Genomic DNA, 57,671 nt, shown 5'->3' on the forward strand with positions numbered 1-57,671 from the left:
CGGCTCGCTGCTCATCGGTGCCGGGCGCACTTCGGTCACCAGCCGTTCGAGGTTCACCCCCTGCTCGCTGAGCAAACGGGTAATGTCGCGCACGATGCCCGGACGGTCGTTGCCCACCAGCTCCATGGCGATCGGTTTCCAGGTACAGGACTGCTCGATGCCGCTCTCGGCAATCAGCACACGAATGCCCTGCGCCGACAGTGCTTGTAGGGAATCGACTAATTCGTCGTAAGCCTCCGCCGGCACGCCCACCCGCAGAATCCCGGCGAACTGCCCGGCCATCCGTGACATGCGGCTTTCCAGCCAGTTACCGCCATGCTCGGCGATGCATTGGGCGATGCGCTCGACCTGCCCGGGCTTGTCCGGGGCGAAGACAGTGAGTACGAGATGGTCCATGGCGCAGCCCTCTTGTCATGACTTTTGTTATAGAAAGGCAAGTATAGGCAAGGGTTTGATTCAGCCCAGGCAGCAGACCTGTGTCCTGGTTTTGGATGCAACCTGTGGCGAGGGGATTTATCCCCGATCGGTTGCGCAGCAGCCGTAAACCCTGTCAGCTCGGTCTACCTGTCAGCGCGCAGGGGGCGGCTTCGCCACCCATCGGGGATAAATCCCCTCACTACAGCAGTGTGCACCGCAGGGGGATGCCATAGCAGGCAGAAAGCATTTATGTGTACAACTTTTTATATTTAACTGGAACAATCTGTTGGTTTTTTGAGAACATCCCGTTCCGCGACGTGACCGCAATGCGTCATGAGGTCGCAGAACGACGTAATTAGTCTGATTTTCACAAGCGCAACTCATCATGTAGTATGCCGCAGCGCGCACTACATAACGCTGGATCGATGTCTGCCCAAGGCACGTTCGCAATCCTGAAAGCCCCGTCAGCAAGGCCCCCAAGCCGTTGATTGGTCCCAGCCCAGCCGCCAGCAATGGCATGTACTGGTCGGAAGGTTTGTGGTTTAAATGGCCAGAGGCTTCATTGTTAAATTGAAGAGCTGAAAAGCGAAATAGCTGAGCAGAGTGAGGCAAGCAATGACTGAACACGTTCAAGTCGGTGGCCTGCAGGTCGCCAAAGTCCTGTTCGACTTCGTGAACAACGAAGCCATTCCCGGTACCGGCCTCACCGCCGAAAAATTCTGGGAAGGTGCCGACAAGGTCATTCATGACCTGGCGCCGAAGAACAAAGCCCTACTCGCCAAACGCGATGACTTCCAGGCTCGTCTTGATGCCTGGCATCAGGAACACGCCGGCCAGGCGCACGACGCCGTGGCCTATAAAGCCTTCCTGCAAGAAATCGGTTATCTGCTGCCAGAAGCGGCTGATTTCCAGGCAACGACGCAAGACGTCGATGATGAAATCGCCCGCACCGCCGGCCCGCAACTCGTGGTGCCGGTGATGAACGCCCGCTTCGCCCTCAATGCCTCGAACGCCCGCTGGGGTTCGCTGTACGACGCCCTGTATGGCACCGACGCGATCAGCGAAGACGGTGGCGCGGAAAAAGGCAAAGGCTACAACAAGGTGCGTGGCGACAAAGTCATCGCCTTTGCCCGTGCGTTCCTCGACGAAGCGGCGCCACTGGCTGCCGGCTCTCATGTCGACTCCACCGGTTACAAGATCGCTGACGGCAAACTGCTGGTCTCCCTCAAGGGCGGCAGCAACACCGGCCTGCGCGACGATGCTCAGCTGATCGGTTTCCAGGGCGATGCCAATGCCCCGATCGCGATCCTGCTGAAAAACCACGGTCTGCATTTCGAAATCCAGATCGACGCCAGCACCCCGGTCGGCCAGACCGACGCCGCCGGCGTCAAAGACATTCTGATGGAAGCGGCACTGACCACCATCATGGACTGCGAGGACTCCGTGGCTGCCGTCGATGCCGACGACAAAGTGGTGATCTACCGCAACTGGCTCGGCCTGATGAAGGGCGACCTGTCCGAAGAAGTCGCCAAGGGCGGCCAGACCTTCACCCGCACCATGAGCCCTGATCGCACCTACACCAAGGTCGATAGCAGTGAACTGACCCTGCACGGGCGCTCGCTGTTGTTCGTGCGTAACGTCGGTCACCTGATGACCATCGATGCGATCCTCGACAAGCACGGCAACGAAGTGCCGGAAGGCATCCTCGACGGTCTGGTGACCTGTCTGGCGGCGATGCACAACCTCAACGGCAACACCTCGCGCAAGAACACCCGCACCGGCTCGGTCTACATCGTTAAACCGAAGATGCACGGCCCGGAAGAAGCGGCGTTCACCAACGAGCTGTTCGGCCGCATCGAAGACGTGCTGGGCCTGAAACGCAACACGCTGAAAGTCGGGATCATGGACGAGGAGCGCCGCACCACGGTCAACCTCAAGGCCTGCATCAAGGCTGCCAGCGAGCGCGTGGTGTTCATCAACACCGGCTTCCTCGACCGCACCGGTGACGAAATCCACACCTCCATGGAAGCCGGCCCGATGGTGCGCAAGGCCGACATGAAGGCCGAAAAGTGGATCGGCGCCTACGAGAACTGGAACGTCGATATCGGTCTGAGCACCGGCCTGCAAGGTCGTGCGCAAATCGGTAAAGGCATGTGGGCGATGCCCGACCTGATGGCAGCGATGCTCGAACAGAAAATCGCTCACCCGCTGGCCGGCGCCAACACCGCCTGGGTACCGTCGCCGACCGCTGCTGCGCTGCACGCGCTGCACTACCACAAGGTTGACGTGTTCGCCCGTCAGGCCGAACTGGCCAAGCGTGCCCGCGCTTCGGTGGACGACATCCTGACCATTCCGCTGGCGGTCAACCCGAGCTGGACGCCGGAGCAGATCAAGAACGAACTGGACAACAACGCCCAGGGCATTCTCGGTTACGTGGTGCGCTGGATCGACCAGGGCGTGGGTTGCTCGAAAGTGCCGGACATCAACGACGTGGGCCTGATGGAAGACCGTGCGACGCTGCGGATCTCCAGCCAGCACATCGCCAACTGGCTGCGCCACGGTATCGTCACCGAGGCGCAAGTGATGGAAAGCCTCAAGCGCATGGCGCCGGTGGTTGACCGGCAGAACGCCAACGACCCGCTGTACCGTCCGCTGGCACCGAACTTCGACAGCAATATCGCCTTCCAGGCGGCGGTCGAACTGGTGATCGAAGGCACCAAACAGCCGAACGGCTACACCGAGCCGGTTCTGCACCGTCGTCGTCGCGAGTTCAAGAAGGCCAACGGCCTGTAAATTTGCGCTGATGTGAAAAAGCCCTGGTCGAGAGATCAGGGCTTTTTCTTTGGAAAGCAAAATCAAAAGATCGCAGCCTTCGGCAGCTCCTACAAGTGATCTCATGTAGGAGCTGCCGAAGGCTGCGATCTCTTGATCTGCAAAAAGTCAGGGCTCAATGCCCAATTCGTGTTTGACCAGGCCCAGCAACTTGGCCGTATCAATCGGCTTGAGCAGAAAATCCACCACGCTCAGATGCATCGCGGCAATCGCGTCTTTTACATCGGCATCGCCGGAAACAATGATGATCGGCATCGCTGCCCGCACCGATTCGCGTACCTGGCGGATCAAGTCCAGACCATCGACGTTGCCCATGCGCAGATCCGTGATCACCAGACCAATCGAGGGTTTTTCCGCGAGCATCTTCAGTGCGGTTTCACCGCTGGCGGCGGTCATGCAGTGAATACCGTCCAACGCGAGAATCTCCGACAACAGCTCCCGGGCGTCCTTGTCGTCATCGACGATCAGCACACGCTGCGGCGGCAAGTCGGGTTCGAGCATGACAGCGCTGAGCGCTTCACGCTCGGCGTCGCTCAAAATATCGTGGTCGGACATGGCACTCTCTACGTTTTCAATTCAGTCACCTGGCACAGTCGTCAGACATCGCTAAGCACAGCTTCAATGTGCACTTCGTCGGATTTTTTTCCAAGAGGCTGACGCGAGAATTTCCGACTGTTTTTGTAGGGTTCTTCCCAAATGTGCCGAACGGCAACCCCAACCTAGACTTACGTCCAATGGGCACCCTGCACGCAGGGGCCGACCATGGCTGCAACGATCCGACAACAACAATTCAAAAAAGACTGCGGTAATGGTTATGAGTAAAGCGGACGCCTTCACCCAGGCAGGGAAGACCGCGGTGTTGCAGAACATTCAGGGCACCCTGCAATTCCTCCAGCGCTTCCCGCCTTTCAATCAGATGGAACACGCTCACCTGGCTTTTCTGGTGGAGCAATGTCAGCTGCGCTTCTATGGCCAGGGCGAAAGCATCATCAAACCTGCCGACGGGCCGGTCGAATATTTCTACATCGTCAAACAGGGCCGCGTGATCGGCGAGCGTCAGCACATCACCCGGCCCGGCACCGAAACCACCTTCGAGATCACCACCGGAGAATGCTTCCCGTTGGCCGCACTGATTGGCGAACGGGCCACCCGCACCGAACACCTGGCCGGCGAAGACACCTTCTGTCTGCAGTTGAACAAACCGGCGTTCATCAAGCTGTTTGCCCTGTCCGGCAGTTTCCGCGATTTCGCTCTGCGCGGGGTCAGCAGCCTGCTCGATCAGGTCAACCAGCAAGTCCAGCAGAAAGCCGTGGAAACCCTCGGAACCCAGTATTCGCTGAACACCCGCCTCGGCGAATTGGCGATGCGCCATCCGGTGACCTGCAGCCCCGACACGCCACTGCGCGAAGCAGTGAAGCTGATGCACGAGCAACAAGTCGGCAGCATCGTCGCAGTGGATGAACACAAGGCGCCGCTGGGGATCTTCACCCTGCGCGATCTGCGCGAAGTGGTCGCCAATGGCAGCGGTGATTTCAGCGAAGCCATCGAGCGCCACATGACCTGCTCGCCGTTCTTTCTGTCGCCGGATCACAGCGCCTTCGACGCGGCGATCGCCATGACCGAACGGCACATCGCCCACGTCTGTCTGGTCAAGGATCAGCGCTTGTGTGGCGTGGTCTCCGAGCGCGATCTGTTCTCCCTGCAACGGGTCGATCTGGTGCATCTGGCCCGGACCATCCGCAGTGCCCAGCGCATCGAGCAACTGGTGAGTCTGCGCGGCGAGATCGGCCAACTGGTCGAACGCATGTTGGCTCACGGTGCGTCTTCGACGCAGATCACTCACATCATCACCCTGCTCAACGACCACACCGTGTGCCGGGTGATCGAACTGACCCTCGCCGAAAAAGGTGACCCCGGCGTGCCGTTCAGTTGGTTGTGTTTCGGCAGTGAGGGCCGGCGCGAACAGACGCTGCACACCGATCAGGACAACGGCATTCTCTTCGAAGCGAGGGACGCGGCGCAGGCGGCGGAGATTCGCGGCAAGCTGCTGCCGATCGCCCAGCAGATCAACCAGAGTCTGGCGCAGTGCGGCTTCAGCCTGTGCAAGGGCAACATCATGGCCGGCAACCCCGAGCTGTGCCTGTCCCGGGCAGAATGGGCGCGACGCTTTGCAGCGTTCATTCGCGAGGCGACGCCGGAGAACCTGCTCGGTTCGAGCATCTATTTCGACCTGCGGGTGGTCTGGGGTGACGAGAAAGGCTGCGCGCAACTGCGCCGCGGGATTCTCGACCAGGTCGGCGACAACCGTTTGTTCCAGCGCATGATGGCCGAGAACGCGCTGCGCAATCGCCCGCCCGTGGGGCGTTTCCGCGAGTTTGTGCTGGCGCGCAAAAACGGCGAGAAAGCCACCCTCGACCTCAAGGTCCAGGGCCTGACGCCCTTCGTCGACGGTGCACGCCTGTTGGCGCTGGCGCATGGCATCGAAACCAACAACACCCTCGAACGCTTGCGTCAGCTGGTCGAAAAACAAGTCATCGAACGGCTCGACGGCGCGGCGTATGAAGAGGCCTACCACTTCATCCAACAGACGCGCATGCAGCAGCATCAGATCCAGACCCGTGAGAATCTGCCGTGGTCCAACCGCGTCGACCCGGACAGCCTCAACCATCTGGACCGGCGCATCCTGCGTGAGTCGCTGCGCCAGGCGCAGCGCCTGCAAAGCAGCCTGGCCTTGCGGTATCAGTTATGAGCCTGTTTTCGTGGCTGCGGCCGGCCAGCCCACTGCTGTCGGCAGACCTGCAACAGCGCCTGGCAAAACTGTCGACCATTGGCGAACTGAAAGAATGCAGCCTGCGCGAGCAGCGCTGGGTGGTGCTCGATCTGGAAACCACCGGGCTGAACCTGAACAAGGATCGCGTGCTGTCGATCGGTGCAGTGGTCATCGAGGACGGCGCAATCGACTTCAGCCAGCAGTTCGAACGCACCCTGCAATGCCGGGAGCTGAAGCTCAGCCCCAGTGTGTTGATTCATGGCCTGGGGCCGAACGCGATTGCCGCCGGCAGCGACCCGGCCGAAGCGCTGCTGGAACTCATGGAGTTTATCGGCGACAGTCCGGTGCTGGCGTTTCATGCGCCCTTCGATCAGCACATGCTCGGACGCGCACTGAAGGAACACCTGGGCTACAAGCTGCAGAACGTGTTTCTGGATGTCGCGGACATGGCGCCGCTGTTGTGCCCGCAGGCGAATATTCGCGAGGCCGGGCTGGATGAATGGATCGACTGGTTCAGGCTTGAGGTGTTCGAGCGGCACAACGCGAGCGCCGATGCGCTGGCCACGGCGGAGCTGGCGTTGATCCTGTTCAGCCGGGCGCGGCAGCAGCAGATTCATAGTCCGTTGAATTTGCAGCAGCGCTTGAGTCAATGGAAACGCCGTCAGCAGGCGCCCTCCTTCTAGATTTCCGGCCGAACCATATCCCCCTGCGGCAGCTCCACAGGGGCTATCCAAACGTTCCATCTGACCAGTGGCCAATTGCTAACCATTCCCACCTCTGCGAGAATCGCGAACAATTCTCGTTGGTTAACATTTCCCAATCGGTGCGTCTGGTGTCGTCAGTCCCAAGCCCTCACAGTGAAATCGTCGGTGCGTTGTATCGCGACCATCGCGGTTGGCTACTGAGCTGGCTGCGGCGCAATGTGGCGTGCCCGCAACGGGCCGAAGACCTGAGCCAGGACACCTTCGTGCGCCTGCTCGGTCGCGATCAACTGCTGACTCCGCGCGAACCCCGGGCGTTTCTGGTGGCGATCGCCAAGGGCCTGTTGTTCGACTACTTCCGCCGCGCCGCGCTGGAGCAAGCCTACCTCGCAGAGTTGATGCTGATCCCCGAAGGCGAACAACCTTCGGTGGAGGAACAGCAGTTGATCCTCGAGGACCTCAAGGCCATCGACCGACTGCTCGGCAAACTCTCGACCAAGGCCCGCGCCGCGTTTCTTTATAACCGCCTCGACGGCCTCGGCCATGCCGAGATCGCGGAGAAGCTTGGCGTCTCGGTGCCCCGCGTGCGGCAGTACCTCGCGCAAGGCATTCGCCAGTGCTACATCGCCCTGTACGGTGAGCCGACATGAACCCGGCCAGTTCCAAACCGGTCTCGGCTCAGGTGCTGGACGCGGCGATTGCCTGGCAGTTGTCGCTGGATTCCGGCAGTCCGCTGGAGCGCGAAGAGTTCGCCAAGTGGCACGCGGCCCATGAAGAACACGCCCGCGCCTGGCGCCAACTGGGCATGCTCGATCAGCGCTTCAGCGTCGCCAACGGCCCGGCCCGCGCGGCCTTGCTGCAATCGCGCGAAGGCATTCGGCGGCGTGTGCGCAAGCTCGGCAGCGGATTGGCCAGCGTGCTGGCACTCGTCGGTCTGGCGTTGTTTGCCGGTGATCGCTACTTGCCGCTGGATTACTGGCTCGCCGATCAACGCACCGCCACCGGCGAACAGCGCACGGTGCGGCTGGCCGATGGCACCGTGCTCAATCTCAACACCCACAGCGCGGTAGATGTGCGCTTCGATGCCAGGCAGCGGCTGATCGTATTGCAGGAAGGCGAGATCATGGTCGAGACCGGTCACGGTGATGCGCGGCCGTTCATCGTCGAAACCCGCGAAGGCAGCATGCGCGCATTGGGGACACGGTTTCTGGTCAAGCGTGAAGACCAGGGCACGCGTCTGAGCGTCCTGCAATCGGCGGTGGCGGCGCATCCGCAAAGCCATCCTGAAGAACAGATCCTGCGCGAAGGCCAGCAGGTGTTGATCCGCAATGACGGCCTCGACGCGGTCGCCGCGCTCACGCCCGGCGCCGATGCCTGGACCCGCGGCATGCTGGTGGTGGACAACGCGCGACTGGAAGACCTGGTGCATGAACTGGGTCGTTATCGCCGAGGGCATCTGGGCGTGGCGCCGGAAGTCGCTGACCTGCGCATCACCGGCAGTTTCCCGCTGCACGACACCGACAAGGCCCTAAGCGCCCTGCTGCCGAGCCTGCCGGTACAGATCGAGCAGCACACCCCGTATTGGGTCACGGTGGCCAAGGCTGATACCAAACCTTAAGAGCGACCGAACTCTGTGGCGAGGGAGCTTGCTCCCGCTCGGCTGCGCAGCAGTCGTCAAAGCAGTCAATGCGATTTATCTGAAAGACAGCAGGGACCGCTTCGCGCTCCAGCGGGAGCAAGCTCCCTCGCCACAGGTTCTCAGTCACTTTTCAGTTAATCGACATTATTTTCATCCAGCCCTATCACTTTTCAATTCTCGTCCGGCACACAGGCAATTGAGAAATATTTCCATTCAGGAGCCTTCGCATGTCCCGTTCGCTAGACACCTTGTTGCGCCCCAGTCTGCTGGCCGTTGCCATTGCCCTCAGCGCGCCGCTGATCAGCAACCCGTTGCTCGCCGCTGAACAGGCGTCCAGCGTGCGTGCCTACAACCTGCCGGCGGCGCCGCTGTCGACGACGCTGAACCAGATCGCCAGCCAGGGTGGCCTCGCGCTGTCGCTCAATCCGTCGCTGGCGGCGGGCAAGACCTCGGCGCCGGTCAACGGGCAATACGACGCCGCCGGCGCTCTGCGCGCAGCGCTGCAAGGCACCGGTCTGCAACTGGAACAAAGCAGCACGGGCACCTACAGCCTGGTTGCCGTGCCTGAAGGGACACTGGCGCTGCCGGAAACCGCCGTGATCGGCGTGGAAAACCTGGAAACGGCCTGGGGCCCGGTCGAAGGCTACACCGCCACCCGCACCGCCGCCGGCACCAAGACCGACACCGCGCTGGTCGAAGCACCGCGCTCGATCTCGGTCGCCACCCGTCAGCAAATGGACGACCGCAGCGTGCACAGCCTCGATGACGCCGTGCGTTATATGCCGGGCATTACCGCCAGCAGCTACGGCAGCGACACCCGCGCCGACTGGCTGCGCGTGCGTGGCTTCGAGCCGACCCAGTTCCTCGATGGCCTGCCACTGCCAAAAGGCGTGTACGCCAACCCGAAACAGGAAACCTGGAACCTCGATCGCCTTGCCCTGCTGCGCGGCCCGGCCTCTTCCGTCTACGGCCAGACCCCGCCGGGCGGCCTGCTGGACATGGTCAGCAGGCGCCCGAGCAGCGACGCCAGCAGCGAAATCCAGTTGCAGTACGGCAGCGACAACCATCGCCAGATCAACTTCGCCAGCACCGGCAAGATCGACGACGCCGGCCAGTTTCTCTACGGCATCAGCGGTGTGGTGCGCGACAGCGACACGCAGATCGATCACATCGAAAACAAGCGCTACAACATCGCGCCGAGCCTGACCTGGAACATCGACGACGACACCAGGTTCACCCTGCTGAGCCAGTTCACCCGCGACGATACCGGCATTACCAGCCAGTTCCTGCCGGTGCAGGGCACCAAGATCGACATGCCGTTCGGTAGCGTCTCGCACCACAAAAATCTCGGCGACCCGGATTGGGAATACTACGACCGCACCTACTACGCGCTCGGTTATGCGTTTGAACACCGGCTGAACGATGTCTGGCAGTTCAAGCAGAACCTGCGTTACACCAAGTCGGATCTGTCGTTCCAGGCCTTGACCGTCGGTTCTTACCCGTACACCCAGGTGGACGATCAAGGCAACGTCGGGCGCACCAGCACCAGCGTTGACGAAGACATCAGCCAGTTCGCGGTGGACAACAACTTCCAGGCCGACTTCGCCACCGGTGACATTCGCCACACCGTGCTGTTGGGGCTGGATCACCAGCGCAGCAACACCAACTACCTGTCGATCTACGGTGACGGTCTGAAAACCAACGTGCTGAAGCCGATCTACGGCCAGCCGATCGTTCGTCCGGATCGCTCGACCGCGTATTACGACTACGACCAGAAGACCTACCAGACCGGCCTCTACGTGCAGGACCAGATGGCCCTCGACCAATGGCGCCTGACACTGGGCGGTCGTGAAGACTGGGTCCACACCGGCACCAAATTCTTCAACAAGGCCGACGCGACCAACACCCAGCGCGACAAGAACTTCAGTGGTAACGCAGCGCTCAGCTACGTGTTCGACTCAGGCTTCGTCCCGTACATTTCCTACGCCGAATCCTTCCAGCCCACCACCGGCGCCGACGCCTCCTCCACCGGTTCGCTGAAGCCGACCGAAGGCAAGCAGTGGGAAATGGGCGTCAAGTACCAGCCACCGGGCAGCAAGACCCTGCTGACCGCCGCCGTGTATGACCTGACGCAGAAAAACGTCGCAGTCACCACCACCGTCGGCAACACCCCGATCACCAGCCAGACCGGCGAAGTGAAAGTCAAAGGCCTGGAATTGGAGGCGACCTCGGACGTCACCGATAACCTGAAAGTGATTGCCGCCTACACCCTGGCCAAGTCCGAAGTGCAGAAAGGCGACTACAAAGGCAACCGCCTGCAGCTGATGCCGAACCAGCAGGCCTCGCTGTGGACCGATTACACCTGGCACAACGGCGTACTCGACGGCTTCGGTATCGGCGGTGGCGTGCGTTACACCGGCAACACCTACGGCGATCAGGGCAACACTTGGCTGGGCAAGGCCGATGCTTACACCGTGTTCGATGCCTCCGTGCACTACGACCTCGGCCGCCTGGACAACAGCCTCAAAGGTGCATCGGTCGCGGTCAATGCCACCAACCTGTTCGACAAGGACTACATCTCCACCTGCGACGGCTTCTATTGCTACTACGGCGACCAGCGCAGCGTCGTCGCCAGCGCCACCTACAAGTGGTAATCGCTTGAGCTGAAACAGGTCCTGTCACCAGGCCGTCCCCCGTGGACGGCTTCGGTGTTTTTGAAGGTCATGAAATGAAAAGTAAAACAATTCGCCGCTGGTCGTTCATCCACACCTGGACCAGCCTGATCTGCACCGTGTTTTTGCTGCTGTTGGCACTGACCGGTCTGCCGCTGATTTTCCATCACGAGATCGAGCACCTGCTCGGCGATGCCCCGCAAGTGCGCGAAATGCCCGCCGACACCCCGCGCCTGAACCTGGCGCAACTGGTCGAGGCCGCAGAAAAGCATCGTCCCGGCGAAGTGGTGCAGTACTTCGGTTTCGAGGACGACGAGCCCAACGCCGTGCTGACCATCATGGCGAAAACCGCCGGTACCGAACCGAACTCGTCGCACACGTTCATGCTCGATGCGCGCACCGGTGAAGCGCTGGAAACCCCGTCAGCCAATGGCGGGCTGATGCTGTTCATCCTGCGCCTGCATGTGGACATGTTCGCCGGCCTGCCGGGCAAGTTGCTGCTGGCGTTCATGGGTTTGCTGTTCGTGGTCGCGATCATTTCGGGGACTGTGTTGTACCTGCCGTTCATGCGCCGCTTGCAGTTCGGCACCGTGCGCCAGGACAAGTCCTCCCGGCTGCGCTGGCTCGACCTGCACAACCTGATCGGCGTGGTTACGCTGACCTGGGCGCTGGTGGTCGGTGTCACCGGAGTGATCAGCGCCTGTGCCGATCTGATCATCGCCGCGTGGCGCAATGACTCGCTGACCGCCATGGTCGCGCCCTACCGCGATGCCCCGCCGCTGACCCGACTGGCCCCGGCCACCCGCCTGCTCGACATCGCCCGGGACGTGGCGCCGGGGATGAACCCGGACTTCATCGCCTTCCCCGGCACGCGGTTTTCCAGCGAGCATCATTACGCGGTGTTCATGAAGGGCGGCACGCACCTGACCTCGCACCTGCTGACGCCGGTGCTGATCGACGCCGGCACCCTGCAGGTCACCGCCGTGGCCGAGCGCCCGTGGTACATGGACGCCATGGGCCTGTCGCAGCCATTGCACTTCGGTGACTACGGCGGCATGCCGATGAAAATCCTCTGGGCGACCCTCGACGTGCTGACCATCATCGTCCTTGGCAGTGGCGTGTATCTGTGGATGGTGCGGCGTAAAGCGGCGAAACCGGTGACGGTGGAGGCTGCCGCATGAAGCCGCGTCAGAGTAATTTCTGGAAGGTCTTCAGCACGCCGCTGGTGATTGCGCTGCTGAGTGCGGCGGGGTTGTTTGCGGCGTTGTTGGGCGATGGAATCTGGGATGCGTTGAGCTGGATCGGGCTGGGCGTTCCGGCGTATCTGGCCATTAGAGGTTTGTTGCCGCGAAACTGAACACCTGAAGGAGCTGCGAATGCTGTGATCTTTTGCTCTTGATCCTTTTTTTAATATCAAGATCAAAAGATCGCAGCGTTCCGCAGCTCCTACGGCTAACCTGCTGTTCTTCGATGACCACCGAGGTTTGCCAATGTCCGCCCCCAGCATGACCCTGTTCCACAACACGCTCTCCCCGTTCGTGCGCAAAGTGATGGTGCTGCTGCATGAGACCGGCCAGCAGGATCGCGTCGCTCTGCAAGACTGCGTGCTCAGCCCGGTCAGCCCGGACGCTGCGCTCAACGCCGACAACCCGCTGGGCAAGATCCCGGCCCTGCGTCTGGCCGACGGCAGCGTGATCCATGACAGCCGCGTGATCCTCGAATACCTCGACCAGCAACACGTCGGCAATCCACTGATCCCTCGCGAAGGTTCGGCCCGCTGGCGGCGTCTGACCCTGGCCTCGCTGGCCGACGGGATCATGGACGCCTCGGTGATGGTGCGTTACGAACTGGTATTGCGCGCCCCGGAAAAACACTGGGACGAATGGCTCGAGGCCCAGCGCGAGAAGATCCGCCGCGCCCTGGCCTATCTGGAAAGTGACGCCATCGCCGAGCTGACCAGCCATTTCGACGTGGCCGCCATCAGCGTCGCTTGTGCGCTGGGTTACCTTGATCTGCGTCATCCGGATCTGGACTGGCGCAGCGCCAATCCACAACTGGCCAACTGGTTCTTTAATGTGAGTCAGCGACCGTCCATGGTCGCCACCCTGCCCAAGCCTTAAATCGGCGGAGCCTGTTCTGGCCTCATCGCTGGCAAGCCAGCTCCCACAATGGCTTTGGGTATGACAGAACCCTCTGTTTCAGCACAAATCCTGTGGGAGCTGGCTTGCCAGCGATGGCACCACCTGGGTTGCGGCGGCAGTGCTGCAACAATCAGCGTCACCAAAACCTCCACCTCTCGCTGATCTTCACGCAATCCCAACCCGCTCATTGCATCGCCTCCACATCAAACGCCAGCGGCCTGGCCGGTTTCTGCCCGATCCCGTACCAATCGAGTTTGCGCGTCAGCACCATGAACACCCCGAGCAGGCCGAACAGCAACAGCGACCCCATCAGCAGCGCATAGTCCTCGGCGCTCAGCAGGCCATACAGCAGGCCATACAACGCCGCCAATCCCGCGGAAAAACTCAGGCCGTGGCGCACGCTGTGCAGCACGTGACAGACATAAAATCCGATCAACAACACACAACCACTGGCCGACAACAGGTAGGCCAAAGCAAAGCCGATGTGCTCCGACAGCGACAGCAACAACAGGTAGAAGAACGCCAGCGCCACCCCGACCAACGCGTATTGCACCGGGTGCACCGCCAGACTCTTGAGCACCTCGAACAGGAAGAAACCGGCGAAGGTCAGGACAATAAACAACAACGCATATTTGATCGCACGGTCACTCTTCAGGTACTGATCCACCGGGTCGATGAAACTCACGCCAAAACTGCGCCCGTTGAACGCCTCGCAATCATTGCCCATCACACAGCGATTCATCGCTTCTTGCAGGTTGGTGGAGAAAAACGAGGTCTGCCAATCGGCGCTGAAACCCTGATCACTGATCTCGCGTTTGCCCGGCAGGAAGTTGCCGATGAAGCTGGGGTGCGGCCAGTTCGCCGCCAGGCTGACGCGGCTGGTTTTGCCCACCGGCAGCACTTGCAACGAACCGGTGCCTTGCAGACGCAGGTCGAAACCGAAGGTCAGCTCCGTGGCGTTACGGGTGTCCAGTGTCGGCAACATGACCCGCACGCCTTCGCCGAGCCAGCCCACCTGGGTGCCAGGCACAAAGTCCAGACGCTGGCCGTCGAGTTCCAGTTTCAGCGCGTTTTCAATGCCGCGAATATCACTGATGCCCACCGCCAGAAACGGCGCGTCGAACTGGTAATCGGCAAAGTCTTCTTTGATGCCTAACTGCGCCGGCAAGGAGAAATGCCCGTTGATGCGATTGTCAGCATGGAACAATCGCGCTTGGTAAATGCCCCGGGCGCGCATCTCGGTCTGCACCTGGCCGTCGAGCTCGAAGCGCTCCGGCAGAAAGTACAAACGACCGCGTTCCTCGCCGAGCTCTTCATAGCGCTGATTGGTTTTCTCGTTGGTCTTCCAGGTGCGTACCACCTTGCGATACGGCACCACCATCACCGGCCCGCTCAGTTGCTGGCTGTAGCTGGAACTGCGGGCGATGTCTTCGAGCACGCCGTCGCGCAGTTGCTGGCGGTCGTCGATGATGCCGTCAATCATCAGCAGCGGGATCAGCAACAGCAGGATCAACAGGGCAATGGCCCCGAGCTTTATGGTCAGATTCTTGTTCATGGGACTCTCCCTGTTTGGATGGGGCAGAGTCTGGTTGGGCTGTGTGGGAGGAATATGGGGCGATTGTGGAGTTTGTGTGGAAAGATCAAAAGATCGCAGCCTTCGGCAGCTCCTACAGGGGAACGCAATCCCATGTAGGAGCTGCCGAAGGCTGCGATCTTTTTTACGCTTTCAAGGCAGGCGCAAAATCACTTCCACACCGCTCTCGACATTGCGAATCTGCATCGACCCACCATGCAACTTCACCACCTCTTCAACAAAGTTCAGCCCCAACCCGGTGCTCTTGCGCCCACTGTCCGGACGCGGCAACGAATAAAACCGCTCACTCAAGCGCGGCAAGGCGTAATCGGGAATCGGGGCGGCTTCGTTGAACACGCGCAACTCGACCTGCTCCCCGACACGTTCGGCACTGAAACGCAGCAACCCGGCGATCGGGGTGAAATCCACTGCATTGTCCAGCAGATTGCCCAGCGCCTGACGCAGCAGAAACGGCTCGCCGATCAGCGTCAGATCCGGCGCAATGGTCTGCTCGACCGTGAGCCGCCGGCCTTCGACCCGCGCTGCCTGCGCGCGCAATAGTTCATCGACCAGCGCTGCCAGCGGCACCGCCACGCGCTCCTCGAGACCCTGGCGCTGTTCCACCTGAGCCAGATTCAACAGGCGCTCGATCAACTGCTGCATCCGCGCGCTTTCACTGTCGATGTTGCCGACAAAGCGCAGGCGCTGAATCGCTGGCATTTCATCCTGCAGTAACTCCGCGGCACCGCGAATGGCCGCCAGCGGACTCTTCAATTCATGGGTCAGCGTGTGCACGTAGCGTTCGACGTAAGCCTTGCCTTCCAGTTGGGTGCGCATCTGCTCCACCGCCGTGGCCAGTTGCTCCAGTTCGCCGCCACGGTAATGCGGCACCTCCACCCGGCGCCCCTCACTGACCGCTTTGGCGTAACCGGTCAAACGGTGCAACGCGCGGCTCAGCCACCACGACAGCAAGGCACCGAACAGCAGGCCAAGGCCGATCAGCCCGGCCCCGTAAAACAGCAAACGCCGCTCGGTGCGATCGACGTAAGGCTGCAAAGAGCTATTGGGCTTGGCCACGGTGACCACGCCGATGATTTTGCCGTTGTCGCGGATCGGCGCGCCGACGTGCATCACCGACGACGCCGGGTCGTTCGGATCGCTGCGGGTTGAGCGCGCACCGTATGCGCCGCGCAGGGTCAGGTAGACGTCGTTCCAGCGCGAGTAATCCTGCCCGACCGCCACGCCACTGGAATCCAGGACCACGATGCCTTTGGCGTCGGTGACGTAGATGCGATGGTTGACCTGATTTTTCGGCAACCCCCAGATGGTCGCCTGCGGCTGGCGTTCGCCGTAGGCACGCAACAACTCGGGCCAGCGGTTCTCGCTGAGCGTGCCGGCCTTGAAATCATCACGCAGGATTTCCGCCATCAGGTTGGCGGTGTCAACCAGGGTTTCTTCGGTGGACTGACGCACACCGGGGCGGATTTCTTCCATCACCGTGTTGAGCACGAAGTAACCGGTCAGGCCGACAAACAGCACATACACCAGAAAAATCCGCAGCCCCAGCGACATCAACTGTGCCCCGGGCTGTAGCTGTAACCGAGGCCACGATGAGTCTGGATCGGCTCGGCGTCGGCCCGCACCAGACGCAATTTGGCGCGCACGCTTTTGATGTGGCTGTCGATGCTGCGCTCGTAGCCGGCGTCGGCGGCAACGCCTAGCGCGTCGAGCAGTTGCTCGCGGCTGAACACCCGCTGCGGTTGTTCGAGCAGGCATTGCAACAGGCGAAATTCATGGCGGGTCAGGCTCAACGGCTGTCCCCGATAGACGATCTGCACACGCTCGGCATCGATGCGAAACAGCGTCGAGGACGCTTCAACCGCAGGACGCGGCGCCATGCGCTTGAGAATCGCCCGTACCCGCGCCGCCACCTCACGCGGGCTGAACGGCTTGACCACGTAATCGTCGGCGCCGATCTCCAGCCCCACCACCCGGTCGATCTCGGCGTCCCGGGCACTGAGGAACAGCACCGGCACTTCACTGAAGCGCCGCAGCTGCTTGCAGGTTTCGAAACCGCTGATGTCCGGCAGGCCGATATCGAGAATGATCAAGTCGGCCGGGGTCTGCCGTTGATGTTCCAGCGCCGCGGCGCCAAGGCTCAGCCACGTGGTCGTGAACCCCTCGCCCTGCAGGGCAAAAATCAGCGTATCGGCAATCGCCGCTTCGTCTTCGACAATCAGGATATGAGGCATGGCGTCCGAGCCCATGGGTTAAGTGCGCGAACGGTGCCCCAAGCCTGACGTTACGTCAATGAGACCACTCAGCAGTCTGGCTTGTCGGCGGTGAAACGCCGCGCCGGGTTCACTGCGGCGCCAAACTCGCGCAAGGCCTTGGCACCGATCAGCAGCGGGTAGTTGAAGTTGCTGCGGTCGGTCAGGTTGACCTCAACGGTACGCTTGACGTTGCCCAGGCACAGTTCCAGATCGACCACCGGGCGTTTGGCGACTTCGGTGCTGTCACCCTCGTCCTCTTCATCCGAGCGGCTCTTGATCTTGCTGATCCGCGCGATCTTGTGCTCGTACACTTTGTTGCTGGCGTCCTTGGTGCCGAGGCGGAAGCGCACCCAGTTTTCACCGTCGCGGGTGAAGGTCTCAATGTCCTTGGCCGACAGCGAGGCGGTCAGCGCGCCGGTGTCCATCTTGGCCTTGAGCACCTCACCACCGATTTCCGGCAGCGCGATGTATTCATAACGCCCGTACAGGGTCGGTTCGGCGGCCATGACCGGCAGGGCGACGAGGGCAAACAGTGCAAGGAGGGATTTCACGTAGAGGGCTTCCTTGGGGAGTTGGGCAACGGGATTTTAGACCGTGGCCTTTGAATTCGTTCGGCTCAATCAGGATCAAAAGATCGCAGCCTTCGGCAGCTCCTACAGCGATCGGGTAGGAGCTGCCGAAGGCTGCGATCTTTTGATCTTAAGGGTTAAAAGGTGAAACATTCGTCACTGCCGATTTGGCCTGTCGCCCGAAGCCACTTATCATGGCGCGCCCATCCGCCTTCATAGAGTTGCTTATGCGCCGCCTGCTCACCGGCTGTTTCGTCACCCTGCTGCTATTGCTCAACACCCTGATCCTGATCGGGCCGTTGATGGTCTTTGCCCTGCTCAAACTGATTGCGCCAGGGCGCTGGCGCGATTACGCCTCGTGGGCGGTGATGTGGATTGCCGAGACATGGGCGGAAATCGACAAACTGATCTTTCGTCTGTGCATCCCCACTCAGTGGGACATTCGCGGCGGCGCAGATCTGCGCGGTGACACCTCGTATCTGGTGGTCAGCAACCACCAGTCGTGGGTCGACATTCCGGCGCTGATCCAGACCCTCAATCGGCGCACGCCGTTCTTCAAGTTCTTCCTCAAGAAAGAGCTGATCTGGGTGCCGTTCCTTGGTCTGGCGTGGTGGGCGCTGGATTACCCGTTCATGAAGCGCTACAGCAAGGCGTTTCTGGCGAAGCATCCGGAGCTGGCGGGCAAGGATCTGGAAATCACCAAACAGGCCTGCGAGCTGTTCAAGCGCCAGCCGGTAACGGTCGTGAATTATCTGGAAGGTACTCGCTACACCGCGGCGAAAAGTGCGCAGCAGCAGTCACCGTTCAGACACCTGCTCAAACCCAAGGCCGGTGGCGTGGCGTTTGTGCTGGCGGCGATGGGGGAGCAGCTGGATGCATTGCTCGACGTGACCGTGGTTTATCCACAGGAGAACATTCCCGGGTTCTGGGATCTGATCAGCGGCAGCGTGCCGCGGGTGATCGTCGACATCCAGACCCGCGAACTCGACCCGGCGCTGTCGCAGGGCGATTACGAGAACGATCCGCAGTTTCGCCAGCAGGTCCAGAACTGGGTCAACCAGCTCTGGACCGAGAAGGATCAGCGCATCAGCGAACTGCGCGGTGAACGCGGCTGAATCAGCTGCCGCTGCCGGCGCCCCAGATGTTGCCCAGACTGCTCAACAGCGAACCGCCAACACCCTGTTGACCCAGGTATTGCAGGATCACCGGGGCAAACTGGCCCACCATGCCGCTGTCCATGCCCAGCGCACTGAAAGCGTTGTTCAGGTCGCTGGTGGTCTTGACGTTGCCCAGCGCATTTTCCAACCCGGCTGACTTGCCCGACGAGCCCAGCAACCCGCTCAATGCCGCCAGATTGCCGCTACCGCCCGACAGTTTGTCGATGCCCGGCACTTCTTTGGCCAACTGCGAATAATCGGTGCTGCTCAATTGGTTCTTGGCCAGACCCAACATCGCACTGGTTCCCCCTACAGCTTGCTGGGGCGTGACGTTCAGCGCACTCAAGGCACTCAGCAATCCAGCGGTTTCCGAAGTCGGTGCAGCGGCGGCAGCCTTGTCCCCCCCTTGCATACCCGAGACTGCACCGGCGACATCGTTCAAGCTGAAACCGGCAAACACCGGGCTCGCTGCAAGGGTCATCAGTGAAGCCAAGGCCATACCGCGTGAAATCTTCATTCAGACATCCTCTTGCACTGTGGTAACCGCCCGTCTAGGGGCGGCAAAACTCCCGATTTGACCGGGTTTGCGCTGGCATGTTCCTCGCCGACGCATCCATTTTCAGGATAGCCACGTATATAAAACGTGAAACCGTGGATAACCCGAGATGAATGGCACAAGCGCTGTCGCTGAACTAGCCTGTGAACAGCCCGAGCAGCGCCCTCGTCGTCCGCCCATTGCCTGGAGAACCGTCATTTCCACCGCCGACCCCGATCAGTTGCGCCAGTTGTTGGCCCAGTGCTCACTGGGCGATCGGCGTGCATTCGAAACCCTCTATCGCAGCGTCGGCCCGCGCTTGCACGGTGTCGCCTTGCGTTTCATGGGCCGGGCAGATCTGGCCGAGGACGTGCTGCAGGAAAGCTTCGTGCGCATCTGGAACAACGCCTCGCGCTACGAAGCCCATTTGTCGGCGCCGCTGACCTGGATGATCAACATCACTCGCCACCAAGCCATCGACCAGTTACGCAAACAGCGTGACCGGCCGCTGACCGACTTCGAACAGGCCACCCTGCCGGACGAAGGCCCTTCGGCCCACGACCTGTTGAACAGCAGCCGCGAAGCCAGCGCGTTGCACCGTTGCCTCGACACCCTCGACGGCATGCAACGCCAGTCGATCAGCGTCGCCTACTTTCAGGGCCTGTCCTGCTCGGAACTCGCCGAACACCTGGCCGCGCCGCTGGGTTCGGTGAAATCGTGGATTCGCCGTGGCATGGAACGTCTGCGCAGGTGCCTTGAATCATGAACTACCAGACCCCTGCCCTGCGCCGCGCCCTCGCTGCCGATTACGCCATCGGCCTGATGTCGTCGGCGGCGCGTCGGCGCTTTGAACAATTGCTGCTGGACGATGCAGCACTGCGCACAGAACTCGCTCACTGGCAGGAAAGCCTTGCCAGCCTGACCGACGCGGTTCCAGAGCAACCGGTGCCGGATCGGGTGTGGCAAGGCATCACTGCGCGCATCGAACCGCAAGTACTGCACGTCCCGGAAAAACGTCCGTTCTGGAACTGGCTGCGGGTCACTGCCGCGCTGTGTTCGATCGTGGTGCTGGTGTTCCTCGGTTCCCTGTACAACCGCGACGACGCCCGCTATCGCGCAACCCTGCTGAGTGCCGACGCGCAACCGGCGCTGAAGGTCGAGGCGCATGCGGACTATCTGCAGGTCGAACCGCTGACATTGGCGGCAGTCGGGCCAGATCGCAGCCTGGAACTGTGGGCGATACCCGCCGATGGCAAGCCGATTTCGCTGGGGGTGATTCCTGCAGGCGGCAAAGGCAAGGTTGAACTGAGCGCGGCGCAGAAAGCCTTGATCGGCCAGCCGATTGCGCTGGCGGTGAGTCTGGAGCCGAAAGGTGGTTCGCCGACCGGACAGCCGACCGGTCCGGTGCTTTACCAAGGCGCTTTGGCAGCCCTCTGATTGCAAAAATCAAAAGATCGCAGCCTTCGGCAGCTCCTGCATCGCTCCCTGTAGGAGCTGCCGAAGGCTGCGATCTTTTAGGCCCATTGGTTGCGCGTCAGGCTGATCGATATTTCAAAACGATCCATGAACCTGTCAGATCTGACAGTAGGCGTTACTAATCATGCACGCGATCATTGCGGCTCCCATTTATGTAACGGAGTACAAATGATGAAGCTGACAATTGCCACGGGCATCGTAATCAGCCTGGCCATGATGAGCACCGCTTACGCAGCCACTTGCCCGACGGTGTCGATCACTCACTCTCAAGACGCTGAAGATCTCACCTTTACCTCAGCACGCCTTAAAGACAAAGACACAGCCGATTCGGTTGTCATCTGCCGATATGAAGGCAAGAACGATATGGGTGCGTCTTCGGGCCTGCGGCTCGGCGTTCCGGTAAAAGCCACCGGAAGCAATTGGAAAGGTGAAGATTGTGCAACCGCTGACGGCGATGCCAGCAAGTGCGCATTTAAATAGTTTGGTTACTCAAAAAAGGCAACCCATCGGGTTGCCTATTCCTATGCGTAAAACTTACGCCGCACTGAACAACCGATGCGGATCGATCACAAACTTCTTCGGCACACCGGCATCGAACTCGCCGTAACCTTCCGGCGCCTGGTCGAGGCTGATGACTTGCACACCCACCACTTCGGCGATGTTGATGCGGTCCCACATGATCGCCTGCATCAGCTGGCGGTTGTATTTCATCACCGGGGTCTGGCCGGTGTGGAAGCTGTGGGATTTGGCCCAGCCCAGGCCGAAGCGGATGCTCAGGCTGCCCATTTTTGCGGCGGCGTCCACGGCCCCCGGATCTTCGGTCACGTACAGGCCCGGAATACCGATCTTGCCGGCGACGCGCACCACGCCCATCAGCGAGTTGAGTACGGTGGCCGGGGCTTCGGCTTTCACCCCGTCATGCCCGTGGCCGCGGGCTTCGAAGCCCACGCAGTCCACCGCGCAATCGACTTCCGGTTCGCCCAGCAGTGCAGCGATCTGCTCGTGCAGCGGCGTGTCCTTGGACAGGTCGACCACTTCAAAACCCTGAGCCTTGGCGTGCGCCAGGCGGATGGTGTTGACGTCGCCGATGATCACCACCGCCGCGCCCAGCAAGCGCGCCGAGGCCGCAGCGGCCAGACCGACCGGGCCGGCGCCCGCGATGTACACGGTGCTGCCCGGGCCAACGCCCGCCGTCACCGCACCGTGATAGCCGGTTGGCAGAATGTCGGAGAGGCAGGTCAGGTCGCGGATTTTCTCCATGGCCTTGTCGCGATCCGGCAGTTTCAGCAGGTTGAAGTCGGCGTACGGCACCAGCACGTATTCAGCCTGGCCGCCGGTCCAGTCGCCCATGTCGACATAACCGTAAGCACCGCCGGCACGGGCCGGGTTGACGGTCAGGCAGACGCCGGTGTGTTGCTCCTTGCAGGAACGGCAGCGCCCGCAAGCCACGTTGAACGGTACGGAGACCAGGTCGCCGATTTTCAGGTTCTCGACGTCGGAACCCTTCTCGATCACTTCGCCAGTGATTTCATGGCCCAGCACCAGACCGGTCTGCGCCGTGGTCCGGCCGCGCACCATGTGCTGGTCGGAGCCACAAATGTTGGTGGACACCACACGCAGGATCACCCCGTGCTCGATCTTCCTGCCACGCGGGTCCTGCATTTTCGGATAGTCGATTTTCTGTACTTCGACCTTGCCAGCGCCGAGATACACCACACCACGATTGCCAGACATGCTTTCACCTCGCTGTTGTTTTTATGGAACCGCGTTGCCCAGGCAGGCAGCGCGTTAAGTGCTCGGGTACAGATGCTGATTGTTGTGTTGCCTGTTATGGCCTCATCGCTGGCAAGCCAGCTCCCACGGGTTTCGGGTGGAACTCAAAAATTGTGTACGACACAAATCCCTGTGGGAGCTGGCTTGCCAGCGATGGCGATCTAAAGAACAACGGTTCTGTTGGCGTTCAAAAACACCCTTCTTTCGATGTGATAACCCACGGCCCGGGCCAAAGTCAGGCCCTCGATATCACGCCCCTTGGCGATCAAATCTTCCGGGTAATGACTGTGATCCACCGCCTCGACACCCTGGGCGATGATCGGCCCTTCATCGAGGTCGTTGTTGATGTAGTGCGCCGTGGCGCCGACCAGTTTCACGCCCTTGTTGTAGGCCTGGTGATAGGGTTTGGCACCCTTGAACCCCGGCAGCAACGAGTGATGGATGTTGATCGCCTTGCCATCGAGCTTGCGGCACAACTCCGGTGACAGCACCTGCATGTAGCGGGCGAGGATCACCAGTTCGGCGCCGGACTCTTCGATCACCTGCCACACCTGACGCTCCTGCGACGGCTTGTCGTTGGGGTCGAGGGGGAAATGGTAGTAGGGAATCTGGTGCCAGTCGGCCAGCGGCTTGAGATCCGGGTGGTTGGACACCACCGCCGCCACGTCCATCGACAACTGGCCGATGCGCTGGCGGTAGAGCAAATCGTTGAGGCAGTGATCGGCCTTGGAGACCATGATCACCACTTTCGGCCGGTAGTTCGGCGCAGTCAGCTCGAAGACCATGCCAAACGCCTGACCACGCTCGGCGAGGCCGGCGCGGAAGGACTGTTCGTCAAAGCCGTCGGGCTGGCGGAACTCCACACGAATGAAGAAGCGGCCCGAGAGCCGGTCATCGAAGGAATGGTGCTCGGTGACGTAGCAACCCTGCTCGAACAGAAAACGCGTCACCGCGTCCACCGTGCCGAGCACGCTGGGGCAGTCGGCGGTCAGAATCCATGTGTCTGGTGCGCGGCTCATGGTGCGGTGACTCCTGTTTCAACATCTGTGAGCAGAGTGAACTCTGTACTGGGCTGACCTACACTGAGCTGCTTTTGTGGTGGGGGGATGAATCCCATCACCACAAAAGCAGTCACAACAGGTCAGGCCTGAACGCTGAGGCCGTACTCGGCCGAAGCATCCTGCAACCACAACCACCAGTAATCCGAGAAGCTGCGGCGGATCAGCAATTCCCAGGTGTCTTCGGCGGTGTGGCGAATCATCAGCTGCGACTTGGCGAACACCGTGCCCACTGCTTTGCCGACCGGGAAGTTGTTCGGGTGCACGTCGTAGCTGGTGGATTTCATCAGCACCTGACGCACGTTCGGCCCGCTCAGTTCGAGCACTTGCTGGCCGCCGCTGACGTTGACGATTGCGATGTGCAGGTCGCCCAGCGCTTCGCGCAGTTTCTGTTCGGCGGCGAATTCTTCACCGCTTGGCACGATCAGCAGCCACTCGTCCGGGCCCATCCATTGCAGGCTGGTTTCGCCTTTGACGATCACGCTCAGGGCGCCGGGCAACTCAACGCCGAGGGCCTTGTGCACGCCGGCGGCGAAGGCTGCATCGTGGCCATCGCCACGAATGGTCAGGTGACCGAGGAGTTTCTTTTCACGCACGATGACGCCGGCGTTCTTGCGACCCTTGCCGACCAGGCTGGCGAGGTCGGCATGGTGCAGCGACGACTCGGCACGGGCACCGGTGGTCGGGCGTTGTTGGTACACGTTGGCTGTGGTCATAAAGCACCTTCCTGAATTCTGTTGGTTCCTGCGGTGGCTGAACTGCCGCTTTCGCGAGCAGGCTCGCTCCCACAGGGGAACGCGGTCGAATGTGGGAGCGAGCCTGCTCGCGAATAGCCGCCCGCCCACAGTTCTTGAGGCCGTCAGATGTTCTGCCGATCCCCCTTCGGATCGAAGAACACCGAAGAAACGATCTCTGCCTCGATCACGCTGCCATCGGCCAGCGGTGCAAACACCCGCTCGCCCATGCGCTTCAGACCGCCCTTGACCACACCCATGGCAAACGAATAGCCGAGGGAGTTGTGCGCGTAGCTGGAGGTCACGTGGCCGACCATGGTCATCGGGATCGCCTGCTTGGTGTTGAACACCAGTTGCGCGCCTTCCGGCAGCCAGACGTTCGGGTCGATCGGCTTCAGACCCACCAGTTGTTTGCGCTGATCACGCACGCAGTCTTCGCGATTCATGCCGCGCTGGCCGATCCACGAGAACGGTTTGGTGCGACCGACGCACCAGCCCATGTTCAGGTCGTCCGGGGTCATCGAGCCGTCGGTGTCCTGACCGACGATGATGAAACCCTTCTCGGCCCGCAGGACGTGCATGGTCTCGGTGCCGTACGGAGTCAGGTTGTACTGTTTGCCGGCCTCGACGATTTTCTCCAGCACGCCCATCGCGTAGTCGGCCTGGACGTTGACTTCGTACGACAGTTCACCGGTAAACGAGATACGGAACACCCGCGCCGGCACACCGCCGACCAGACCCTCTTTCCAGGTCATGAACGGGAACGCTTCGTTGGCCAGGTCGATGTCGGTCACGGCACTGAGCAGCTTGCGGCTGTTCGGGCCGGACAGGGTCATCGTCGCCCAGTGGTCGGTGACCGAGGTGAAGTACACCTTCATCTCCGGCCATTCGGTCTGGTGGTACAGCTCCAGCCATTGCAGCACGCGCGCGGCGCCGCCAGTGGTGGTGGTCATGACGAAATGGTTGTCGGCCAGGCAGGCCGTGACGCCGTCGTCGAAGACCATGCCGTCTTCTTTGCACATCAGGCCGTAACGCGCCTTGCCCACGTCGAGCTTGGTCCAGGCGTTGGTGTACACGCGGTTGAGGAACTCACGGGCATCCGGGCCTTGAATGTCGATCTTGCCCAGGGTCGAAGCGTCGAGCAGGCCGACGCTGTCGCGCACGGCTTTGCATTCGCGCTTCACTGCGGCGTGCATGTCTTCACCGTTTTTCGGGAAGTACCACGGACGTTTCCACTGGCCGACGTCTTCAAACTCGGCGCCGTTTTTCAGGTGCCATTGATGCAGTGCGGTGTAGCGCACCGGCTCGAAGATATGCCCACAGTGACGACCGGCTACCGCGCCGAACGTTACCGGCGTGTAGTTCGGGCGGAACATCGTGGTGCCCATCTGCGGGATGGTCACGTTCAGCGAACGCGCGGCGATGGCCAGGCCGTTGACGTTGCCGAGCTTGCCCTGATCGGTGCCGAAGCCCAGCGCGGTGTAGCGTTTGACGTGTTCGACCGACTCGAAACCTTCGCGGGTCGCCAGTTCGATGGCGGCGGCGGTGACGTCGTTCTGCAGGTCGACGAATTGCTTCGGCGCACGCGAAGTGCCCTTCTCGTGCGGCACCTGGAACAGCGCCAGGGTCGCTTCTTCGAGACGGCTCAGCGCTTTTGGCAGCGTGCCTTCGACCACCGCAAAACCGGCTTCACTGGCAGCGCGTGCGCCACCTTCGAAACCATCGGCCAGCGAATCTCCGAGGCCGTAAACGCCGTTGATGCCGCCGACGCACACACGCTTCTGCGGTGCTTCGCCCGGTACGAAACCGAGGATGTCTTCACGCCAGATCGGCTTGCCACCGAGGTGCGAAGCCAGGTGCACCACCGGGCTGTAACCGCCGGAACTGGCGATCACGTCGCAGTCGAGCCATTCGCCCGGGCTGGTCACGGTGTGCGCTTTGACGTCAATTGCGGCAACGCGGGCTGCGGTGACGCGCTTGCTGCCACGGGCCTCGATCACGGCGCTGCCGGTGAGGATGCGAATGCCTTTGGCGCGGGCTTCTTCAACCAGTGCACCACGCGGATTGCTCCGTGCATCGGCAATGGCCACCACTTGCAGGCTGGCGTCGAGCCAGTCCAGCGCCACGCGGTAGGCGTGATCGTTGTTGGTGGTCAGCACCAGCTTCTTGCCCGGTGCCACGCCGTAACGGCGCACGTATGTCGAGACCGCACCGGCGAGCATGTTGCCCGGCACGTCGTTGTTGCCGTAGACCAGCGGACGCTCGTGGGCACCGGTCGCCAGCACCACACGCTTGGCGCGGACACGGTGAATGCGCTGACGCACCTGACCGATTGGCGCGCGGTCGCCGAGGTGATCGGTGAGGCGTTCATGAATGGTCAGGAAGTTGTGGTCGTGGTAACCGTTAACGGTGGCGCGCGGCAACAGCAGCACGTCCGGAGTGTTCTTCAATTCAGCGATGACGCTGGCCACCCACTCCATCGCTGGTTTGCCGTCGAGGCTTTCGCGCGAATCGAGCAGGCTGCCGCCGAACTCTTCCTGCTCATCGGCGAGGATCACCCGCGCACCACTGCGCGCAGCCGCCAGAGCAGCCGCCAGACCGGCAGGGCCGGCGCCGACGATCAGCACGTCGCAGTGCTGGTTCATGTAGTCGTAGGTGTCCGGATCGACTTCGGTCGGCGAACGGCCCAGACCGGCAGCCTTGCGAATGTACTTCTCGTACGTCATCCAGAACGATTGCGGGTACATGAAGGTTTTGTAGTAGAAACCCGGCGGCATCAGCTTGCCGCCGACCTTGCCGAGAATCCCCATCATGTCGTTGTTGACGCTCGGCCAGCCGTTGGTACTGGTGGCGACCAGGCCTTGGTACAGCGCCTGTTGCGTGGCGCGCACGTTGGGGATCTGCGTGGCTTCGGTGGCACCGATCTGCAGCACGGCGTTCGGCTCTTCGGCACCGGCGGCGAAGATCCCGCGAGGACGCGAATACTTGAAGCTGCGGCCGATGATGTCGACGCCGTTGGCGATCAGTGCCGAGGCCAGGGAGTCGCCCTCGAAGCCTTTGTAGCTCTGACCGTTGAAGGTGAAGCTCAGCACTTTATTGCGGTCGATCCGTCCACCGTTGGACAGGCGATTGGTCTGGCTCATACCTTCTCTCCCAGCGCCGTCGTGGCTGTTTTTGCCGTATCAGCCTTGTCGGTGAATTGCGGCTTGGTGCCGATCTTGTAGGTTTCGAGAATCTCGTAGGTCACGGTGTCGCGGGTGACGTTGAAGTACTGGCGGCAGCCGGCGACGTGATCCCACAGCTCGTGGTGCAGACCACGCGGGTTGTCGCGGAAGAACATGTAGTCGCCCCACTCTTCATCGGTGCAGGCGTTCGGATCCAGCGGACGCGGGATGTGCGCCTGACCGGATGCGTGGAATTCCTCTTCGGAGCGCAGTTCGCCGCAGTGAGGACAGAAGATATGCAACATGGGGATTTCTCCTGTTAGTGGGCGACGGCAGCAGCGCCGTGTTCGTCGATGAGTGCGCCGTTGTGGAAACGGTCGATGGAGAACGGTGCCGCCAATGGGTGCATTTCACCCTTGGCCAGACTCGCGGCAAACACGTTGCCCGAGCCAGGTGTGGCTTTGAAGCCGCCGGTGCCCCAACCGCAGTTGAAGAACATGTTCGGTACCGGGGTTTTCGAAATGATCGGGCAAGCGTCCGGGGTGGTGTCGACGATGCCGCCCCACTGGCGGTTCATGCGCACCCGCGACAGCACCGGGAACATCTCGACGATGGCCTGGATGGTGTGCTCGATCACCGGGTACGAACCGCGCTGGCCATAGCCGTTGTAGCCGTCGATACCGGCGCCGATCACCAGGTCGCCCTTGTCGGACTGGCTGATGTAGCCGTGCACGGCGTTGGACATGATCACGCTGTCGATAATCGGCTTGATCGGCTCGGACACCAGTGCCTGCAGCGGGTGGGATTCGATCGGCAGACGGAAACCGGCCAGCTTGGCCATGTGTCCGGAGTTACCGGCGGTGACCACGCCGACGCGTTTGGCGCCGATGAAACCCTTATTGGTTTCAACGCCGATGCACACGCCGTTTTCCTTGCGGAAACCGATGACTTCGGTCTGCTGGATCAAGTCCACCCCCAAGGCGTCGGCGGCACGGGCAAAGCCCCAAGCCACGGCATCGTGACGGGCAACGCCGCCACGACGTTGAACGGTCGCGCCCATCACTGGGTAGCGGGTGTTTTTCGAGCAGTCGAGGTACGGGATCTCGTCGGCCACTTGCTTGGCGTTGAGCAGTTCGCCGTCGACGCCGTTGAGGCGGTTGGCGCTGACCCGACGCTCGGAATCACGGATGTCCTGCAGGGTGTGGCACAGGTTGTAGACGCCGCGCTGGGAGAACATCACGTTGTAGTTCAGATCCTGCGACAGACCTTCCCACAGTTTCATCGCGTGTTCGTACAGGTGCGCCGACTCGTCCCACAGGTAGTTGGAACGCACGATGGTGGTGTTGCGCGCGGTGTTGCCGCCGCCCAGCCAGCCTTTCTCGACCACGGCCACGTTGGTGATGCCGTGCTCTTTCGCCAGATAGTAGGCGGTCGCCAGACCGTGCCCGCCGCCGCCAACGATGACCACGTCGTAGACCTTCTTCGGCGTCGGCGTGCGCCACATGCGCTGCCAGTTCTCGTGGTGGCTGAGGGAGTGTTTGAAGAGGCCGAAGCCCGAATAGCGTTGCATAGTCATTTACTCCAAACCGCTCAGCGATAAACCGGGTAGTCGGCGCACAGTGCCGCGACGTTCTTGGCCACATTCGCTTCAACGTCGGCGTCACCGAGGTTGTCGAGGATGTCGCAGATCCAGCCGGCCAGCGCTTCGCACTGGGCGACCTTGAAGCCACGCGTGGTGACGGCCGGGGTGCCGATGCGCAGGCCCGAGGTCACGAACGGCGACTGCGGGTCGTTCGGCACGGCGTTCTTGTTGACGGTGATGTGCGCGCGGCCAAGGGCGGCGTCAGCATCTTTGCCGGTCAGGCCCTGACGGATCAGGCTGACCAGAAACAGGTGGTTGTCGGTACCGCCGGACACTACATCGTAGCCACGTTTGATAAACACGCTGGCCATGGCCTTGGCGTTATCGATCACTTGTTGCTGATAGGCCTTGAAACCGGGCTCCAGCGCTTCCTTGAAGCACACCGCCTTACCGGCGATGACGTGCATCAGCGGGCCGCCCTGGGCGCCGGGGAATACCGCGGCGTTGAGCTTTTTCTCGATCTCTTCGTTGGACTTGGCCAGGATCAGACCGCCACGTGGACCGCGCAGGGTCTTGTGGGTGGTGGTGGTGACCACGTCGGCGTACGGCAGCGGATTCGGGTACAGGCCAGCAGCGACCAGACCGGCAACGTGGGCCATGTCGACGAACAGCAGCGCACCCACCTTGTCGGCGATCTGGCGGAAGCGCGGGAAGTCCAGCGTCTTCGAATAAGCAGAGAAACCGGCAACGATCATCTTCGGCTTGCACTCGACGGCCAGACGCTCGACTTCGTCGTAATCGATCAGCCCGGTGTCGGTGTTGATCCCGTACTGCACCGCGTTGTACAGCTTGCCCGAGGACGACACTTTGGCGCCGTGGGTCAGGTGACCGCCATGAGCGAGGCTCATACCGAGAATGGTGTCGCCCGGCTGGATCAGTGCCAGATACACGGCGCTGTTGGCCGAGGAACCGGAGTGCGGCTGGACGTTGGCGTAATCGGCACCGAACAGTTGCTTGGCGCGTTCGATGGCCAGCGCTTCGACTTTATCCACATGCTCGCAGCCACCGTAGTAGCGCTTGCCCGGATAACCTTCGGCGTATTTGTTGGTCAGGCCGCTGCCTTGCGCTTGCATCACGCGTTTGCTGGTGTAGTTTTCCGACGCGATCAGCTCGATGTGATCTTCCTGACGTTGCTCCTCGGCATTCATCGCCGCCAGCAGTGCATCGTCGTAACCCTGGATCTGGTCTTGCTTGCTGAACATCGCGTCTCTCCCAGCGGCGTCGGTGCGCCATTTCGTCTTGGTCAGGCACGCGGCTTGCGGAGGTGCCCTTTGATGCGATGGTATGACCGGCGCAGACAGCTCAAATGCCTACGGACGCCACGCAAAGGTGCGTTTACGACATGGCTCGAAATGGTCTTGCCAGACTCGATCTCGAAAACACTGAAGAACCCTGTGGGAGCTGGCTTGCCAGCGATGGCGATAGCACATCTGGTATTGATGATGGCTGACCCACCGCTATCGCTGGCAAGCCAGCTCCCACAGGGTTATGCGGCGACTTGGCGGATAAGTAGCAGCAGGAGGAAATGTGCAGGATAGAGGGCGTAGCCCCAGCGCCGCATCGGTGGCGGCTGGAGATGTCGCGCGTGTCGCAACAGGAACAGCCCGAGCAATGGCGCAAACAGACACGCCGCGATACCAAACACCGCCACGTAGTTGCCGAACTCCGCCGCCTCATACAGCACCCGCCACTGATTGCCCGCCAGACACACCAGCCCCGGCAGCAGGCCGAAATACCACGGGCGACGGATCACCCACAGCAGCGCCAGCGGCAACAGCACGCCAAATATGCCGAACATCAGCCACTGCGCAAACAACGCCGCCAGCAGCAAGGCGCCCACGCCCAAAAGCCGCGACAACGACGTACGATCCTGCCAGCCCCGCGCCACCAGCAACCCCAGCGCCAGGGTGGGCATCACGTTCAAGGTGTCGGGATCAGGAATGTACAAACGATAAGGAATTTCACTGACCACACTGAACAGCAGCAACCAGCCCAGATAGCGCCACTCGGTCTTCTGCGCACCGGCCCGGGCCAGGTTCGCCGCCATCGCCAGACAGAACCACGGGAATGCCAGGCGTCCCGGCACATACAGCCAATCGGCGCTGATCCCGACATATCGCAGGTGATCGAGCAGCATGCTCAGCAGCGCCAGCCACTTGAGCAGATCCAGCGCGCCGTCGCGTTTAGTCACGTGCATAATCGGGTAACAAACTGGTAATTTCCTGACAGTGACATCCCGTGTGCTCCCCGGAAGATCTTCGGTAAAGTGCGCACCCTCATTGACCACGAGCCTTCACAAGAGTCTCGACCACGGAAGCCGGCCATGACCGACAAGAGCCAACAATTCGCCAGCGACAACTACTCCGGTATCTGCCCCGAAGCCTGGGCCGCCATGGAACAGGCCAACCACGGCCACCAGCGCGCTTATGGCGACGATGAATGGACCGCACGCGCGGCCGACCATTTCCGCAAGCTGTTCGAAACCGACTGCGAAGTGTTCTTCGCCTTCAACGGCACTGCCGCCAACTCGCTCGCACTGTCGTCGCTGTGCCAGAGTTACCACAGCGTGATCTGCTCGGAAACCGCCCACGTCGAAACCGACGAATGCGGCGCCCCGGAATTCTTCTCCAACGGCTCGAAACTGCTGATCGCCGGCACCGAAAACGGCAAGATCACCCCGCAGTCGATCCGCGAAGTCGCGCTCAAGCGCCAGGACATCCACTACCCGAAACCACGGGTCGTGACCCTGACCCAGGCCACCGAAGTCGGCAGCGTCTATACCCCGGAAGAAGTCCGTGCCATCAGCGCCACCTGCAAGGAGCTGGGCCTGCACCTGCACATGGACGGCGCGCGTTTCTCCAACGCCTGCGCGTTCCTCGGCTGCTCGCCAGCCGACCTGACCTGGAAAGCCGGCGTCGATGTGTTGTGCTTCGGCGGCACCAAAAACGGCATGGCGGTGGGTGAGGCAATCCTGTTCTTCAACCACAAACTGGCCGAAGACTTCGATTACCGCTGCAAACAGGCCGGGCAACTGGCGTCGAAAATGCGCTTCCTCTCGGCACCGTGGGTCGGCATCCTCGAAAACGACGCCTGGCTCAAATACGCCCGCCACGCCAACCACTGCGCGCAACTGCTGGCCGAGCTGGTCAGCGACATCCCGGGTGTGGAACTGATGTTCCCGGTGCAGGCCAACGGCGTGTTCCTGCAACTCTCGGAACCGGCCATCGCCGCGCTGACCGCCAAGAACTGGCGCTTCTACACCTTCATCGGCAAGGGCGGCGCGCGTTTCATGTGCTCGTGGGACACCGAAGAAGAACGTGTGCGCGAACTGGCCCGCGATATCCGCGAAGTGATGTCCGCCTGATTCTTCCTCTGTAGGAGCTGCCGCAGGCTGCGATCTTTTGATCTTGATCTTAAAAACAAAATCAAAAGATCGCAGCCTGCGGAAGCTCCTACAGGGATTGCGATGTTCCTTGGTCTACATTGTCTGTCGAGCCCTCCGCTCACATAACAACAAGCAGGAGCATCGGCATGTCGCTACAAGGCAAAACCCTGTTCATCACCGGCGCCAGCCGTGGCATCGGGCGTGAGATTGCGCTGCGGGCCGCGAAGGACGGGGCCAATATCGTGATTGCGGCCAAGAGCGCCGAAGCCCATCCGAAATTGCCGGGCACCATCCACAGCGTCGCCGCAGAAGTCGAAGCGGCCGGCGGCAACGCCTTGGCGCTGCAACTGGATGTACGTGATGAAGACGCGGTGCGCCGTGCGCTGGCCCAGGCCAACGCGCATTTCGGTGGCATCGATGCGCTGGTGAACAATGCCGGGGCGATCAAGTTGACCGGTGTGCAACACATCGAACTCAAGCGGTTCGACCTGATGCACCAGATCAACACCCGCGCCGTGTTGCTGTGCAGCCAGGCCGCCCTGCCCTATCTGAAGAAATCCGCCGGGCACATCCTCAACCTGTCGCCGCCACTGAATCTGGCGAGCAAATGGTTCGCCCAGTACAGCCCTTACACAGTGACCAAGTACGGCATGAGCATGCTGACGGTGGGCATGAGCGAGGAATTCGCCAGTTACGGCATCAGCGTCAATTCGCTGTGGCCGCAGACGATGATTGCCACGGCGGCGATCGAGTTTCAGCTGGGGAACCGCGAGTCGTTCAAGCATGCGCGCCTGCCTTCGATCATGGCGGATGCGGCGCATGTGATTTTGAGCAGCCACCAACGGCAGATCACTGGCCAGCTGTTGATTGATGAGGAGATTTTGCGCGAGAACGGCGTGACCGAATTCGATCACTACCGATTTGATCCGGACAGCACGGCCCACCTAATGCCCGACTTGTTCGTCGACTGAAAATACCTACTCCTGTAGGAGCTGCCGAAGGCTGCGATCTTTTGATCTTGCTTTTAAGATCAAGATCAAAAGATCGCAGCCTTCGGCAGCTCCTACAGGGATCCGGCTCAGAATTCGATTCTGACGTCGCCTTTCGGCACGCTGCAGCACGACAGAATGTATCCCTCGGCCTCGTCGTCCTCGGTAATCCCGCCGTTGTGCTCCATCTCTACTTCGCCGCCCAGTTTCATCACCTTGCACGTGCCGCAAATGCCCATGCCGCAAGCTTTCGGAATCATCAGGCCCAGCTTGGCCGCCGCTGCATGCACGGTTTCGCCCGGGGCCACGCGAATGCTCTTGCCGGAGGCGGTGAACTCGACCTGATGCAGATCCGCCGCATCGATTTCCGGTGCCTCGGCGGCCTGTTCGGCTTGCTCCACCGCGTCGGCGCGGGCTTCAGGAGGAGTCGCACCGAAGGATTCCTCGTGATAACGCGACATGTCGTAGCCGGCGGCTTCGAGCAGGCGCTTGACGGCGGTCATGTACGGCGTCGGGCCGCAGCAGAACACTTCGCGCTCAAGGAAGTCGGGAACCATCAGCTCCAGCATCTTGTGATTGAGGTAGCCGCGATAGCCGGCCCACGGCTCGCCCAGCCCGTGTTTCTCGCAGATCAGGTGCAGGCTGAAGTTGTCGATCCGCGACGCCATGTGCTCCAGCTCGCGGTGATAAATGATGTCTTTCGGCGAGCGGGCGCTGTGGATAAAGGTCATGTCGACATTGGCGTTGGTGTCGTAGAACCAGCGCGCCATCGACATGCACGGGGTGATCCCCACACCACCGCTGAGATACAGCACTTTCGGGCTCGGGAAGTCGATGGCATTGAACAGCCCGACCGGCCCGTGCACCGCCAGCTCCTGGCCTTCATGCAGGGTGTCGTGCAACCAGTTGGAAACCTTGCCGCCCGGCACGCGCTTGATGGTCACCGAGAAGCTGTACGGCACCGACGGCGAACTGGAGATGGTGTACGAACGCATGATCGGCTGACCGTCGATTTCCAGCTCCAGGGTTACAAACTGCCCAGGCTTGAAGAAGAACAGGATCGGCTGGTCGGCCATGAAGCAGAAGGTGCGTACGTCCCAGGTTTCCTGGATGACTTTGACGCAACGGACGATGTGTCGGCCATTGGCCCAGGTCTGGGTGGTGACCGGATTCAGGAAGCTGTTGGACATGCTGTTCTCCACGGCCGACTGTCGGCCTTCATGTGGCGATTCTGCGTATAGCGTGAACCGCCCGTTTACCTATCCGCGACATCGGCATACTTATCGCGACCAGCCCCCAACCACCGGGGGTTGCGCGTCGGGAACAGATTGCACCATGTCGCCCATGGATAAGGTTCCGGGCAGCGCCGGCCCCACACTCGCCACACACCAAGACGAATTCTTTACACCTTGCGTAGCAACCCTGATCAGCCACTTTCGCCGGCCACGCAGATGGCCTTGAGGATCACATTGATGGACACCGCAAAAATCAGCCTGGGCGACCCGCTGGAACCCGCACGCAAGGCCACCGCACAGATGCTGCAGGAGCGCGAACGTACTTTTTCGCTGCCGCAGCCGTTCTATAACGATGAACGCCTGTTCGATATCGATATGCAGGAGATCTTCCAGAAAGAATGGTTGATCGCCGGCATGACCTGCGAGATCCCGGCCAAGGGCAACTACATCACCCTGCAGATCGGCAAGAACCCGATCATCGTCATTCGTGGCGCCGAGGGTGTGGTGCATGCGTTCCACAACGTCTGTCGCCACCGAGGCTCGCGCCTGTGCACCAACGACAAGGGCAAGGTTGCCAAACTGGTCTGCCACTACCACCAGTGGACCTACGAGCTGGACGGTCGTCTGCTGTTCGCCGGCACCGAGATGGGCGCCGACTTCGACATGAAGCAGTACGGCCTCAAACCGGTGAATGTGAAGACGGCCGGCGGCTACATCTTCATCAGCCTGGCGGAAAATCCGCCGGCCATCGATGACTTCCTGTCGACGCTGAACCACTACATGGAACCGTACGACATGGAGAACACCAAGGTGGCGGTGCAAACCACCTTGATGGAAAAGGCCAACTGGAAACTGGTGCTGGAAAACAACCGCGAGTGCTACCACTGCGGCGGCTCGCACCCTGAATTGCTGAAAACCCTGCTGGAATGGGACGACGTGACCGACCCGCGCGCCGATCAGGCGTTCAAGGATCACGTTGCCGCGTCTGCTGCTGCCTGGGAAGCCGAGAAAATCCCTTACGCCCACGCCAGTTTCGGCCTGCGCAACCGCATCGTGCGCATGCCGCTGCTCAAGGGCACCGTGTCGATGACCCTGGACGGCAAACAGGGCTGCGCCAAGCTGATGGGCCGGATCAAGAATCCGGACCTCGGTTCCATGCGCATCCTGCACCTGCCACACTCGTGGAACCACTGCATGGGCGACCACATCATTGTGTTTACCGTGTGGCCGATCAGCGCCCAGGAAACCATGGTCACCACCAAATGGCTGGTGCACAAGGACGCCGTCGAAGGCGTGGATTACGACGTCGAACGCATGCGCCAGGTGTGGGATGCGACCAACGACCAGGACCGGCGTCTGGCCGAAGAAAACCAGCGCGGGATCAACTCCACGGCTTATCAGCCGGGGCCGTACTCGAAGACCTATGAGTTTGGCGTGGTCAACTTCGTGGATTGGTACAGCGAGCGGATGCTGAACAACCTCGGGGCGGAGCCGGCGCCGTACCTCAAAGGCGTGCCTGTCCAGGGCTAAAAGCATCGCTGGCAAGCCAGCTCCCACAGTGGTCGATGGTGTTTACAGATACCGTGTACACCGCAAAACCTGTGGGAGCTGGCTTGCCAGCGATAGCGTCATCACTGTCATCGCATCACTTCGATGACCACCTCAAACTGCCATCCTCCCCAATAAACTCCTCAAAAATCTCCTCCCCCACCAGCCGGATTTTCGCGTACCCATTCAGCACCCGCAGCGGATAGTCCGGATCGTTCGCGTCCTGCGTCTCCGAAAACAGCACCCGCGAATGGCCGTTCAGCTCGCTGGTGGTGCCATAGGGAATGGCTCCGTGGCCGGCACAACGCGCATGCAGTCCGCCCTGGGCGGCGTAAACGATGCCGTTGTGCAGATGCCCCCAATACCAGTAATCCGGCTCGCGCCCCAGCGCATCACACACCGGTTGATACAGCGCGGTCTTGTGGTGCCCAGTGATGTCGAAGCCCTGATGGTGGCTGAGCACCATGAGTTTCTTGCGTTTCGGCAAGCCCTTCATCCACTCGATCTGCGGTTTGTTCAGGGTGCCGTCCATGTACAGGTTCATGACATCCGAAGCGTACGCGGTGTCCAGCCCGACAATCAGCCAGTCGTCGTTGATCAGGGCAAAGTAGCTGGTGCCTTGCTGCCCCGGAAAACGCGCGGCCAGTTCCTTGAAGTAACCGTGGGCGCCGCTGTACATCTCGTGGTTGGAATTGAGGGTGAACGAGCCGTGGGTGCCCATCGGCCAGCCCGCCATGTCGGTGTCTTCCTGGGAGTGGCTGCCGGCGTAATAAACGTCCCCCAAATGAATGGTGAAATCAGCGTTCGCCAGTTGCATCTGGTTGGCCACCGACACCGCCGGCGCGTGGCTGTTGAACGGCCCGGTGCCCCAGTCACCGGCAATCGCCAGCGTCACTTCGCGATCCATGGTCACCATCGCCGGGTCAGTGCCGAAGGTCGCGTGATGGCGCAGGTTTTCGATCCACTTGAGCAGCGCCTCGCTCCACAGCAGATCCAGCAGTTCCCATTTGCGACATCCCAGCAGCGTGCCGTCCTTGAGCACCTTGGTCTGCAATTGATCGGGCGATTGCGGCAACGGCGTGGCATTGCCGATGCGCAGGATCGACAGACCGTGGGACAACTCCCACGGCACCGCCGGTTCGTCGTCCGGCAGCTCGCCATTTTTCAGCACGTATTGCGCCTGATCGTGGCCGCGCTGGAGCAACTTGATGATGGCCTGGAACTCCTCGGGTTCCAGTTCGCTGATGAGCTTCATCCAGGCCATTTCCACTCGCGTGAACAGGCCGTGCAGACGCACCTTTACCTTGTCGTACTCATGCTTCAGATGACCGACCGCTGACATGGCGTAATCCTCTATCCGTAAGGGCTCACAGGGTTTTCATGAATTCGATCAACGCACGTTTGTCGTCGTCCGACAGCGTGGTGCCATACAGGTGACCGCTGTTGTGGTTGCCCTCAAGTCGGGTGTCGTATTTGAAATCCGCCGAGGCTTTGGCCTGGGCACCCGTGGTGACGAAACCGACGTTGACCGGGTCGTAGACGTCGGAGCCGGTGATAAACACCACCGGGCGTTTTTCCGGCGGTTGCAGCAGGTCCCACAGGGTTGGCACCGAACCGTTGTGCAGGTACGGCGCGCGCAGCCAGATGCCATCGGTCGGCGTGTTGCTGTAGCTCTGGGTCTTGCGATAAGCGCCGAAGTCGAACGGCGGTTTCTTGAAGGTGTGGAACGCCGTCACCAGACCGGTGGTGAATGAGTCCAGCCGATGTGGATCGGTGCCGAGCTGATCGATGTTGGTGGTCACTTGCCCGGTGTCGGCGCGCCCGAAGTCGTGGCACGCGGCGCAATTGGCGTCCCAGATGGGTTTGCCCCGGGCGACCTTGGCCTGATCCAGTGTCCACGGCCACGCCGGCGCCTTGTGCCCGAGCAGCCAGTTGGTCACCCGGTTGAAGCTCGGCGGCAGCACCGATTCCGGGGTCGCGCCCACGGCCATTGCCGCGGCGTAGTTGCGTTCGTGGATCTTGTTGTTATTGCCGTCCCAATGCAGGTACATCGACTCCCGCGGTTTCTGGTTCCACACTTGCGGCAGGTCGACGGTGCCGATGGTCGAGTCATCCGGGAAGCCGAACACCACCATTTTCGTCGGGTTGAAGGTGTCGGTGCGACCCGGGCCCTGTTGCGGCCGCAGCTTCTGCCAGGCGTAGGCCTGCTTTTGCTTGAGCAAAGCGCTTTTCGCCATCGGGATGATCAGGTAGCGGTTGTAGAGCTTCTCGAAAAAGCCCAGCTGGAATTTGCTGTTGATCGCCGCCATCACCGCATCGGTGGTGAATGTCGGATCGCTGGCGCAATCGTAGGCGAACCACTGGAAGGCCTGCAGTTGCAGGGTGTTGGCCGGCGCACTGGGCACGTTGACCGCGACGTCGCTGGCATTGGCCCGGTAGGAACCGGTGTGGCACAGCGCGCAGTTCGGTTCAACGGTCGGGTAGCCGATCTGCCGCTTGGCCATGCCGATCGGCAGGTCCTTGCCGTTCTCATAGAGAAAGCCGAAGACCTCCCAGCCGCCGGGCTTGGGCAGTTTTTCCGGGCACATCTGCGGCAGTACGGCGAACAGGTAATACGGGATCCGCGCTTCGATACCCAGGCCAATCGCGGCGTATTTGTAGTGATCTTCGTCGGAGGCGTATTCCTGCTCCGGCACAACCCGCAGCATCTGGTACCAGGTCTCGTAACCGATAAACCCCAACACCGCGACAACCACCAGCGTGCCGACCTTGAAGGCGTGGCTCTGCCATTGCCGCGCCCAGGCCGCGCGCCACTCGCGACAGCCATCGCACAGCAGCGCCCATGGCCGGTTCGCGGGCGTGGTGCCGAGGTACAGCAGAATGCCGAGGATCAGGAAAAAGCTCAGATCGCCCAGCAGCATCGGCACGAACACCGAGCCTTGGCTGCTGGTGTTGATCAGGTAAATCCAGAACACCACGGCGATCAGCCGCGTCAGTACGCACAGCCAGGAATGCACCACATAGCGCGGCGCGTTGAAGCCCGACGGCATGTAAAACACGCTGATGCCCACCAGCAGCATCCCGGCGTTTTCCAGCCACGGGTCGGAGAGTTGCGGCGGCAGACCGACCACCGATGTCAGCAACCCCGGCGCGAACAGCGCGGGGATCGCGAACACCATGTTCATGGCAATGCCGAGCCAGATGAAGCGTTGAAACCAGCGGATGTAGCTGTCCATGTCATCCATTTCCTTCTGACCACCAACCTGCAATGTCCCTTGTAGTGAGGGGATTTATCCCCGACGGGTCGCGAAGCGACCCCAAACCCTGCCAGCGCGGCATGTCAGGATCACCGCGCGCTCAGGTTTTACGACTGCTGCGCAGCCGATCGGGGATGAATCCCCTCGCCACAGAGAATCTCCTCAACACAGAAATCAGTAATCGATCTCAACCGAGGGCCGTTTTCTCCAGGTGTTCAAGGATGAGCGGATACACATCCACCACCGCGTTCTTGCCGAACATGCAGTCGATGTGACCGTAACCCGGCACTACGTGCCGGCTGTAGCGCTCCGGCCCGTGGACTTCGCAGACGCGCTGGTAGGTCTTGAGGGTGCTTTCCGGCAGGTAACACTGGTTCTCCGCGCCGCTGATAAAGCAGATCGGCATCGTCAGCCGCTCGAAGTGAGGCATGTACACATCGTTGCCCTTGAAATCCACCAAATGCCCTTTGCGCACGATCAGCGCCAAATGCTCGAAGGTCTCGATGTTCGACTCGCCGAACAGTTCATGCAGGTTGTCGTGCAGGGTTTCGTTAAGGGTGTCGTGGCGGTACAGCGAGGCGTACATGAAGGTGATGCGGTGGCACACCGGGTTGGTGCAATAGCCTTGCGCCTCGATCCGCGCGTAGCCGTTGAGGGCTTTGTCGTAGAGGCGGTTGAACCAGTTTTCCTTGCTGTCGGCGTAAGCGGTCATCGATTTGATGCCGATCGCATCGAGCATCCCCGGCAAGTGCAGACCGGCCTTCAACCCGGTGGCCGTGGCGACCACGGTGTCAGCGGCAATCTGCGAGCAGACCACCGAACGCACGCCTTGCAACCCCGCCAACAGCGACATGAAGAACGTCGTCGCGCCGTAGCAATGCACCACGCACTGCACGTCTTTGGCCTGGGTCTGTTGCTGAATCTGCGCGATGGCAGCCTTGAAGTCGTACTGGGCGATCTGGTCGCCGTTCCATTCCTTCTTGCTCGCCGGCAACAGAATGCTTACCCGGAAATCCAGCAGCCACACGTCATAGTCGTGCTTGCACAAGTACTCCAGCAGGTTGGTCTGGATGGTGTCGGTGGAAAAGATATTCGAACCGACACCCAAGCCATGCACCAGCATCACCGGGCCTTTGCTGCCGGCCTGATAACGGGTCAGGCGCAGTTCGACGCCGTCCTCGGTGGGGAAGAAATGCACCGCCGGGGTTGGCGCATCCAGCGGCCGTTTCAGGCGTGGCGGCGCGTCGGGGTTGAAGTATTTGTCACCGGCAAACACCCCGCCGTAACTCTCCCAGAGAATCCCGGCGAAGAACTTGCCGAAGCGCGCCAGGCCTTCGATGCGCTCACGCTCGTTGCGCGCGTTGAGCACTTTCATGGTAGTCATCTGCTTGGCGAAATCGGTCGGATGAATGTGCATCACCCCGGAGCCGATCACCTCGCCCGACTTGTCCGACCCGCGATACAGCGTCACGTACAGGGTGCTGGTGTCGTGCCAGATATTCAGCACGCCGTTGTCTTCCGGCACGGTTTTGAAGGCGCTGAAGTAATAGTCGGTGCCGTCCTCGGCGGTCAGTTTCATGTCGTATTTCATGTGCCGCGTGTCGACCTGCTGCTCGAATTGCTCGAACAGGTTGAACACGCCATTGCTGGCGGTCAGCGGTTGCGGCGACAGCGCCGGGGCGTTGACCGTGCCGACGATGGTCGCGGCATGTTGCGGCTCCTTGATCATCCGGTTGAGGTCGTTGGCGGTGATGGTCAGGGTGAAGTCGATGGGCGAGTTGTCCGCCTCGCCGCGTTTGGCCGCCGCTTCGTAGACTTTCAGATCGGTGCTTTGTGCGGCGGTGAAAGCGCGGGAGAAATAGCCCTTCATGGTTTCGGTGAACTGCACGCCGAGGGTCGGCGGGGCCACCTGTTTGCGCGGTGCCGAGGGCAGTGTGTAGTCGATGTGCCAACCCCGGTCAGCGGCGAGCAGGCCCATGTTGCGCTCGCTCACGGCGGAGATGGTCAGCAGCGGATTGACCGCCAGCGAGGTCGGGATCACCGCGCCGTCCGTCACGTAAAGACTGGCGTAGACATCGGTGCCGGCCGCGCCGCTGAACACCTGGCCCTTGTGATTGACCACGCCTTGCGCCGCGTCTTCACCCATCACGCAACCGCCCAGCGGATGCACCGAGACGATGCTGTGCTTGAGCAGCTGGGTCCAGATCGGGTTTTCGACCCAGACCCCGCCCAGTGCCTTGGTGCTCTGGTACAGCCGTTCGTTGCCGAGCTTGAAGTTTTCCTGCTCGCCGACGCCCGGCCAGTCGATGCGCAACTGGTCCTTGTTGTCGAGCAGCATCCGGCCCTGGCCACTGTCGTGGCTCATGATCAGGTAGGTCTGCATGTTGTGCAGCGCGCCGTAATACGGGCCGCGCAGGAAGCTTTCGGCCTCGCGCTCCTTGTAGCCGAGCTTGCCGCTGAAACTGTCGTCGGTGGCCTTGCCGATCATCTCGGCAAACCCGGCCATCGCCGGCACCATTGGCCGGCCGAGCGCGCCGGGGATTGAACCTTCCTCGATGACCATGCGGCTGCGCCAGTCACCTTCGGTGCGCATGTCGATGACCGAGGTGATGCACGGGCCGACCGGTTGCAGCTCTTTGGCCGAATGCGCGCCGAAGCCGATGCCGTTGATGGTCTGCTCGCAGTTGTGGCCGAAGCCGAGAATGTCACCGTTACCGCTCATGTTCTGACCGAGCTGGCTGGACATCACCAGACCCTTGTCCCGCGAACGCAGCAGAATTTCGGTAGAGCCGAGGGTGCCGGCGGAGACCACCACGATGTCGGCCTTCACGAACAGCGTCGGTGCGTCGAATTTCTCGCGACCGCTGTCGAGGTACTGGAAGTGCACGACCCAGCCATCGCCGTCGCGCTCCAGATGACGCACTTCGGCCTGGCAGAAAATCTCCGCGCCGTGGTTCCAGGCATCCGGCAGATAGTTCATCAGCGTGGTGTTCTTGGCCTTGTTGTTACAGCCCGAGACACAGTCGCCGCACTGGTTGCACGGCAGTTGTTCGACGCCGACGTGGTTGAGATTGTTCGGCAGTTTGTCGAAGGTCACGTTGATCGGTGGCTTGTAGAAATGCGCGCCTTGCTTGAGGTAGTCCGCGGACTTTTTGTTGGCGTCGAGCTTGGGCAGGTTCGGTGCGCTGTTCGGGTACGGATTGGGCTTGAGCATTTCCCGGGCGCGGGCGTAACCGTCCTTGAGCAAGGTATCGCGGTGTTCGCGTACCGCTTGCGGCCAGCGCGGGTCGTCAAACACCCCGGGCTCTGGCTCCAGTGCCACGTTGGCGTTGATCAACGACGTACCGCCGAGGCCACAACCGACCACCACATTCTGCTGGGCATTCACGTGCAGATCGAACAGGCCGGTGCGCGAGCCAATGTGGCCGTCCGGGTCATGCACCTGCAACTCTTCAGTCGCGGCAATCATGGTGTTGGGGTATTCACCGGGCTGAATTTCCCGCCCGCGTTCAAGCAGGCACACCTGCTTGCCGGCCCGGGACAGGCGCGACGCAGCAATGCCGCCGCCATAACCGGAGCCGATGACAATGACGTCGTAGTGTTCCTTGATCTCGCTGATGGGCGTTGCGATGCGTGTCATGAGGGTGTTCCTCTCTCAGGCAGATAGGGCAACTCTGCGGTTGCCTGCAATCAATGGGCGAACGGGCACCTGGCCTCCGGGGCGAGCCCGGCGACAGCACAACGGTCAGAGCAGAAGGTCGCTACAGGCGAGCGTGTTGATTGGCCGCACGACGTAACGTGCGCTTGCGGGGCGTGGGGGGATGGCGGTGTGGGCGGCTATCCATCATGCGTTCTCCCAGAACCTGATGTGGATAAGTGACGGCTGTCCTTGTGCCATTGCAGTGAAGACAGCGCAGGAATCGAAGTCAAGGCAACGATTTAGAACTGTATGAAATCTGATCAATTGCGGTTTGGACTAAGCCGGCCGGGGCCTGTGCAGTTCAGCGAACAAGTTATCCACATAGCCATGCACAGCAAATGGGGGTAACTGTGGATGAATGGAAAAATAACTGCCTGATTTGTGAAGAAAAATCGTGACTTATCCAGAAGGATAGTTTGCAGGAGTGATTGACTGTTTTTTGATCAAATATCTACACGTCACGTTTCACATGGGCTGCAGAGGATGGCGAACACGTTATCCACAGAAGCGCCAACAGAGTTCGGGGGTAACTTTGTGGCTGCTGTGGAAAAGTGCTGAGGGCTGTGGGAAATCGGGCGTTGCGCAGGGATTATCAGCCTGAAACGCTTAATCGATCATTTATTGATCAAATCCCTGAAAGCCACGGTTTATATACCTTGCAGCGGACAGCGAACATCTTGTCCACAGAAGCGCCAACAGAGATTGGGGGCAACTCTTGAAGTTATTCAGGAGAAAAAGCCCGGTAAAACCGTGACTTAGGCTGGTTGTTTTTTGAGCTGGGGCCTGGAGGGCTTGATTGGCGTGGGGTACAGGGATGGGCGAACACGTTATCCACAGATCCGCCAACAGGGATTGTGGGTAAACAGCACCAAATCGTCGAACCACATCCTGTAGGAGCTGCGGCACGCTGCGATCTTTTGATCTTGATCTTGAAGATCTAAAGATCGCAGCCTCGTTTCACTCGACAGCTCCTACAGGGGTCAGCGCACGACGCCTTCTTCAATCAGCAGTTTGAGGATCGCCTCGGCGCCAGCCTGCGGGGTCAAGCCTTTGAGCACTTGCCCCCCACCGCCACTGGCCTTGGCCGTCGCCGCTTTCATCCGGTCCGCCCCGCTCTTGGCCTTGATCACCTTCAGACGTTTCGGCCGTGGCTTGGCCGGTTGCAGCGTGGCAACCGCCAGCAGTTCATCGTCCAGCACTGCCACATCTTCGGCATTGAGCACACCACGCCGCGCCGGGCCGTAGGCGCTCTGCCGTGGGTTGGGTGCGGCGTTATCCACAGTCGCCAGAAACGGCAGCTTCACTTTGAGACGCCGCCGCTGCCCACGGGGCAAGGCTTGCAGCACCAGCGCCGAGCCGTCGCTGATCGATTCGACCTGCGCCAGTCCTACCACCAGCGGCCAGCCCAGTCCTTCGGCGAGCAGGAACGGCAACATGCCCGAGCCTTCGCCGGTTTCCGCCTGCGTACCGGTCAGCACCACCTGGGCGCCGGCATCGCGCAGATACGCAGTCAGCGCCGGCAAGGCGTCGGCGCCAGCGGGTTGCTCCAGCACGTGCATCTGCGCGAGTCCCATGCCCAGATAGGCGCGCAGCGCCGGTTCGGCAACGTCCCCGGCGTGCAGCACTTGCAGGTTATCCCCAGCCAGCTGCAGGCCCAGTTCCACGGCGCGCGCGTCCTGTTCGGCACGGCGTGGCCGGCCCGAGGTCGGGTGGGCGCCGATGGAGACCAGGCTGATGACATTGGTGTTCATAACTGTGTCCTTCCCTTAAGCCGCATCGCGCTTGGCGTCGTTGCGGTAAGCCGCTACCGCCGCGATCAAGGCTTGAAGAATCTCCGCGCTCTCGCCGATCACCGACAGGTCGGCGCGTTTGATCATGTCGCATCCCGGGTCGAGGTTGATCGCCACCACCTTGTCGCAGGCACCGATGCCTTGCAGGTGCTGGATCGCCCCGGAGATACCCACAGCCACGTAAACCCGTGCGGTGACCCAGGTACCGGACGCGCCGACCTGCCGATCACGCGCCATGAAGCCATCGTCCACCGCGACCCGCGAGGCGCCTTCGGTGGCGCCGAGCGCCGCCGCCGTCTCGTGAAACAGGGCCCAGTCCTTGACCCCGTTGCCGCCGGAGAAAATGAACTCGGCTTCGGCCATCGGAATGGCCGCCGGGTCCACCGCCACCGCGCCCAGATCTTCGATCCGCGACAGGCTGCGCGCCACAGGTGTGGATAACTCCACCGGCAGCGCTTCGTGACGGGTTTCGCTGACCGGTTCGGCGCATTCGGCCGAGGCCAGAATCAGCCGAGCGACCGGACGGGCAAGATCCTGCAAGCCGGCACCGGCGCGGCCGATGCACTCCTGTTCCTTGACTTGCCAAACCCGTGTGGCTGGGCGTTCGCCCAGCGCAGCAGCAAAGCGCCGACCGAGTTCGCCGCCACCGCTGCGGCTGTCCGGCAGCAGCCAGTGGCGCGGGTTGAACTGGTTATCCACAGCCCGCAGGCCCTGGATTCGTTGCTCCGGTGCATAACCGCTGAACTCTTCGCCTTCCAGCACCAGCAAGCGGTCAACGCCCGCCGTGGCGAAAGCGTTTTCCTTGTGCTCTGCGAATACCACCGCCAGCACCGCGCCGTCGCTGCCGGCCAGTTGATGCGCCAGGCCAAGCAGGTCGCGGTCGTGACTGCTCAAGCGGCCGCCGACCATGTCCGGCACCACGCTGATGTAGAACGCCGGGGCCGGTACCTGATGCAGCGGCAATTGCACTTCAACCGTGGCCGAGCGTTTGACCGCCCCGCCCTGTTGCGCGCCGCTGCGGTCGATACGCTTGATGCCGTTGGGGCCGATGAAACCGATGCCGTGCAGGTTCTTGCGGACAATCCCGTTGGGGCCCATCCAGCTGTGTTGCGCCGGCTGCATGGCCGCGTGCAGCGGGTGCAGACGGTTACGCGCAATCCATTCGGCGCGTGGGTCGCGGCGGATAATATCGCTCATCAGTGGGCCTCCGCAGGTTCACGTTTGGCCGGTGCAGTCGGCTTGTTCGGCGCGGCATCTTCGAGCAGCGCATCGGCCACCAGTTCGGCGATGTCCTTGATCAGCGGACGCGGTTCGACCACGCCTTCGAGCATCGCCGTACACTGTGGACAACCCACGGCCACCAGCTCGGCGCCGGTCTCGCGGATGTCTTCCATGCGCATGTCAGGAATCCGCTGCTTGCCCGGAATGTCAGTGATCGGCGCACCGCCACCACCGCCGCAGCAGCGCGAGCGGAAGCCGGAACGTTGCATCTCTTTGACCTCGATGCCGAGGGCGCGCAACACTTCACGCGGCGCCTCGTATTCGCCGTTGTAGCGACCGAGGTAGCACGGGTCGTGGTAGGTCACGCTGTTGCCTTTGTGCTGACCGAGGTTCAGCGCACCGGCCTGAATGATTTCTGCCATGTAGGTGCTGTGGTGCTGCACCAGGTAGTTGCCGTCGAACGCGCCGTACTCGTTTTTCAGCACATGGAAACTGTGCGGATCGCAGGTGACGATGCGGTTGAAGCGGTATTTGGCCAGGGTCTGGATATTGCGTTTGGCGAGCAACTGGAACGTCGCTTCGTCACCGAGACGTCGGGCCACGTCGCCGCTGTCGCGCTCTTCGAGGCCGAGCACTGCGAAGTCGATTTTCGCGGCTTTCAGCACTTTGACAAACGCGCGCAAGGTGCGCTGGTTGCGCATGTCGAAGGCACCGTCGCCGACCCAGAACAGCACGTCGGTGGATTTCTTTTCGCTAAGCAGAGTGAGGTTCAGATCCGCCGCCCAGTTCATCCGCCCGCCCGGGGCGAAACCGCCGGGGTTGTCGGTGGCGATCAGGTTTTCCAGGACTTCGGCGCCCTTGTTCGGGGTCGCGCCTTTTTCCAGCGTCAGGTGGCGGCGCATGTCGACGATGGCGTCGACGTGCTCGATCATCATCGGGCACTCCTCGACGCAGGCACGGCAGGTGGTGCACGACCACAGGGTTTCTGCATCGACCAGACCGTTGACGATCGGTTGATGCGGGTTGCCGCTGTGTTCACCAATGGGCTTGCCGGGATACGGGCTGCCGGCGAAGTTCGCATCGGTGCCGCCGGCGAGGCCGACGACCATGTCCTGAATCAGCTTTTTCGGGTTCAGCGGCTGGCCCGCAGCAAAGGCCGGGCACGCGGCTTCGCACTTGCCGCACTGCACGCAGGCGTCAAAACCGAGCAACTGGTTCCAGGTGAAATCCTTGGGTTTTTCCACGCCCAGTGGCGCCGATGGATCGTTGAGATCCAGCGGTTTCAAACCGGTGGAACGACCGCCGCCAAAGCGCTCGGCGCGACGGTGCCAGGCCAGGTGCAGGGCGCCGGCGAAGGCGTGCTTCATCGGCCCGCCCCAGGTCATGCCGAAGAACAATTCCGACACGCCCCACAAAACGCCGATCCCGAGAATCGCCGCCAGCAGCCAGCCGCCGAAGTTCTCCGGGAGGATCCCGGCCACCGGCAAGGTCACCAGAAAGAACGACGCCGAGAACGCCAGCAGACTTTTCGGCAGACGCATCCACGGGCCTTTCGACAGCCGCGACGGCGGGTTGAGTCGACGCCGATAAACGAAGATTGCCCCGACGAACATCACCGCCGTCATCAGCAGCAACGCATAGCCGAGGATGCGGTTATGCAGGCCGAAACCGTGCACCAGAATCGCCAGCACGATTGACGCCACCGCACCACCGGCCGTGGCCACGTGGGTGTTGGCGATGTATTTGTCCCGCGCCACCACGTGGTGCAGGTCGACCATGTAACGCTTGGGCATGGCGAACAGGCCGCCGATCAGATCGACCTTCGAGGCCCGGCCCCGACGCCACATGGCCACCCGCCGCAACGCGCCCAGCACCGCAAGGGCCAGGGCTGCGAACAACAGGATTGGAAGAAGGGTGTTCAACATGGTGAAGCTCCCACCAGTACAGCCTGGAGAAACACGGTCTTTGCGTAGGAGCTGCCGCAGGCTGCGATCTTTTGATCTTGCTTTGAACAACAAAAGTCAAAAGATCGCAGCCTTCGGCAGCTCCTACAGGGTTGTGTGCAAGCCGTCAGAAGTCTTTGCAGAGCCGCAGGGCGTCATAGATCGCAGCATGGGTATTACGCTGCGCCACGCAGTCGCCGATGCGGAACAGCAAGTAGCCGTCACCGGTGCTGCTCAGCGAAGGTTGTGGCTGGATCGCGAACAACGCTTCGACGTCGATCTGGCCCTTGTTGCGCGAACCCTCTTTGAGCGCGTAGTAGATTTCCTCGTCCGGACGCACGCCGTTTTCCACCACCACCTGATCGACCACCCGCTCCTCTTTGGCGCCGGTGTATTCGTTCTCCAGCACCGCCACCAACTTGTCGCCTTCGCGGTAGACCTTTTCCAGCATCATGTCGCCGGTCATGATCACTTCTTTCGGGTACATGCTGCGGTAGTAGGTCGGGAACGACGTACCGCCGATGGCCACGCCCGGTTTGATGTCGTCGGTGACGATCTCGACCTGGCTGCCCTTGTCGGCGAGGAAGTCGGCGACCGACATCCCGGTGAACTCGCAAATGGTGTCGTAGACCAGCACGTTCTTGCCCGGCGCGACCTTGCCGTCGAGCACGTCCCAGCTGCTGACGACCAGCCCTTCAGCGGCGCCCCAGTGTTCGTTCTGTTCCAGGTACGGGTGACCGCCGACCGCCAGCACCACGATGTCCGGACGCAGGTCCATGATGGTGTCGGCATCCGCCGCCGTGCCCAGACGCAGGTCGACTTTCAATCGCGCCAGTTCCAGTTGGAACCAGCGGGTGATCCCGGCGATCTGGTCACGCTGCGGCGCTTTCGACGCCGTGGTGATCTGCCCGCCGATGAATTCTTTCTTCTCGAACAGGGTCACGTCGTGGCCACGTTCGGCCGCCACACGCGCAGCTTCCATCCCGGCTGGGCCGGCACCGACGATCACCACCTTGCGTTTCGGCCCGGTGGACTTCTCGATGATGTGCGGCACGCCCATGTATTCACGGGACGTCGCGGCGTTCTGGATGCACAGCACGTCCAGACCCTGGTACTGACGGTCGATGCAGTAGTTGGCGCCGACACACTGTTTGATCTGGTCGACCTGGCCCATCTTGATCTTGGCGATCAGGTGCGGGTCGGCGATGTGCGCGCGGGTCATGCCGACCATGTCGACGTAACCGCCTTCAAGGATGCGCGTGGCCTGGTTCGGGTCCTTGATGTTCTGCGCATGCAGCACTGGAACCTTGACCACTTCCTTGATTCCGGCCGCCAGGTGCAGGAACGGCTCCGGCGGATAGCTCATGTTCGGAATCACGTTGGCCAGGGTGTTGTGGGTGTCGCAACCCGAGCCGACGACGCCGATGAAATCGAGCATGCCGGTATCGTCGTAATACTTGGCGATCTGCTTCATGTCTTCGTGGGACAGACCGTCCGGGTGGAACTCGTCACCGCAGATGCGCATGCCGACGCAGAAATCGTCACCGACTTCGGCGCGCACGGCTTTCAACACTTCCAGACCGAACTTCATCCGGCCTTCGAAGCTGCCACCCCATTCATCGGTACGCTTGTTGACGCGCGGGCTCCAGAACTGGTCGATCATGTGCTGGTGCACGGCCGACAGCTCGACGCCGTCCAGGCCACCGGCCTTGGCGCGGCGCGCGGCTTGCGCGTAGTTGCCGATCACCCGCCAGATTTCTTCCGGCTCAATGGTCTTGCAGGTCGCACGGTGCACCGGTTCACGGATGCCCGACGGCGACATCAGGGTCGGCCAGTGAAAACCGTCCCAACGTGAGCGTCGGCCCATGTGGGTAATCTGGATCATGATCTTGGCGCCGTGCTTGTGCATGGCGTCGGCCAGATTCTGGAAGTGCGGAATGATCCGGTCGGTGGACAGGTTCACCGAACTCCACCATTGCTGCGGGCTGTCGATGGCGACCACCGACGAACCGCCGCAGATCGCCAGGCCAATGCCGCCCTTGGCTTTCTCTTCGTAGTATTTGACGTAGCGCTCGGTGGTCATGCCACCGTCAGTCGCGTAGACCTCGGCGTGCGCGGTGCTGAGCACGCGGTTGCGGATGGTCAGTTTGCCAATTTGAATTGGCTGGAACATTGCTTCGAAAGCCATGGCGGGTTCCTCGACTTACAACGGCTTGACGGTGAACAGGCCGTCGTCGTGGCCTTCTTCGGAGCCACCGTAGACTTGCTCGGCAACCGTACGAATCTTGCTGCCGCGTGCGGCGAGGATCTGATCCATGGCGCCGGCAAACCAGCCGGTGAACATGTAGTCGACCTTGCGCCCGACCTTGCCGTACACGTAGACGAACGCCGAGTGTTCGAGCTTGACGCTGGCGGTGCCTTTGTCGAGGTCGATGTCCTGAATCTTGAACAGGCCCCAGCCGCGTTGCGACAGACGCTTCATGTAGTGCTCGAACACCGCGACGCCTTCCAGGCCGTGGCATTCAGCTTCTTTTTCGCACCAGTGCCAGGCGGACTTGTAGCCGGCCTTGTAGAGGATCTCGGCATAGGCGTCGGCGCCCAGCACTTCCTCGATGCCCATGTGGTTATTGACGAAAAAGTGGCGTGGCACGTAGAGCATCGGCAGGGCGTCGGAGGTCCAGACACCGGTTTCACTGTCGACTTCGATTGGCAATTGCGGGGCGATCTTGGCCATGGAAACTTAACTCCAGAAAATTCGGTTTGTTGCCCCCGGCACGGACGGCCGGGGGAAAGGATTCAGAAGTGCGGCGGCTTATTCGCCCCAGACGTCCTTCAAGACGTTCACCCAGTTTTCGCCCATGATCTTGCGTACCACACGCTCGGAGTGGCCGCGCTTGAGCAGGGTTTCGGTCAGGTTCGGGAACTCGCCGACAGTGCGGATGCCCAGCGGGTTGATGATCTTGCCGAAGCTGGTCAGACGACGGGCGTAGCCCTTGTCGTGGGTCAGGTATTCGAAGAAGTCCTGGCCGTGACCCTGGGTGAAGTCGGTGCCGATGCCGATGGCGTCTTCGCCGACGATGTTCATGGTGTATTCGATGGCCTCGGCGTAATCGTCGATGGTCGAATCGATGCCCTTGGCGAGGAACGGCGCAAACATGGTCACGCCGACAAAACCGCCGTGGTCAGCGATGAACTTCAGTTCAGCATCGGACTTGTTGCGCGGGTGCTCTTTCAGACCCGACGGCAGGCAGTGGGAATAGCAGACCGGTTTTTTCGATTCGAGGATGACTTCCTCGGACGTCTTGGAACCGACGTGGGACAGGTCGCACATGACACCAACGCGGTTCATTTCGGCGACGATTTCGCGGCCGAAGCCCGACAGGCCGCCGTCACGCTCGTAGCAACCGGTGCCGACCAGGTTCTGGGTGTTGTAGCACATCTGCACAATGCCGACGCCGAGCTGCTTGAACACCTCGACATAGCCGATCTGGTCTTCGAACGCGTGGGCATTCTGGAAGCCGAAGAGGATGCCGGTCTTGCCCTGCTCCTTGGCGCGACGGATGTCGGCGGTGGTGCGCACCGGCATTACCAGATCGCTGTTTTCGCGGATCAGCTTCTGGCTGGCGGCGATATTGTTCACAGTCGCCTGAAAGCCTTCCCACACCGACACGGTGCAGTTGGCCGCCGTCAGACCGCCCTTGCGCATGTCTTCGAACAGCTCGCGGTTCCATTTGGCAATGATCAGACCGTCGATAACGATGCTGTCGGCGTGTAATTCGGCTGGGCTCATCAGGCGTCCCCTTATTGGCGATTCATGCGCCGAATCGTCTGCCGGCGCTTTGGGGCCAGCATATGCCTCGGTGCCGGGGCGACCGGGTGCAAAAACGACAGGGGAATTGCCGAAAGCGTCAATCCGCGACAAAGGGTCGCCAGGCGCTCCGATCAGCTACCTGTTCAAGCCCGCCAGCTTGAGCCAGAATCTGGCGCATCTTGGATACACCACTGGATTAGAGCGGCGACAACCATGAAATCGATCTTCCTGGCTTTGGCACTGATTGCGACCGGCGTACACGCCGCCGAAGAGACCGACAACAACCCGTGCGACGCGGTGGAAAACGACGTCCAGACCCTGGAATGCTCGACCTACAGCCGCAGCACCGCCGAAGACCTGCTCAAGGACAACTACGCCAGCCTCAACGAACGCATGCAGGCCACCTACGGCAAAAACGCCGCGCAACTGGCCGACATCACCGCCAAACTGAAAACCGCCCAGCAACAATGGCTGAAAACCCGCGACGCCGATTGCGCCGTGGAAGCCTTCCCCGCCACTGAAGGCAGCAAGGCATTCAAGATTGCGCAGAATGACTGTGTGGCGCGGATGAGTGACGAACGGTCCGAGTTTTTGGAGTCGATTGGGCAGGAGTGATCCTGAATGTTCCGCTGAAAGCTGGAACTGCCTCCGGCTTTCAACCCCACACCTCCTCTCTTCCTACAAGGCACTTCGACATCGCCTACACAAATTGCTTGAATGCCTGCAACCAAGGGCCTTTTACGCAACATGCGGTCAACGGTTGTTGATTGGCCATCGGAAAAATATAAGCAAAGATTCGCGAATCTTATAAAAGACTTATATTCTTCCATGAACAGCATCCACTGGACACGAAAGGCCGTTAAGCAACTCTTGAAATTGCACACCGCACATCAGGGGCAGGTTCGCGATGCCGTTACGGCACTTTCCGAAATGCCTGACGTTGGCAATGTCAAAGCACTAATTGGCCATGACTACGCCTACCGCCTGCGCGTCGGCAATTATCGGGTCATGTTCGACTGGGATGGCGCAATCAAAGTGGTCAGTATTCAAGAGGTCAAAAAACGCGATGAACGCACCTACTGACATCCAAATCATCAACGATGCCGAGGGCAACCCGGCCTTCGTAGTCATTCCCTACGCTCAATACGTCGCGCAGAAAATGCAGCCCGATCTGATCCCGCATGAGGTGGTCAGTCGAATGGTCGACGGGGCGACACCGATCCGTGCCTGGCGCGAACACCTGAACCTGACTCAGGAAGAAGTGGCGAAACGTCTGGGAATTTCCCAGCCGGCGTTCGCTCAACAGGAAACAGTAGCGAAGCCACGCAAGGCAACCCGCGAGAAAATCGCAGCGGCGTTCGGCATCACCGCCAATCAGCTTGAGTTGTAGGCTGCCCTCTTCATTCAAAGGAATTCCCATGAACATCTGCGGCATCGAAATCAAAGGCAGCGAAGCGATCATCGCCGTGGCCTCCCTTGACGGTTCGGCCTTGAGCCACGTTGCACTGAGCACCAAGAAAATCGCCCTCGACGATGATGACGAGGCGGCCAACGTCAAACGCTTCGCGGCGCAGGTGGCGTCGTTTGTACGCGAGCATTCGATTGACCGGATTGCGATCAAGAAGCGCAGCAAGAAGGGTGAGTTTGCCGGTGGGCCGACGACATTCAAGATCGAGGGAGTGTTTCAGTTGCTGGAGGGGTGTGAGGTGACGCTTTTATCGCCGCAGACGATCAATGCGCAGGCCAAGAAGCATAACTTTGAGCTGCCGGGGACGCTGAACAAGTATCAACATGAGGCTTATAAAGCGGCGTGTTCGGCGTTGGTGAAGAAGTAAGATCAAAGGATCGCAGCCTTCGGCAGCTCCTACAGGGAAATGCATTCCAATGTAGGAGCTGCCGAAGGCTGCGATCTTTTGATTTTAGGCCTGAGCGGTACGCCGGTCTTCGCGGGGGCAGCGGGCGAACCTCGCTCGATAACTGCGGGTGAAATACGACGGCGATTCAAACCCGCAGGCGATGCTGACCTCCAGCACGCTCATATCGGTCTGGCGCAGCAACTGCCGGGCCTTTTCCAATCGCAGGCGAAGATAGAAATTGCTCGGTGTGTCGTTCAGATGCAGCCGAAACAAGCGCTCCAGCTGCCGCCGCGTGACCTTGATCGATTCCGCCAGTTGCAGCGTGGTCAGCGGTGGTTCGCTGTGTTGTTCCATCTCGCCAATCACCTGCACCAGCTTCTTGTTGCTGATGCCGTAACGCGTGGCGACTTCCATGCGCTGGTGGTCCTTGCGTGGGCGGATCCGCCCCAGCACGAACTGCTCGCTGACCTGGATTGCCAGTTGCGGGCCGTGGGCCTGGGCGATCAAGTCGAGCATCAAGTCGATAGACGCGGTGCCGCCCGCGGAGGTGATGCGCCGCCGGTCGATCTCGAACAGCTCCTGGGTCACGCTGAGCTGTGGATAAGATTCCTTGAACGCATCGATGGCTTCCCAGTGCAGAGTCAGGCGATGGCCGTCGAGCAGGCCGGCTTCAGCGAGAACGAAACTGCCGGTATCGATGGCGCCGAGGGTCACGCCTTCGTTGTCCAGCCGGCGCAGCCAGTGTTCAAGAGTCGGCGTGGCGAACTTCAGCGGTTCGAACCCGGCCACCACCAGCAGCGTCGCGCCTTTCTTCAACGGCTCCAGCGCCGCGTCGGCGTTGACCGACATGCCATTGCTCGCCAGCACCGCCCCGCCATCGGCGCTGAGCACGTGCCAGCGGTACAACTCGCCGCGAAAGCGGTTGGCCACCCGCAGCGGTTCGATCGCCGAGATGAAACCGATGGCGGAAAAACCCGGCATCAGCAGAAAGTAGAAATCCTGGGACATGTGCGCACTCGGTTAGCGGGTAGCGTGGATCGTTGATACGCCGATTGTCGTCAGCGTTCAAGCGCACAGGTCGCTACAGTGCAAGAGCCAGTCGCCGCAGTGCGTTTTTACGGGGGCATTGCTGCGTAACTTGGCATCACCGGCGCATCAGACGCCGGGAACCACAATAAACGACCTGCCGAGGAACCCGACATGAAACGACTGATCAGCAGCTGTGTTCTTGCACTCAGCGGTACCGCTTTCTTGAGCGCCAGCGTCATGGCGGCCGAACCTGCGTCGTGCCAGAACGTGCGCATGGGCGTCGTGAACTGGACTGACGTGATCGCCACCAGTGCCATGACCCAAGTGCTGCTCGACGGCCTCGGCTACAGCACCAAACAAACCAGCGCGTCCCAGCAGATCATCTTCGCCGGGATTCGCGATCAGCGGCTGGATCTGTTCCTCGGCTACTGGAACCCGCTGATGACCCAGACCATCACCCCGTTCGTCGACGCCAACCAGGTCAAGGTCCTGCCGGCGCCAAGCCTGAAGGACGCCCGCGCGACCCTCGCCGTGCCGACTTATCTGGCGGACAAGGGCCTGAAAACCTTCGCCGACATCGCCAAATTCGAGAAAGAACTGGGCGGCAAGATCTACGGCATCGAGCCGGGCTCGGGCGCCAATACGCAGATCAAGGCAATGATCGCCAAGAACCAGTTCGGCCTCGGCAAATTCCAGCTGGTCGAATCCAGCGAAGCCGGGATGCTCGCCGCCGTGGACCGCGCCGTACGCCGCAAGGAAGCCGTGGTGTTCTTCGGCTGGGCGCCGCACCCGATGAACGTGAACGTCAAGATGACTTACCTGACCGGCAGCGAGGACGCCCTCGGTCCGAACGAAGGCATGGCCACGGTATGGACGGTCACCGCGCCGAAATACGCCGAGCAGTGCCCGAACATCGGTCGCCTGCTGAGCAACCTGACATTCACAGCCGAAGACGAGAGCCGGATGATGCAGCCGCTGCTCGATCACAAGGACGCGTTCGAATCGGCCAGGCAATGGCTCAAGGATCACCCCGAAGACAAGCAGCGCTGGCTGGAAGGTGTAACCACCTTCGATGGCAAACCGGCCGCTGAAAACCTGCAACTGACCAGCAAATAAATCACCGGAAATCAACGCTTCGCAGCCCCGAACAGGGCTGCGAACAGCCCCATTACGCCTGAAGGAAACCGCACCATGAACCACGACGTCATCATCACCTGCGCACTCACCGGTGCTGGCGACACGACCGCCAAGAGCCCGCACGTGCCGGTCACCCCGAAACAGATCGCCGCTGCCGCAGTAGAGGCGGCCAAGGCCGGCGCCACGGTGGTGCACTGCCATGTGCGCGACCCACAGACCGGCAAGTTCAGCCGTGACGTGGCGCTGTACCGCGAAGTAATGGAGCGCATCCGCGAGGCTGACGTCGACATCATCGTCAACCTCACCGCCGGCATGGGCGGTGACCTCGAAATCGGTGCTGGCGAGCACCCGATGGAGTTCGGCCCGAACACCGATCTGGTCGGCCCGCTGACCCGTCTGGCCCACGTTGAAGAACTGCTGCCGGAAATCTGCACCCTCGATTGCGGCACGCTGAACTTCGGCGACGGCGACACCATTTACGTCTCGACGCCGGCGCAACTGCGCGCCGGCGCCAAGCGCATCACCGAGCTGGGGGTGAAGGCCGAACTGGAAATTTTCGACACCGGCCACCTGTGGTTCGCCAAACAGATGATCAAGGAAGGCCTGCTCGACAACCCGCTGTTCCAGCTGTGCCTGGGCATCCCGTGGGGCGCTCCGGCCGACACCACCACCATGAAAGCCATGGTCGACAACCTGCCGGCGGACGCGGTGTGGGCCGGGTTCGGCATCGGCCGCATGCAGATGCCAATGGCCGCACAAGCGGTGCTGCTCGGCGGCAACGTGCGGGTCGGCCTGGAAGACAACCTGTGGCTGGACAAAGGCGTGCTGGCGACCAACGGCCAACTGGTCGAACGTGCCACCGAGATCCTCAGCCGCCTCGGTGCCCGGGTACTGACCCCGGCTGAAGGCCGCAAAAAGATGGGCCTGACCCAGCGCGGCTAAATCTCAGCCCCAAAAATGGGGCCCCGACTGCCCCCCAATTTCACCTGTAGGAGCTGCCGCAGGCTGCGATCTTTTGATCTTGCTTCAAACAATCAAAGTCAAAAGATCGCAGCCTTCGGCAGCTCCTACAGGAAACACCTTTTTCAGGGAGTTCCTATGAGTTTTATCACCGACATCAAAACCTTCGCCGCCCTCGGCAGCGGTGTCATCGGCAGCGGCTGGGTCGCGCGTGCCCTCGCCCACGGCCTCGACGTGGTGGCCTGGGACCCGGCGCCGGGTGCCGAAGCGGCGCTGCGCAAACGCGTGGCCAACGCCTGGGGCGCACTGGAGAAAAACGGTCTGGCGCCGGGTGCATCGCAGGATCGTCTGCGTTTTGTCGCGACCATCGAGGAATGCGTGCGCGATGCCGACTTCATCCAGGAAAGTGCTCCGGAACGCCTTGAGCTGAAACTGGAACTGCACAGCAAAATCAGCGCGGCGGCCAAACCCGATGCGCTGATCGGCTCCAGCACTTCCGGCCTGTTGCCGAGCGAGTTCTACGAGAGTTCGACCCACCCTGAACGCTGCGTGGTCGGCCACCCGTTCAATCCGGTTTACCTGCTGCCGCTGGTGGAGGTGGTCGGCGGCAAGCACACCGCGCCGGAAGCTGTGCAAGCGGCTATGAAGGTTTACGAGTTCCTCGGCATGCGCCCGCTGCATGTG

49 protein-coding genes (2 of these 49 only partly in view) are annotated in these 57,671 nt (G+C 61.2%); 23 read left to right on the forward strand and 26 right to left on the reverse strand.

Features of this window, described 5'->3' with window-relative positions:
• Window positions 1-396 carry the 5' portion of a glycine cleavage system transcriptional repressor gene (locus ACYZUM_RS23910; protein ID WP_007966538.1) on the reverse strand. It extends 123 nt beyond the left edge of the window, so only the first 396 of its 519 coding nucleotides appear in the window; the start codon lies at window positions 394-396; the stop codon falls past the left edge of the window.
• Between the two features lie 636 nt (window positions 397-1,032).
• On the opposite strand from ACYZUM_RS23910, the gene ACYZUM_RS23915 reads away from it, so the two are divergent.
• Entirely contained in the window at window positions 1,033-3,210 is a 2,178-nt protein-coding gene (locus tag ACYZUM_RS23915; protein WP_473061189.1) for a malate synthase G, read from the forward strand.
• Window positions 3,211-3,357: 147 nt separating this feature from the next.
• Here the strand turns inward: ACYZUM_RS23915 and ACYZUM_RS23920 are convergent, their stop codons facing one another.
• Window positions 3,358-3,804, reverse strand: coding sequence for a response regulator (locus ACYZUM_RS23920; protein WP_041069952.1), 447 nt, complete (start codon window positions 3,802-3,804; stop codon window positions 3,358-3,360).
• Window positions 3,805-4,063: 259 nt separating this feature from the next.
• Between ACYZUM_RS23920 and ACYZUM_RS23925 the strand changes: the two genes are divergently transcribed.
• The 8 genes from ACYZUM_RS23925 (at window position 4,064) to ACYZUM_RS23960 (ending at window position 13,151) form a co-directional block, all read left to right on the forward strand.
• Entirely contained in the window at window positions 4,064-5,998 is a 1,935-nt protein-coding gene (locus ACYZUM_RS23925) for a putative nucleotidyltransferase substrate binding domain-containing protein (RefSeq protein WP_317453244.1), read from the forward strand.
• A complete protein-coding gene (locus ACYZUM_RS23930) occupies window positions 5,995-6,702 on the forward strand; it encodes a 3'-5' exonuclease (RefSeq protein ID WP_108184014.1) in 708 nt (235 codons plus the stop codon). The genes ACYZUM_RS23925 and ACYZUM_RS23930 overlap by 4 nt, the downstream gene beginning before the upstream one ends.
• Window positions 6,703-6,851: 149 nt before the next feature.
• Window positions 6,852-7,370: an RNA polymerase sigma factor gene (locus ACYZUM_RS23935; protein ID WP_108184444.1), complete on the forward strand. Its 519-nt coding sequence runs from the start codon at window positions 6,852-6,854 to the stop codon at window positions 7,368-7,370.
• Window positions 7,367-8,338, forward strand: coding sequence for a FecR domain-containing protein (locus tag ACYZUM_RS23940; RefSeq protein ID WP_108184015.1), 972 nt, complete (start codon window positions 7,367-7,369; stop codon window positions 8,336-8,338). Before ACYZUM_RS23935 ends, ACYZUM_RS23940 begins: the two co-directional genes overlap by 4 nt.
• A 248-nt stretch (window positions 8,339-8,586) precedes the next feature.
• Window positions 8,587-11,013 (forward strand): TonB-dependent siderophore receptor, encoded by a 2,427-nt coding sequence (locus tag ACYZUM_RS23945; RefSeq protein ID WP_108184016.1) that lies wholly within the window; start codon window positions 8,587-8,589, stop codon window positions 11,011-11,013.
• Window positions 11,014-11,087: 74 nt separating this feature from the next.
• Window positions 11,088-12,212 carry a PepSY-associated TM helix domain-containing protein gene (locus ACYZUM_RS23950; protein WP_047297144.1) on the forward strand — a complete coding sequence of 375 codons (1,125 nt, stop codon included), beginning with the start codon at window positions 11,088-11,090 and terminating at the stop codon, window positions 12,210-12,212.
• Window positions 12,209-12,388, forward strand: a complete 180-nt coding sequence (locus ACYZUM_RS23955) for a hypothetical protein (protein WP_108184017.1) — start codon at window positions 12,209-12,211, stop codon at window positions 12,386-12,388. The genes ACYZUM_RS23950 and ACYZUM_RS23955 overlap by 4 nt, the downstream gene beginning before the upstream one ends.
• A gap of 133 nt (window positions 12,389-12,521) precedes the next feature.
• Complete coding sequence (locus ACYZUM_RS23960; RefSeq protein ID WP_108184018.1) at window positions 12,522-13,151, forward strand: glutathione S-transferase; 630 nt, start codon at window positions 12,522-12,524, stop codon at window positions 13,149-13,151.
• A gap of 205 nt (window positions 13,152-13,356) precedes the next feature.
• Here ACYZUM_RS23960 and creD read toward each other — a convergent pair whose 3' ends face one another.
• The 4 genes from creD to rloA2 all read right to left on the reverse strand — a co-directional run bounded on the left by creD (window position 13,357) and on the right by rloA2 (window position 17,569).
• Window positions 13,357-14,727, reverse strand: a complete 1,371-nt coding sequence (gene creD, locus ACYZUM_RS23965; RefSeq protein WP_142579972.1) for a cell envelope integrity protein CreD — start codon at window positions 14,725-14,727, stop codon at window positions 13,357-13,359.
• A 171-nt stretch (window positions 14,728-14,898) separates the two neighbouring features.
• The gene (creC, locus tag ACYZUM_RS23970; RefSeq protein WP_108184021.1) at window positions 14,899-16,317 is read right to left on the reverse strand and encodes a two-component system sensor histidine kinase CreC; all 1,419 of its coding nucleotides are present in this window, start codon (window positions 16,315-16,317) and stop codon (window positions 14,899-14,901) included.
• Entirely contained in the window at window positions 16,317-16,997 is a 681-nt protein-coding gene (creB, locus tag ACYZUM_RS23975; protein ID WP_041070160.1) for a two-component system response regulator CreB, read from the reverse strand. Before creB ends, creC begins: the two co-directional genes overlap by 1 nt.
• Before the next feature lie 68 nt (window positions 16,998-17,065).
• Entirely contained in the window at window positions 17,066-17,569 is a 504-nt protein-coding gene (gene rloA2 / locus ACYZUM_RS23980; RefSeq protein WP_041069928.1) for a retropepsin-like aspartic peptidase RloA2, read from the reverse strand.
• Between the two features lie 245 nt (window positions 17,570-17,814).
• Between rloA2 and ACYZUM_RS23985 the strand changes: the two genes are divergently transcribed.
• Window positions 17,815-18,702 (forward strand): acyltransferase, encoded by an 888-nt coding sequence (locus tag ACYZUM_RS23985; protein ID WP_041069925.1) that lies wholly within the window; start codon window positions 17,815-17,817, stop codon window positions 18,700-18,702.
• A 1-nt stretch (window position 18,703) separates the two neighbouring features.
• Here the strand turns inward: ACYZUM_RS23985 and ACYZUM_RS23990 are convergent, their stop codons facing one another.
• Window positions 18,704-19,261 (reverse strand): DUF2780 domain-containing protein, encoded by a 558-nt coding sequence (locus ACYZUM_RS23990; RefSeq protein WP_041069921.1) that lies wholly within the window; start codon window positions 19,259-19,261, stop codon window positions 18,704-18,706.
• A gap of 148 nt (window positions 19,262-19,409) precedes the next feature.
• Between ACYZUM_RS23990 and ACYZUM_RS23995 the strand changes: the two genes are divergently transcribed.
• The 3 genes from ACYZUM_RS23995 (at window position 19,410) to ACYZUM_RS24005 (ending at window position 21,235) form a co-directional block, all read left to right on the forward strand.
• Window positions 19,410-20,045, forward strand: coding sequence for an RNA polymerase sigma factor (locus tag ACYZUM_RS23995; RefSeq protein ID WP_041069918.1), 636 nt, complete (start codon window positions 19,410-19,412; stop codon window positions 20,043-20,045).
• Window positions 20,042-20,716, forward strand: a complete 675-nt coding sequence (locus tag ACYZUM_RS24000) for an anti-sigma factor (protein ID WP_108184022.1) — start codon at window positions 20,042-20,044, stop codon at window positions 20,714-20,716. Before ACYZUM_RS23995 ends, ACYZUM_RS24000 begins: the two co-directional genes overlap by 4 nt.
• 207 nt (window positions 20,717-20,923) lie before the next feature.
• Window positions 20,924-21,235 carry a hypothetical protein gene (locus ACYZUM_RS24005; protein ID WP_108184023.1) on the forward strand — a complete coding sequence of 104 codons (312 nt, stop codon included), beginning with the start codon at window positions 20,924-20,926 and terminating at the stop codon, window positions 21,233-21,235.
• A gap of 54 nt (window positions 21,236-21,289) precedes the next feature.
• On the opposite strand, the gene fdhA is transcribed toward ACYZUM_RS24005, so the two are convergent.
• From fdhA to ACYZUM_RS24045, 8 genes are all read right to left on the reverse strand, one after another.
• Window positions 21,290-22,489, reverse strand: coding sequence for a formaldehyde dehydrogenase, glutathione-independent (gene fdhA / locus ACYZUM_RS24010; RefSeq protein ID WP_027610665.1), 1,200 nt, complete (start codon window positions 22,487-22,489; stop codon window positions 21,290-21,292).
• Between the two features lie 200 nt (window positions 22,490-22,689).
• Window positions 22,690-23,547, reverse strand: a complete 858-nt coding sequence (gene purU / locus ACYZUM_RS24015; RefSeq protein ID WP_064589552.1) for a formyltetrahydrofolate deformylase — start codon at window positions 23,545-23,547, stop codon at window positions 22,690-22,692.
• 122 nt (window positions 23,548-23,669) lie between these two features.
• Window positions 23,670-24,302: a sarcosine oxidase subunit gamma gene (locus ACYZUM_RS24020; protein WP_108184024.1), complete on the reverse strand. Its 633-nt coding sequence runs from the start codon at window positions 24,300-24,302 to the stop codon at window positions 23,670-23,672.
• A 143-nt stretch (window positions 24,303-24,445) separates the two neighbouring features.
• Window positions 24,446-27,463, reverse strand: a complete 3,018-nt coding sequence (locus ACYZUM_RS24025; RefSeq protein ID WP_142579971.1) for a sarcosine oxidase subunit alpha — start codon at window positions 27,461-27,463, stop codon at window positions 24,446-24,448.
• Window positions 27,460-27,789 carry a sarcosine oxidase subunit delta gene (locus ACYZUM_RS24030; RefSeq protein WP_003228964.1) on the reverse strand — a complete coding sequence of 110 codons (330 nt, stop codon included), beginning with the start codon at window positions 27,787-27,789 and terminating at the stop codon, window positions 27,460-27,462. The genes ACYZUM_RS24025 and ACYZUM_RS24030 overlap by 4 nt, the downstream gene beginning before the upstream one ends.
• Window positions 27,790-27,803: 14 nt before the next feature.
• On the reverse strand, window positions 27,804-29,054 hold the full coding sequence (locus tag ACYZUM_RS24035) for a sarcosine oxidase subunit beta (RefSeq protein WP_003206307.1): 1,251 nt from the start codon (window positions 29,052-29,054) through the stop codon (window positions 27,804-27,806).
• Between the two features lie 20 nt (window positions 29,055-29,074).
• Complete coding sequence (glyA, locus tag ACYZUM_RS24040) at window positions 29,075-30,328, reverse strand: serine hydroxymethyltransferase (RefSeq protein ID WP_041069902.1); 1,254 nt, start codon at window positions 30,326-30,328, stop codon at window positions 29,075-29,077.
• Between the two features lie 284 nt (window positions 30,329-30,612).
• Window positions 30,613-31,323 (reverse strand): TraX family protein, encoded by a 711-nt coding sequence (locus tag ACYZUM_RS24045; protein WP_108184026.1) that lies wholly within the window; start codon window positions 31,321-31,323, stop codon window positions 30,613-30,615.
• A gap of 126 nt (window positions 31,324-31,449) precedes the next feature.
• Between ACYZUM_RS24045 and ACYZUM_RS24050 the strand changes: the two genes are divergently transcribed.
• Both ACYZUM_RS24050 and ACYZUM_RS24055 read left to right on the forward strand, forming a co-directional pair.
• A complete protein-coding gene (locus ACYZUM_RS24050) occupies window positions 31,450-32,490 on the forward strand; it encodes a threonine aldolase family protein (protein ID WP_016772826.1) in 1,041 nt (346 codons plus the stop codon).
• A gap of 167 nt (window positions 32,491-32,657) precedes the next feature.
• Entirely contained in the window at window positions 32,658-33,482 is an 825-nt protein-coding gene (locus ACYZUM_RS24055; RefSeq protein WP_108184027.1) for an SDR family oxidoreductase, read from the forward strand.
• A 107-nt stretch (window positions 33,483-33,589) separates the two neighbouring features.
• On the opposite strand, the gene gbcB is transcribed toward ACYZUM_RS24055, so the two are convergent.
• On the reverse strand, window positions 33,590-34,690 hold the full coding sequence (gene gbcB, locus ACYZUM_RS24060; protein ID WP_041069889.1) for a glycine-betaine demethylase subunit GbcB: 1,101 nt from the start codon (window positions 34,688-34,690) through the stop codon (window positions 33,590-33,592).
• Window positions 34,691-34,972: 282 nt separating this feature from the next.
• On the opposite strand from gbcB, the gene gbcA reads away from it, so the two are divergent.
• Window positions 34,973-36,265: a glycine-betaine demethylase subunit GbcA gene (gene gbcA / locus ACYZUM_RS24065; protein WP_108184028.1), complete on the forward strand. Its 1,293-nt coding sequence runs from the start codon at window positions 34,973-34,975 to the stop codon at window positions 36,263-36,265.
• A 115-nt stretch (window positions 36,266-36,380) separates the two neighbouring features.
• Here the strand turns inward: gbcA and ACYZUM_RS24070 are convergent, their stop codons facing one another.
• The 9 genes from ACYZUM_RS24070 to ACYZUM_RS24110 all read right to left on the reverse strand — a co-directional run bounded on the left by ACYZUM_RS24070 (window position 36,381) and on the right by ACYZUM_RS24110 (window position 51,984).
• Window positions 36,381-37,625, reverse strand: a complete 1,245-nt coding sequence (locus ACYZUM_RS24070) for a metallophosphoesterase family protein (RefSeq protein WP_108184029.1) — start codon at window positions 37,623-37,625, stop codon at window positions 36,381-36,383.
• Window positions 37,626-37,650: 25 nt separating this feature from the next.
• Complete coding sequence (locus tag ACYZUM_RS24075) at window positions 37,651-39,519, reverse strand: c-type cytochrome (protein WP_108184030.1); 1,869 nt, start codon at window positions 39,517-39,519, stop codon at window positions 37,651-37,653.
• 208 nt (window positions 39,520-39,727) lie between these two features.
• Window positions 39,728-43,180 carry a GMC family oxidoreductase gene (locus ACYZUM_RS24080; RefSeq protein WP_108184031.1) on the reverse strand — a complete coding sequence of 1,151 codons (3,453 nt, stop codon included), beginning with the start codon at window positions 43,178-43,180 and terminating at the stop codon, window positions 39,728-39,730.
• 1,040 nt (window positions 43,181-44,220) lie between these two features.
• Window positions 44,221-44,991, reverse strand: a complete 771-nt coding sequence (gene etfB, locus ACYZUM_RS24085; protein WP_108184032.1) for an electron transfer flavoprotein subunit beta — start codon at window positions 44,989-44,991, stop codon at window positions 44,221-44,223.
• Between the two features lie 15 nt (window positions 44,992-45,006).
• The gene (etfA, locus tag ACYZUM_RS24090) at window positions 45,007-46,227 is read right to left on the reverse strand and encodes an electron transfer flavoprotein subunit alpha (protein ID WP_108184033.1); all 1,221 of its coding nucleotides are present in this window, start codon (window positions 46,225-46,227) and stop codon (window positions 45,007-45,009) included.
• Window positions 46,227-48,176, reverse strand: a complete 1,950-nt coding sequence (dgcB, locus tag ACYZUM_RS24095) for a dimethylglycine demethylation protein DgcB (RefSeq protein ID WP_108184034.1) — start codon at window positions 48,174-48,176, stop codon at window positions 46,227-46,229. The genes etfA and dgcB overlap by 1 nt, the downstream gene beginning before the upstream one ends.
• A gap of 145 nt (window positions 48,177-48,321) precedes the next feature.
• A complete protein-coding gene (gene dgcA / locus ACYZUM_RS24100) occupies window positions 48,322-50,382 on the reverse strand; it encodes a dimethylglycine demethylation protein DgcA (RefSeq protein ID WP_047297072.1) in 2,061 nt (686 codons plus the stop codon).
• Between the two features lie 15 nt (window positions 50,383-50,397).
• Entirely contained in the window at window positions 50,398-50,928 is a 531-nt protein-coding gene (locus ACYZUM_RS24105; protein WP_007926354.1) for a DUF5943 domain-containing protein, read from the reverse strand.
• A 78-nt stretch (window positions 50,929-51,006) separates the two neighbouring features.
• Complete coding sequence (locus ACYZUM_RS24110; protein ID WP_007962626.1) at window positions 51,007-51,984, reverse strand: dipeptidase; 978 nt, start codon at window positions 51,982-51,984, stop codon at window positions 51,007-51,009.
• Window positions 51,985-52,218: 234 nt separating this feature from the next.
• Here ACYZUM_RS24110 and ACYZUM_RS24115 point away from each other — a divergent pair, with 234 nt between their 5' ends.
• The 4 genes from ACYZUM_RS24115 (at window position 52,219) to ACYZUM_RS24130 (ending at window position 53,840) form a co-directional block, all read left to right on the forward strand.
• Entirely contained in the window at window positions 52,219-52,620 is a 402-nt protein-coding gene (locus ACYZUM_RS24115; protein WP_098968461.1) for a lysozyme inhibitor LprI family protein, read from the forward strand.
• Between the two features lie 213 nt (window positions 52,621-52,833).
• Window positions 52,834-53,088: a type II toxin-antitoxin system RelE family toxin gene (locus tag ACYZUM_RS24120; protein ID WP_041063346.1), complete on the forward strand. Its 255-nt coding sequence runs from the start codon at window positions 52,834-52,836 to the stop codon at window positions 53,086-53,088.
• Complete coding sequence (locus tag ACYZUM_RS24125; protein ID WP_041063348.1) at window positions 53,072-53,395, forward strand: helix-turn-helix domain-containing protein; 324 nt, start codon at window positions 53,072-53,074, stop codon at window positions 53,393-53,395. Before ACYZUM_RS24120 ends, ACYZUM_RS24125 begins: the two co-directional genes overlap by 17 nt.
• Window positions 53,396-53,423: 28 nt before the next feature.
• Window positions 53,424-53,840, forward strand: a complete 417-nt coding sequence (locus tag ACYZUM_RS24130) for a DUF3010 family protein (RefSeq protein WP_095668139.1) — start codon at window positions 53,424-53,426, stop codon at window positions 53,838-53,840.
• A gap of 84 nt (window positions 53,841-53,924) precedes the next feature.
• Here the strand turns inward: ACYZUM_RS24130 and ACYZUM_RS24135 are convergent, their stop codons facing one another.
• Window positions 53,925-54,869: a GlxA family transcriptional regulator gene (locus tag ACYZUM_RS24135; protein ID WP_095121415.1), complete on the reverse strand. Its 945-nt coding sequence runs from the start codon at window positions 54,867-54,869 to the stop codon at window positions 53,925-53,927.
• A gap of 192 nt (window positions 54,870-55,061) precedes the next feature.
• On the opposite strand from ACYZUM_RS24135, the gene ACYZUM_RS24140 reads away from it, so the two are divergent.
• The 3 genes from ACYZUM_RS24140 to ACYZUM_RS24150 form a co-directional block, all read left to right on the forward strand.
• Window positions 55,062-56,006, forward strand: coding sequence for a choline ABC transporter substrate-binding protein (locus ACYZUM_RS24140; protein ID WP_047297076.1), 945 nt, complete (start codon window positions 55,062-55,064; stop codon window positions 56,004-56,006).
• Window positions 56,007-56,081: 75 nt separating this feature from the next.
• Window positions 56,082-56,969, forward strand: coding sequence for a 3-dehydrocarnitine:acetyl-CoA trimethylamine transferase CdhC (gene cdhC, locus ACYZUM_RS24145; protein WP_007962632.1), 888 nt, complete (start codon window positions 56,082-56,084; stop codon window positions 56,967-56,969).
• Window positions 56,970-57,125: 156 nt separating this feature from the next.
• On the forward strand, window positions 57,126-57,671 hold the 5' portion of the coding sequence (locus tag ACYZUM_RS24150; RefSeq protein ID WP_108184035.1) for an L-carnitine dehydrogenase. Its footprint extends 420 nt past the window's final position; only the first 546 of its 966 coding nucleotides appear in the window; the start codon lies at window positions 57,126-57,128; its stop codon lies beyond the right edge, outside the window.

It is taken from the genome of Pseudomonas sp. m6p, from assembly GCF_055760375.1.

Excerpts from the sequence above, each read along its gene's own strand:
- ACYZUM_RS23985 (WP_041069925.1), top strand. The coding sequence starts at position 17,815 with ATGCGCCGCCTGCTCACCGGCTGTTTCGTCACCCTGCTGCTATTGCTC.
- creB (WP_041070160.1), bottom strand. The coding sequence starts at position 16,997 with ATGCCTCATATCCTGATTGTCGAAGACGAAGCGGCGATTGCCGATACG.
- ACYZUM_RS24080 (WP_108184031.1), bottom strand. The coding sequence starts at position 43,180 with ATGACACGCATCGCAACGCCCATCAGCGAGATCAAGGAACACTACGAC.
- ACYZUM_RS24070 (WP_108184029.1), bottom strand. The coding sequence starts at position 37,625 with ATGTCAGCGGTCGGTCATCTGAAGCATGAGTACGACAAGGTAAAGGTG.
- ACYZUM_RS23930 (WP_108184014.1), top strand. The coding sequence starts at position 5,995 with ATGAGCCTGTTTTCGTGGCTGCGGCCGGCCAGCCCACTGCTGTCGGCA.
- ACYZUM_RS24135 (WP_095121415.1), bottom strand. The coding sequence starts at position 54,869 with ATGTCCCAGGATTTCTACTTTCTGCTGATGCCGGGTTTTTCCGCCATC.
- ACYZUM_RS23940 (WP_108184015.1), top strand. The coding sequence starts at position 7,367 with ATGAACCCGGCCAGTTCCAAACCGGTCTCGGCTCAGGTGCTGGACGCG.
- ACYZUM_RS24140 (WP_047297076.1), top strand. The coding sequence starts at position 55,062 with ATGAAACGACTGATCAGCAGCTGTGTTCTTGCACTCAGCGGTACCGCT.
- ACYZUM_RS23990 (WP_041069921.1), bottom strand. The coding sequence starts at position 19,261 with ATGAAGATTTCACGCGGTATGGCCTTGGCTTCACTGATGACCCTTGCA.
- ACYZUM_RS24110 (WP_007962626.1), bottom strand. The coding sequence starts at position 51,984 with ATGAGCCCAGCCGAATTACACGCCGACAGCATCGTTATCGACGGTCTG.
- glyA (WP_041069902.1), bottom strand. The coding sequence starts at position 30,328 with ATGTTCAGCAAGCAAGACCAGATCCAGGGTTACGACGATGCACTGCTG.
- fdhA (WP_027610665.1), bottom strand. The coding sequence starts at position 22,489 with ATGTCTGGCAATCGTGGTGTGGTGTATCTCGGCGCTGGCAAGGTCGAA.
- ACYZUM_RS24005 (WP_108184023.1), top strand. The coding sequence starts at position 20,924 with ATGATGAAGCTGACAATTGCCACGGGCATCGTAATCAGCCTGGCCATG.
- ACYZUM_RS24030 (WP_003228964.1), bottom strand. The coding sequence starts at position 27,789 with ATGTTGCATATCTTCTGTCCTCACTGCGGCGAACTGCGCTCCGAAGAG.
- gbcA (WP_108184028.1), top strand. The coding sequence starts at position 34,973 with ATGGACACCGCAAAAATCAGCCTGGGCGACCCGCTGGAACCCGCACGC.
- ACYZUM_RS24055 (WP_108184027.1), top strand. The coding sequence starts at position 32,658 with ATGTCGCTACAAGGCAAAACCCTGTTCATCACCGGCGCCAGCCGTGGC.
- ACYZUM_RS24020 (WP_108184024.1), bottom strand. The coding sequence starts at position 24,302 with ATGACCACAGCCAACGTGTACCAACAACGCCCGACCACCGGTGCCCGT.
- purU (WP_064589552.1), bottom strand. The coding sequence starts at position 23,547 with ATGAGCCGCGCACCAGACACATGGATTCTGACCGCCGACTGCCCCAGC.
- ACYZUM_RS24000 (WP_108184022.1), top strand. The coding sequence starts at position 20,042 with ATGAACTACCAGACCCCTGCCCTGCGCCGCGCCCTCGCTGCCGATTAC.
- ACYZUM_RS23955 (WP_108184017.1), top strand. The coding sequence starts at position 12,209 with ATGAAGCCGCGTCAGAGTAATTTCTGGAAGGTCTTCAGCACGCCGCTG.
- ACYZUM_RS23950 (WP_047297144.1), top strand. The coding sequence starts at position 11,088 with ATGAAAAGTAAAACAATTCGCCGCTGGTCGTTCATCCACACCTGGACC.
- ACYZUM_RS23925 (WP_317453244.1), top strand. The coding sequence starts at position 4,064 with ATGAGTAAAGCGGACGCCTTCACCCAGGCAGGGAAGACCGCGGTGTTG.
- ACYZUM_RS24045 (WP_108184026.1), bottom strand. The coding sequence starts at position 31,323 with ATGCACGTGACTAAACGCGACGGCGCGCTGGATCTGCTCAAGTGGCTG.
- dgcB (WP_108184034.1), bottom strand. The coding sequence starts at position 48,176 with ATGTTGAACACCCTTCTTCCAATCCTGTTGTTCGCAGCCCTGGCCCTT.
- ACYZUM_RS24125 (WP_041063348.1), top strand. The coding sequence starts at position 53,072 with ATGAACGCACCTACTGACATCCAAATCATCAACGATGCCGAGGGCAAC.
- etfB (WP_108184032.1), bottom strand. The coding sequence starts at position 44,991 with ATGAACACCAATGTCATCAGCCTGGTCTCCATCGGCGCCCACCCGACC.
- ACYZUM_RS24105 (WP_007926354.1), bottom strand. The coding sequence starts at position 50,928 with ATGGCCAAGATCGCCCCGCAATTGCCAATCGAAGTCGACAGTGAAACC.
- ACYZUM_RS23920 (WP_041069952.1), bottom strand. The coding sequence starts at position 3,804 with ATGTCCGACCACGATATTTTGAGCGACGCCGAGCGTGAAGCGCTCAGC.
- ACYZUM_RS23915 (WP_473061189.1), top strand. The coding sequence starts at position 1,033 with ATGACTGAACACGTTCAAGTCGGTGGCCTGCAGGTCGCCAAAGTCCTG.
- ACYZUM_RS24115 (WP_098968461.1), top strand. The coding sequence starts at position 52,219 with ATGAAATCGATCTTCCTGGCTTTGGCACTGATTGCGACCGGCGTACAC.
- ACYZUM_RS23995 (WP_041069918.1), top strand. The coding sequence starts at position 19,410 with ATGAATGGCACAAGCGCTGTCGCTGAACTAGCCTGTGAACAGCCCGAG.
- dgcA (WP_047297072.1), bottom strand. The coding sequence starts at position 50,382 with ATGGCTTTCGAAGCAATGTTCCAGCCAATTCAAATTGGCAAACTGACC.
- creC (WP_108184021.1), bottom strand. The coding sequence starts at position 16,317 with ATGTCGCTGGGGCTGCGGATTTTTCTGGTGTATGTGCTGTTTGTCGGC.
- cdhC (WP_007962632.1), top strand. The coding sequence starts at position 56,082 with ATGAACCACGACGTCATCATCACCTGCGCACTCACCGGTGCTGGCGAC.
- ACYZUM_RS24130 (WP_095668139.1), top strand. The coding sequence starts at position 53,424 with ATGAACATCTGCGGCATCGAAATCAAAGGCAGCGAAGCGATCATCGCC.
- ACYZUM_RS24120 (WP_041063346.1), top strand. The coding sequence starts at position 52,834 with ATGAACAGCATCCACTGGACACGAAAGGCCGTTAAGCAACTCTTGAAA.
- creD (WP_142579972.1), bottom strand. The coding sequence starts at position 14,727 with ATGAACAAGAATCTGACCATAAAGCTCGGGGCCATTGCCCTGTTGATC.
- ACYZUM_RS24050 (WP_016772826.1), top strand. The coding sequence starts at position 31,450 with ATGACCGACAAGAGCCAACAATTCGCCAGCGACAACTACTCCGGTATC.
- ACYZUM_RS24035 (WP_003206307.1), bottom strand. The coding sequence starts at position 29,054 with ATGCAACGCTATTCGGGCTTCGGCCTCTTCAAACACTCCCTCAGCCAC.
- etfA (WP_108184033.1), bottom strand. The coding sequence starts at position 46,227 with ATGAGCGATATTATCCGCCGCGACCCACGCGCCGAATGGATTGCGCGT.
- ACYZUM_RS23945 (WP_108184016.1), top strand. The coding sequence starts at position 8,587 with ATGTCCCGTTCGCTAGACACCTTGTTGCGCCCCAGTCTGCTGGCCGTT.
- ACYZUM_RS23960 (WP_108184018.1), top strand. The coding sequence starts at position 12,522 with ATGTCCGCCCCCAGCATGACCCTGTTCCACAACACGCTCTCCCCGTTC.
- gbcB (WP_041069889.1), bottom strand. The coding sequence starts at position 34,690 with ATGTCCAACAGCTTCCTGAATCCGGTCACCACCCAGACCTGGGCCAAT.
- ACYZUM_RS24075 (WP_108184030.1), bottom strand. The coding sequence starts at position 39,519 with ATGGACAGCTACATCCGCTGGTTTCAACGCTTCATCTGGCTCGGCATT.
- ACYZUM_RS24025 (WP_142579971.1), bottom strand. The coding sequence starts at position 27,463 with ATGAGCCAGACCAATCGCCTGTCCAACGGTGGACGGATCGACCGCAAT.